The organism is Lactobacillus sp. wkB8, from assembly GCF_000761135.1.
GTDB classification, from domain to species: Bacteria; Bacillota; Bacilli; order Lactobacillales; family Lactobacillaceae; genus Lactobacillus; species Lactobacillus helsingborgensis.
Window position 1 is genome coordinate 1,315,001 of record NZ_CP009531.1, and the last position, 57,671, is coordinate 1,372,671.

Genomic DNA, 57,671 nt, shown 5'->3' on the forward strand with positions numbered 1-57,671 from the left:
TAATTTTTAAAAGTTTCTGAATTCTGCAAATAAAGCCGTTTTATAAAAAAGCAATCAAAAAACTAATAAACCAGATTAATGAACACTGATTTATTAGTTTTAAAAGTGCGGCTAATTTTTTATTTAGTCTTTTTTATTAAGATTGATCTTCACGACGTCTTTTTCTTTGCCTCTTTGCCTTGCGAATCTTATTGCGCTGCTCAATTTTATTTTTCTGGGCTTTATCTTGCTGAATAGCACGTTTAATCTTTTTCTTATAACCAGGTTTGCGCTTCTTTTTCGCTTTATTAACCATACCCCTCATTTTATTATCTAAACTGTGGGCAGCTGATTGCCTAGAGTTACGACTATGATAATGCTTTCGTGGTACCAGGGCACCATTTTTAACTTCAACAAAATCAAATTGAATACCCATTCTTTCCAATTTCAGAATGCGATCCATTTCTTCTTCGCGAATTAAAGTAATTGCGTGACCACTCATTCCATTCCGACCAGTCCTGCCGATACGATGGACGACAAATTCTAGTTCACGTGGAATTTCATAATTAACAACTAAACTAACGCCCTTAATATCTAAACCGCGAGCTGCGAGATCAGTTGCCACAACGTATTGATATTGCCCCGCTTCAACCTCACGCAAAGTCCTTTTCCGTTCACGTTCAGTTATCCCGCCGTGTATTTTAGCTACTTTAAGTCCTTGATTAGTAAGAAAAGCAGCCAATTCGTCTACTGTTTGTTTCGTATTGGCAAAAATCAATGCTAAATACGGCTGACCGAGAGTTAAAACTTGGTAAAGTACTTTTTCGCGTTTTTTAGCACCAATATCAATTAAATCGTTTTTGACTGTGGGAGAGATAACAGCAGGGTTATCAATGATAATTGTCTCCGGTTTAGCCATATATTTGCGCAAAAAATTAGCGAGTTTCACTGGAATAGTGGCAGAAAAAGCTGCTAGGACACAATCCCGCATTAGACGCTGAGCAATAAAATCAATGTCGCTTAAAAATCCCATGTCCAGCGTCATATCAGCTTCATCAATGACAAAATTTTTAACATAATCTAACGGTAAAACCTTTTTTTCGACAAAATCATGCAGACGTCCTGGAGTAGCAATAATGAGTTGAGGTTTGCGGCGGTTAATTTTTTCTATCTGCCTTTCACGGTCAGTTCCGCCAGCTAAATGCGCAACAGAAATATTCAATCCTGCTGCATCCCGCAACTGCCTGGTCACTTGATACAATTGCTGTGCAAGTTCACGGCTAGGTGTTGTTAAAATTGCCTGGGGATATTGCAAGTTTGTGTCAATTTCGTTCATTACCGGAAGCAAAAAAGCGTGAGTTTTACCAGATCCAGTGACAGCCTGTACCACCACATTTTTATGTGCCAATAAAACGGGAATTACTTTTTCCTGAACTTTTGTCGGTTTAACAAAATTGATCTTTTTTAAACCTTGCCTAATTGCTGGATTTAACTGTTCGTTTTCAAAAATATTATTCATGTTCCTCTTGGTATTCCTTGGTTACTTGAACTAATTCGGCAAAAATTTGCTTAACTTCAGCCATGTCTTTAGCATTAGCACCACTTGCCAAAGCGTGCCCGCCACCATCATGTTTAGCAGCCAGTTCATTAATTACGGGACCCTTTGACCTGTAGTGGACTCTAAAAGTACCATCAGGCTTTTCTACAAATACGTTCCAGGCGATAATATCTTTTATCCGCCCTGGAGTAGAAACTGTGCAGGAAGCCTGATCAGAGTCAACGCCTAATTCATGTAAAGTTTTTTGCGTTAGAACTGCGTAAGCAGCACCGCTAGGATCAACTTTCATATAATCCAAAACGATTGCCTGCAATTTTGCCTGTTCAAAAGTAACATCACTAATGTTACGTGCAATTTCATTGATATTGATACCAGTAGCTGCCAATTTAGCTGCAATTTTAAAAGTATGCTCTGACGTTTCTGGGTACATGAACCTACCAGTATCACCAACTATACCGGCATAAAGCGGATATGCTACTTCTTTTGTTAACGGCATTTTTTCAGTAATAATAAAATCGGCAATAATTTGTGAGGCGGCAGGCGCTTGATCGTCAACATAACTCATATCCGCATACGGTTCAACATCCGGGTGATGATCAATTTTAATCAAAAAAGCACCCTTACTATACATTTTATTTGAAATTCTAGCTGTATTCCCAGTATCAGTGGTAATCACCAGGGCACCTTGATAATCATCAGCAGTGACCTGGTCCATTTTATTAATCCAATCAAGATCGCCTTCATCATTTTCACCGGCACATAAAATTTGCTTAGTCGGAAACTGCAATTTTAAAGAACGAGCCAGCCCCGCCTGTGAGCCCAAAGCATCTGGATCAGGGCTAGTATGTCTGTGTAGAATGATGGTGTCATATTGTTTGATTTTTTGATAAATTTGGTCAAAAGTGCTCATATCTATACTCCTTTATTTAGCAAATATAATATTTAGTTTAACAATAAAATAGCTCATTTAGTAAATAGATTTAAATCCATATTTTCATAATCTGCTTCAGAAAAATCGGTAGCCGTTACTCCTAGAAGCCTAATACCGTCGTTTAAAAAGGAGCTTGATATTGGGTCAAACAAATCTTTAGCAGCATCATAAATTTCCAAAGGATTATTCGTAGCGTGTTCAAGTTTACGTCTTTTAGTAAGAGTTTTAAACTCACTATTTCTAATTTTTAAAACAATCGTATTAGCATAAAAATTGCGCTCGCTTAGTTTATCCGCTAAATCATTAACATAATTGCGCAAATTAGTAAGTGCAGTCTGCTCATTATAGACACTGGGTTCATAAGAACGTTCAATGCCAATTGATTTACGGTTGCGCTCATCGTCTGGTATTACCCGTGACAAGTCGATACCATTTGCATGTTCAGCCATCAAATAGCCCATACGATTGAAATGTTCAATTAAATCACGAACATGTATTTTTTGCAAGCCGCGTCCTGTATAGATACCCATCTCTGCTAATTTGGCTTGCGTCTTGGGACCAATACCATGAAAACGGGCAATTTTTTGCCTAGCCAAAAATTCTTGCGCTTCGTCAGGCAAAATAATGGTGCGACCAAAAGGTTTGGAGTATTCAGAACCCATCTTTGCGAGAAATTTATTATAAGTTACACCGAAAGAACAGTTCAAGCCTACCTCTTGTTTAATCTTGGTTTGTAAATTAATTGCGATTTGAAGCGCGGAAGAAAGACCCTGCTTATTTTCAGTGACATCTAAATATGCTTCATCAAGCGCGATAGATTGCACCTTATCTGTAATTTCGTGCATTAACTGGTGTATTTCCGTTGAAACCTCATGGTATTTGGTAAAGTCTGGACTCATGAAGACCAACTTGTTTTTGGGTATCAGTCTAAGTGCCTTAATTGACGGCATTGCTGAATGGACACCATATTGACGCGCAATATAGTTTGCTGTTGCCACAACGCCATGACCGTGATAGTCACGCGGATCTTGCCCAATTACTAGTGCCTTATTTTTGAGTTCAGGATGATCGCGAGTTTCAACAGAAGCATAAAAAGCATCCATATCAAGGTGAATGATCTTTCTGTGCGTGTCATTTTGTGGTAGCAGGCCATCGTCAAATTTAGTCATAAATCCAGCGCTCAGTTGGTGTTTCAAAAATTTTATTTGCTGCTTTAGGTCCCATTCTATATGGCAAATATTGCTCAGGCTCATGACCTTGTTCATTTTCCTTTTGCCAGGCTTCTTCAATCTGGTCAATAAAATGCCAGTAATTCTTTAGTTCACTCCAGTGGGTGAAATTGGTGGAATCATTGATAAAGACATCATGTAACAAGCGCTCATAGCCATCCGGCACCTGATTTTGTTCTTCTTGCGAAAAAAGATAGCTCAGGTTTTCCCGTCTAATGCCACTTTCGTTGATTTTTTTACCATTAATAGTGATAAAAATTTGCATTTGCGGGTCAATAATAATTGTAATGTTATTAGAATGAGCTCTGCCATATTGATTAGATTTATGCTTTAATACAATGTCAATTCTATTTTTCTTCTCCCTCATTTCTTTACCTGTTCTAAAGTAGATTGGCGTTCCTGCTAATGGACCCTTTTTGAACTTTACTTCTCCAGCGACAAATGTTTCTGTTTGTGAGTCTTCTGCTACATTTGGTTCTTGGCGATAGCCAAAAGTAACATCACTACCTAAGTATTGGCCCCTGACAAAATGAGCGGCAATTTCTTTTTCAGAGGGTATTACCAGGCTGCTTAATAGTTCCTGCTTTGCCTCATGAATACTTCTTGAAGTTAAATCTTTGGGTTCTGGCATAGCCAGTAATGTAATTATTTGAAAAATATGATTTTGAACCATGTCACGTAAAGCTCCTGAAGTCTCATAGTAACCTCCACGAGCTTCAACACCCAGCCTTTCAGCTAGAGTGACTTGGACGTTTTTAATATTTTCGTTATTCCAAATATTCTTAATCAATGGATTGGTCAAGCGTAACGGCAAGATATTTTGCACCATTTCTTTACCCAAATAATGATCAATTCTAAAAATATCATCTTCAGCAAATGATGCTGTTATTTGCTTATTTAATTCTTCTGCGCTTGTAAGATCACGACCAAAAGGTTTTTCAACAACAATTCGGTTAAAGCCAGAGCTGGTTAGGTGTTGGTCGTTAATATGTTCGGCAATTGTACCAAAAAATCTAGGAGCCATTGCCATATAAAAGATTCGATTACCTTGTGAACTATAGCGATCGTCCAGTTCCTGAGCTAAATTTTTCAAAGTTTCATAATGTTCTACATTTGTCACATCATGAGATTGATAGTAAAAATGACTGGCAAACTCAGCTAAATTATTTTCATTAACTTCACTGTGAGTTTCGTGAACCGCATCACACACTTGTCCACGCAAATATTCGTGCGACCAAGGCCTACGTGCAGTAGCAATTACCGCAAAATTATCGTGAATTAAACCTTGCTCATACAAATTAAATAACGCAGGATAAAGTTTTCTATGTGCTAAATCTCCACTACCACCAAAGATAATCATAATAACTGGAATATTTTTCATGAGAAAATCCTTTCTGATACCTATATGTGCTAGTATCATTTTATACTATTTTTTAAAAAAACTGACACTTTGCGCAATAATAAACCCTTATTCACAAAATAAGCCAATAAAAAAGTGTCCCTTTAAGGACACAATTCTTTATTATTTTTCTTGATCATCAGCAGCATCAGATGATTGACTAGCTGGTTTTTCTTCTGTAGGTTTGTCTGCAGGAGCTTCAGGTTTTTGCTCTGAATCTGGTTCTTTTTCAGGTTCACTTTCTGCTTGATCTTCAGCTTTAGTGTCGGCTGGAGTTGCGGAAGCAGGTTCGGCTGAAGCTGGGCTACTTGGCAAAATTTGCTGAATAGCCATTCTGCTGAAGGTCAAATAAATTCCGTCAGCATCAACCACTACTGTTTTGTCTTTTGTATTAACAGAATCAATTTTACCGTGCAAGCCATCAATTAAGACCACATTGTCACCCTTTTTTAATTGGTTCATCATTTCCATTTTCTTTTGTTGCTGCTTTTTTTGTGGCCTAAGCATCAGGAAATATGTTACGGCAAAGATAGCAACTATAAATACTATCATCATCAAATTTCCGCCACCAGCATTGGCATTAGCTAAAAATAATGTATTCACTTTTACACTCCTCAATTAATTTTTAATTTCCTAATTATTCATTATACAAAAAATAACGAATAATTGCATTATTTGTCTGGCAATGGTAATCCCAGATGAATGTATGCCTTCTCTGTCACCATTCTACCCCTAGGTGTCATTAACAAAAATCCGTTTTGCATTAAATAAGGTTCATAAAGGGACTGAATGGTTTCTACATCTTCCCCTGCATTAGCTGCTAAAGTTCTGATGCCCACGGGACCCCCATGATAATTTTCAATAATTACCCGTAAAATTTTACGATCCGTTTGGTTTAGGCCTTCATCGTCAACTTGTAATTGTTTCAAAGAATCAGCAGTAGTAGCAAACGAAATAACCTTTTCACCTTTAACTTGGGCAAAGTCTCTGACCCTTCTTAATAAACGGTTTGCTACTCTAGGAGTACCACGTGATCTTCTGGCTAATTCATGTGCTGCCTTTTGCTCAATTTCAATATTAAAAACTTTGCTGGAGCGGGAAATAATCTTTTCCAGTTCTGCAACAGTGTAATATTGTAAATGCTCAACAATTCCAAAGCGTCCTCTTAATGGTGCTGACAACTGGCCGGCTAAAGTAGTAGCGCCAACTAAAGTAAACGGTGGCAGCGGTACGTGGACGGCGTGGGTAGTCTGTCCTTCTCCGATCACAATATCAACATAGTAGTCTTCCATAGCAGAATAGAGCACTTCTTCGATGGGTTTGGCTAGCCGATGAATTTCATCAATAAATAAAATGTCACCGGGATCAAGATCAGTTAGTAAGGCTACTAAGTCACCAGCCTTTTCAATAGCTGGACCGCTAGTACTTTTTAAATTTACACCCAATTCATTAGCAATAACAAAAGCTAAAGTAGTCTTACCTAAACCGGGGGGCCCATATAACAAGACATGGTCAAGAGCTTCGTCTCTTTTCTTTGCCGCTTTAATATATACCGCCATCTCTTGTTTCACTCGTTTTTGACCCAAGTATTCAGTTAAAGTCTGCGGACGCAAAGAAAAATCAGCCTGCTCATCTTCTGATCCCTGAACTTTTCCAGAAACTATTGCGTTTTTATCTTCTGCCACCAATCTCACTTCCCTTTAAAACCTTAATTATATTATAACAAGATTTACTTCTTCAACAGTAGAGCCAAACCTTTTTTAATATATTGATCCGCAGTGGTTTTATCTTCTTTAACTAAAGCCGGTGTAATACGGTCAACTTCTTTTTTAGTATAACCTAACGCCAGTAAAGCCAATAAAGCATCATTTAATTCTGGTGATACTTCTGGTAAAACGGTTGAATTAGCCTTTTTAACAAAATCTCCCAACTTACCTTTTAAATCCAAGACGATTTGAGAGGCAGTTTTTTTGCCTACACCCGGAAAATGAGTCAAATACTTAACTTCCCCGTTTTCAATTGCTTCGGCGAGTGAATTACTGTTTTCGGCCGCCATAATTGCCAAGGCAGATTTGGGACCAATCCCGCTCACGCTTAACAATTTTAAAAATAATTCTTTATCATTTGCCGATTGAAAGCCATAAAGAGTAATTCCTGTATCCCGCACAATTTGTTCAATAAATACACGTGCTTTTTGACCTTCTTGATAAGCAAAAGGTGTAGGACTAAATACTTTATAACCTATACCTGTTACATCAACCACGATGTAATTTGGTCTAATAAAGGCAATCGTGCCATCTAAATACTCGTACATTAACTATTCATTCCTTTTAAACATTTTACGTAAATCATTCTGTTTCAAACGCACAATTACCAGGTTTCCTTGAGCATCATGATACGGATCACTAATTTCTCTTAAACTAGTTAAAATCTCGCCGCAGTCAGCAGTTGTTAATTTTTTGCGACCAGCTATTTTTTTCTGTGCCTCTTGCGCTGCAATTCTTTTAATCAAACTAGCATTACTGCCCTGATCAACATTAATAAAAGAATCTAAAATGCGGCGCACAGACTGTTCAACATCTCGACCAAGCCAAGTAGGATAAGACCGTATAATAAAGGTATCTTGCCCAAATTCTTCCAAGTAGATACCAATTTTTTGAATGTCAGTCATCTTGTTTTTTATTTGTAAATAATCCAGATTCCCAAATTCTAAAATTAGGGGAGTTAATAATCCCTGCTGATTAATTTGAGGACTGGCTAGATCACGCATAATTTTTTTAAAAGCGAGTAATCTTCTCGCTGTCACTTGATCAACTAAGTACAAATCACCAGCATTTGCCGCAATAATATATGTAGCTGTCTGACCAACAAAGGTTAATTCCGGCAGGCTACTTGCTAAAAGTTCATCGCCCGCTGAAATGACGGCAGCGGTTGAATTATTACTACTAAAAGGTGTTAGTTGACACTGCTTTTTGACATTGTCAGACCAAGTAGAAGTAATTAAGTAACGATCATCATCGCGTGGAATGTTTAGATCTACATAGCGCGCGTGTTTGATGTTCTTAATCTTATCCGGCTTATTTTCCCGGATTTCATCGACTTCAGGGGTTCTCTTAGTTTCTACTACATTTTTATTCAAATTAAATTTAAGTTGATCAACCAAAGTCTCTGTTTTAGAGGCAGTCAAATTATTGACAGCATCAACTTCATTTTCATTAATTAAAAGCGCTGTACTGATTGCATTAGTTATTAAACGACTTAATTCAGTTTCTTTGGAAAGACGGACTTCTCGTTTTGTCGGGTGAACATTCACATCTACTAAAAGCGGATCTGTCTTAATTCTCACAACGGCAAATGGACAATGTTTATCAGAAAGTTTATTGCCATAGCCATCCATCACTGCACTAGATAATCTGAAATTTTTAATATAACGTCCATTTAACAGAATAGATATAAAATTACGGGTTGCTCTAGTCAGTTCTGGCTTAGAAATTAATCCACTGACTTCAAAATCATTATCACTGCTTTTAAATTCCAGCATTTTTTCGGCAACTTGACGGCCATAAACGCTGGAAACCGTCTGGCGTAAATTATTGTTACCAGCGGTTCTAAGTAACAACTTTCCTTCATTCATCAAGGTAAAGGCAATATCTGGATAACCTAAAGCTATGCGGTTTACTATATCAACAATTTTCATAATTTCAGTGCGCGGACTACGTAAATATTTTAACCGTGCAGGCGTGTTATAGAATAAATCTTTGACTGTTATTTGTGTACCCTGTACAGCTGCGGCTTCCTCTTGCCCTTTTTTAATCCCCGCTGAAAATTGGGCACGCGTGCCAACTTTGCCGGTTGCGTTGGTTAAAATTTCAACATGGCTGACAGCAGCAATTGACGCCAAGGCTTCTCCCCGAAATCCCAAGGTATTGACGTTAAATAAATCGTGTTCATTTTTAATCTTACTGGTCGCGTGCCTAGTAAAAGCTAGGTCAATTTGATCACTGGGAATACCAGATCCGTTATCTTGAACTACAATCTGTTTTAAACCGGCATCAATAAAATCTATTCTGATTCTATCACTGCCCGCATCAATTGCATTTTCGACCAATTCTTTGACTACGCTTGCTGGCCTTTCGATTACTTCTCCAGCAGCAATCTGATTAGCCAGATTAACTGATAGCTCATGTATTTGTGCCATGACTAGTTTTCATCCTTTAAATCTTCTTGCCAATTTTCAACTAATTGCATCACTTGCAGTGGCGTTTGGTCTGCTAGATAAAGATTGGAAATTTCATCTAGAATATCCTTCTCTTTAGCAGTTAATTCATTTTCAGCTTCTAATTCAGATTCGCTTGCCGACGATTCTTCAGGCTCATTACTGAATAAATCTAACTGAGTAGAAGCAGGACCTAAACTACTGCCTTGTGCTTCAAGTCTCTTAAGCAATTTAGTTGCCTTGCGCAACACTTTTTTAGGTAAACCAGCTAGTTGGGCTACGTGAATACCATAACTTTGATCAGCTGGTCCAGGTAGAATTTTATGCAAGAAAATCAATTTGCCATTTTCTTCAGTTGCACCTACATGGATATTCTTTAGATGTGATAAGGTATGCTCCATCGCGGTTAATTCGTGGAAGTGAGTGGCAAATAGTACTTTAGCACCAACTTCATCATGCAGATACTGGACAATTGCACCAGCTAGAGCCATGCCATCATAAGTTGCAGTTCCACGACCAATTTCATCAAATAAAACCAGACTACGCATAGTAGCGTGTTGCAAGGCATCATTTGCTTCAGTCATTTCGACCATAAACGTGCTTTGACCTGAGATCAAATCATCAGCTGCACCTATACGGGTAAATATTTGATCAAAAATCGGTAAATCTGCACTATCGGCGGGCACAAAAGACCCAATTTGCGCCATAACGGCTATAAGTGCCATTTGCCGCATATATGTACTCTTACCCGACATGTTAGGTCCAGTAATTAGAAAAATATCAGTGTCTTCCGTCAGTTTGACATCATTTGGAATATATGAACCGGCCTTCATTACTTGTTCAACTACGGGGTGACGACCTGCGACCACCTTCACATCTTGATTATCGGTATGAAATTCTGGTCTGCAATAATTATTTTCTTCAGCCACTTGAGCAAAAGAACAGAAAACATCAAGTGCAGCAATCTGCCCACCCAATTTTTGTAAAGCAGGAATATATTTTTTTACTTCGTCACGCAATTTCACAAACAATTCATATTCCAAATCTGTTGACTTAGTTTGTGCTTCCAAAATAAGATTTTCATGTTCTTTAAGTTCTGGGGTAATATATCGTTCTGCATTAGTTAAAGTTTGCTTACGCTGGTACCGGTCAAGGGGCACTTTATTCTTATTTGAATTGGTTACTTGAATATAGTAGCCAAAAACCTTGTTATAACCTACTTTAAGGTTATCAATACCCGTTTTCGCTCTTTCTTCCTGCTCCATTTCTGTCAGCCATTTTTTGCCGTTATTCATTGCATCCCGATAACGGTCTAATTGACTATCAACGCCACTTTTTATCAGCCCGCCTTCTGTGGTTAAAACGGGTGGTTGATCAACAATAGTGGACGTAATTAATTTGGCAACTCCTCTTAGGGGATCAATTTCTTGAGCAAAATTTTGCAGGTTTTTATTATCTGCTTTTTGCATTGCTGCTAATATTGGAGGAACTGCAGCAAGAGAATGTGCTAGTTGCAATAATTCTCTGGCATTAACGCTACCGAAAGCAATTCTACCTGTTAAACGCTCTAGGTCATATACACCTTTTAGCGCATCAACAATATTTTCACGAGTAAAGTATTCATCAAGTAAAGCTTGCACCATCTCTTGCCGTTGACCTAACTTGGCAACCGATAATAACGGCCTTGCCAGCCACTGCTTGAGCAGGCGTCCACCCATAGCCGTATGCGTTTTATCAAGCACCCAAAACAGTGAACCCATTTTTTTGCCTGTTTTAGCAGAAGCTGTTAACTCCAAGTTATCCCGCACAGTATGAGACATTTGCAAGTACTGACTGACTTCATAGCTTTGGGCAGCTTGAAGGTGAGCTAGACTGCGCCGCTGTGTTTGCAATAAGTAACCCACTAATTGTTTAACAGCAGATTTTTCAGCAGAATTAGTTAAGTTTTGTTCAGCAAAAGAAATTTCTGCATGTTTACCAGTTAATTCGACTGGTTCTGACACTGTAATATTGGCTTTATGCAGGAAGTCGCTGTCGCGTTCATTCAAATGACCATTAAAAACCACTTCCCGCGTACGTAGTGAAAGCAGTTCGTTAGACACGGCAGCAAAACTCTTTAAATGCGTGGCGTAAATTTCACCAGTTGACAAATCGCTGTATGCAAGACCAAAACAGCTCTTGGTGGAGACAACTGAAGTTAAATAATTGGACTCCTTAGCTTCACTAGGTTTGTCATTCATCAAGGTTCCTGGCGTAACTAATTGAATGATGCCACGTTTAACCATGCCTTTTGCTTTTTTCGGGTCTTCAAGCTGCTCACATAGAGCAACTTTGTATCCCTTCTCAACCAACGTGTCGACATAAGATTGAACTGCCACGTGAGGCACCCCAGCCATGGGAACAGGATTTTCGGCTTTATTTGAACGGTGAGTTAAAGTCAACTCCAGAATTTGTGCGCCCTTTACCGCATCATCTTCGAATAATTCATAAAAATCTCCGACACGATAAAAAAGAAAAGCATCGGGATACTGCTTTTTGATTTCATGATATTGCTCCATCATTGGCGTTAAATTTGCTTTCACAATTATTCCTCTTCTTTTCTGGTTTACTGTTATTATTATACGCTAAACTAAACGTTAAAAGAAAAAAGACCGTAGTTAAAACGATCTCTTTTGTTAGATTTTTATTTTTGTAATCACTTAAAAGTGCCTTTAAGCAATATGACCTTCAATACTTTGCAAATCTTTTTTGCCATCCATTTTTACAATTGCACCGATAGCAGCTGTGATTCCCTTAACATCATCTGCCAAACTTAGAGAAGGAGTTTCCGGTTTAGCTACAACCTGTTCCGGCAAATAAGGAATATGCATAAAGCCAGCTTTAAGATCAGGAAATTCCTTATCAATCATATATTGAACTTGGTACATAATATGGTTGCAGACAAAAGTACCAGCGGTAGTAGAAACAGAACTTGGTAAGCCTGCGTTTCGAATTGCCCGGGCCATTGCTTTAACTGGAAGTTGGGTGAAATAAGCGTTTTGTCCGTCTTCGTGAATTGGTGTAGCAATTGGTTGGTAACCCTTATTATCAGCAATACGACCATCGTCAAAATTGATAGCTACACGCTCAGGGGTTAACGCAAAACGACCGCCAGCTTGACCGATATTTAAAACATAGTCAGGTTTTTCCTTAAGAATTGCTTCGTGGACCACATCAGCACATTCGCCAAAAACAGTAGGAATTTCCAACTTAACTATTTGTGCACCCGCAATTTCATCATCTAATCTTTTTACTGCCTCTATTGCAGGGTTAATTTCGTCTTCACCAAACGGATCAAATCCAGTGACTAAAATCTTCATTATTTTTTCTCCTTACTATTTAAAATGCCAGAACATACATTAGAATAATTTGAATAATCAGCATACTAATTGCAATTGGAAATTGTTGCTTAATCACACCCAACTGATCTTTCATTTCCATCAACGCAACTGGCAAAGTGTTAAAGTTAGCTGCCATAGGAGTCAACAAAGTACCACAATAACCTGATGTCATCCCCAAAGCGGCAACAATTACAGGCGAACCGCCTTGAGCCACCACAAAAGGAATACCGATACCAGCAGTAATAACAGCAAAGGCGGCAAATGCATTGCCCATAATTGCCGTAAATAATGCCATAGCAACGCAGTACAAGGTCACTCCTAATAAGTGATTTCCAATTGGGAAAAGACCGGAAATGGCCTTAGCAGTTACTTGTCCCACGCCGGAAGCTGTGAATACAACTCCCAAAGTAGCAAGCAATTGCGGCAAAATTCCTGCTGATCCAACCGAACGAACCATTCTTTGTGTATCTTCATAAACAACTTTGCCATTCGACTTGGTTAAAAATTGGGCAACAATTAAAGAAACAATCGCAGCAACGCCAATTCCCACTTGCCCACCTAAGTTAGTAAATTGAGCAATTACTAAAGCCAATACGGCTAATAAAATACTAGGTAAGAAAATCCAATTACCGATACGCTTAATTGTTTTGGTAGCCACTTTTTCATCTAAACTTTTTATATGACCAACACGCACTTGCTTAAACAAGGACAATAAAGCAATTACCAGAATGAGACCGCCGTTGACAGCATTTGGCAGCCATTGCCCAGCACAAAACAGTACGGCAAATAAGAACCAGAATGCTCCTGTACCCCAACGAACAGGATTAGTTTCATCACGCCAAGATTCAATAGCAGCAGCTAAAAAGAAAAGGCCGATTAAAATATAGAAAGCTAATAAAATATTATTAATTAAAGTATCCATCTTTTCTCCTATTTTTCTTTATGTTTCATTAACTTTTTGTCAAAAGCATGATTGTAAAACAAACATAGAATATAGCTGATAATTGCTACTGGAAATGTGTATAAAACTATTCCTGATGGACTAACTGGGTGTCCTAGTGACTTCATCGTACTTGAAATAAGTAAAACACTAGATGAGGCCACAAAGAGATTTTGGGCAAAGAAATTACCAAAATTCTCGGTGGCAGCAGCTCTTCCCTTAATTTTATCCATTTCAAGCGGCGTTAGTTCACCGTTAACTTTTCCGGCAGCTTGTGCCATAGGATTTATCAAGGGTGCTATGAACTGAACGTGACCCTGCAGCGAAATACCAAAAGCGCCAGCAATTTCACGTATTGCCATGTAAATATCAAAAATACGTCCAGGAGTTAATTTCTTCATTTTTTGAATGAGGTTAACTGCTGCCTGCTTTAAACCGTGTCTTTCTAAAATGCCAATTGTAGGTAATGTTAAAAAGAACAGTGAAACCATTCTGTTATCCATGAAACCTTTACCTAAGATAGCTAAAAAAGAAGTAAAATCTATTCCTGAAACTAATGCAGTAACTAAAGCGGAAATTACGACAACAGCGATTGTATCAAGGCCAAAAGCAAAGCCTACCACTATTACTACAACACCTAATAAACTTAAATATTCCACTAATTTTCCTTTCTAGTGAAAAATCCTGACTAATAATTAAATTTTTAAAACTAATTTTAAAAAATAAAAATCCTATTAGCAAGCCCCACAGGGTTGCTAGTAGGATTTATTAAATAACTAATAAAAACTAGATTACATTACACCTGGATTGCCAGCACCTGCGCCTGCACTTGGATCAGCAGCAGGTTTATCTTCTGGTATTTCGGCAACAACTGCTTCAGTAGTCAGAAGCAAAGCAGCAATTGAAGCAGCATTTTGTAAAGCAGTACGAGTTACCTTGGTTGGGTCAATAATTCCGGCTTCAACCATGTTTTCCCATTTGCCATTAGCTGCGTTATAACCAACTTCATTATCTTGACCTTCAAGCTTGTTCAAGATAACTGAACCGTCTTCACCAGCATTGTCAGCGATTTGACGAACTGGAGCAGTCAATGCCTCTAAAACAATGTTGATACCAGTTTGTTCATCGGCATTATCACCTTTAAGGTCTTTAACTGCATCTTTAACATCTACTAATGCAGTACCACCACCGGCAACGTAACCTTCGTCAACAGCAGCACGGGTTGAGTTCAAAGCATCTTCAATACGGTATCTGCGTTCTTTTAATTCTGTTTCAGTAGCAGCACCAACATGGATAACAGCTACACCACCAGTTAATTTAGCTAAACGTTCTTGCAGTTTCTTCTTGTCAAAGTCTGAAGTAGTTTCTTCAATTTGCTTTCTGATAGAATCTTCACGATCTTTAATAGCTTCATCAGAGCCAGAACCATCAACAATGGTTGTTGAATCCTTAGTAACAGTAATGCGACGAGCTTGACCTAATTGATCAATCTTAGTATCTTTTAATTCAAGTCCTAAATCATCAGTAATTACTGTACCACCAGTTAAAGCGGCAATATCTTGCAGTTGTTCTTTACGACGGTCACCAAAGCCAGGAGCCTTAACCGCAACAACGTTAAATGTACCACGAATCTTGTTCAAAACTAATGTTGGTAAAGCTTCGCCTGAAACATCGTCAGCTATAATCAATAATGATTTACCTTGTTGCACAATTTCTTGTAACAATGGCAAAATGTCTTGGATGTTGGAAATCTTCTTATCAGTAATTAAAATATATGGATTGTCAAGATCAGCTTCCATCTTGTCGTTATCGGTTACCATGTATTGTGACAGGTAACCACGGTCAAATTGCATACCTTCAACTACTGACAATTCAGTTTCAATACCACGTGAGTCTTCAATAGTAATGACACCATCATTACCGACTTTTTCCATTGCATCAGCGATTAAATCACCAACTTCTTTGGAAGCTGAAGATACAGAAGCAACTTGGGCAATTTGGTCTTTTGAAGAAACAGTGTGACTAATCTTGTGTAATTCGTTAACTACAGCCTTAGTAGCTTTTTCAATACCACGACGAACACCTACAGGGTTAGCACCAGCGGTAACATTCTTCATGCCTTCGCGAATAATTGCTTGAGTCAAAACAACAGCAGTAGTAGTACCGTCACCGGCAATATCATTAGTTTTTTGTGCTGCTTCAGCAACTAACTTAGCACCCATGTTCTCATAGTGGTCTTTTAACTCAATTGCTTTCGCAATAGTTACACCGTCGTTTGTAATGTCAGGGTTGCCGTATGATTGCTCTAAAACAACGTTTCTACCCTTAGGACCAATAGTTGCCTTAACAGTGTCAGCTAATTTATCAACGCCCTTTAGTAGGGAACGTCTTGCTTTTTCTGAAAATTTAATATCTTTTGCCATATTTTTATGCGCTCCTTAATTACTTAACAATTGCTAAAATATCTTTTTCATGAAGGACTAAATATTTTTCACCATCGTATTTAACATCTGTACCGGAATACTTATCGTATAAAACAACGTCGCCTTCCTTAACAGTCATAGGTATTTTACTGCCATTTTCAGCATAATTACCTTCACCGACAGCAACAACTTCACCTTCGGTTGGCTTTTGTTTAGCATTAGAAGCTAGGACGATTCCGCCTACAGTTTTTTCTTCTTCTTCTTTAACTTTTACGATCACGCGATCACCAATTGGTTGTAACACGTTTGTCCCTCCTACAATTAATTTTTGTTAATTTAATGTGCCGTTAGCACTCTTGCTCATCAAGTGCTAACTTACATCTATGATAATAACCCCTTTTCCCAAAAAATGCAAGAAAAAATTAGCACTTTTTTGTTTAAAGTGCTAATTCGTTTGTTTAATAACTTTTTGGTATGATTACTATTATTTATTGTTTTTATCAGAATCAAGAAAATAAATAAGAGTTTGCAATTCAGTGGCTAAGTCAACGTTTTGAATTCTAATGCCGGAGGGAGCAGATAAACGAATAGGAGTAAAATTCATAATCCCCCTAATACCAGCTTCAACCATGTCATCAGCCGTCTTTTGAGCAGTGGCAGAAGGTACAGTTAAGATAGCAATAGAGATTTGTTGATCACTAAGTTGTTTTTTTAACTCCCCCATTTCATAAACCGGAACGCCACTCAGTATTTTCCCCGTGATCCTTTGATCAATGTCAAATGCGCAAGAAATACGGATATTATTAGTACGTTTGAAATTGTAATTCAGTAAGGCATGCCCCAAATTACCAACTCCAACTAAAGCGACATTAGTCAAAGTATCTTGATTTAAAATCTTCTTGAAAAAAGAAAGCAAGCTCTTAACATCATAGCCATAACCTCGTTTGCCTAAAGCACCGAAGTAGGAAAAGTCACGTCTAATTGAAGCACTGTCAACTTGAACTGCTTCTGACAATTCAGTCGATGACACTTTTTCTTTACCAGCTTCATTCAAAATAATTAAATAGCGGTAGTATAAAGGCAGTCTTTTAGCCGTTGCTGTGGGTATCTTGATCTTTTCCATTTAAAAGCCTCCAATTGATTAAGTATAGTATATATTTCGTTTTTGTGAATTATTCAGCAATTACTATTATTCTACCTATAAATTTATGCCATTTGCAAATGTTTTTTTCACAATCTACCGCTTTTTAGCTAAAAATAACATATTTTGAGCAAAAATTTATACTATGTTATTTTCAGCAATGCTCTCAATAATAGCGAATTTGCTTAATGACAATTCTTTCTTAGCTTTGTGTCAACTAAACACAAACAGTAATTCTTTTTATATTAACCTTCAAAACTCTCACACAAGAAATCTAGTCAATATGCTAAAATGGTTTCTAGGTGAAAAATTATGATAATTGCACAAGGGCACGATTTAGAAAAACAATTTGGTGCCAATACGTTATTTAAAAATGTCAATTTTTCAATTGACGCGAATGCAAGAATAGGTCTTATTGGACCTAATGGTGTTGGTAAGACAACATTACTTAAGATTATGACTGGTGAAGAAGAAGCCACGCATGGTGAATTCACTATCAATAAAAATATCGCTGTGGGTTATATTGCTCAGGAAAATGCTTTAGGCGAAAGTAAAACTATTTGGGAAGAAATGCTCAGTGTATTTGCCCCTTTAATTAATATGAGCCAAAAAATAGCAGATTTACAAAAGAAAATGGCTGCAAGTCCCCAAAATGCAGAATTGTTAAAACAATACGACCAATTGCAATTCGACTTTGAACAACAAGGCGGATATACCTATCAAGCTGATATTAAAAGTATTTTAAACGGGTTCAACTTCCCAGAAGCAACTTGGTCAAAAAAGATTGGCAGCCTTTCTGGAGGAGAAAAAACCAGACTGGCATTTGTGAAGCTACTTTTGCGTAAACCACCGCTATTGTTATTGGACGAACCGACCAATTACCTTGATTTAGACACATTAGATTGGCTCGAAAACTACCTAAAAAGCTATGCTGGAGCTATCTTGGTAGTTTCCCACGACCAATATTTTTTGGATAATTTAGCAACTCAAATTTTTGAATTGCAGTTTGGCAAATTAACTGTCTTTAAAGGCAATTATTCCGCATATGTAGCAGAACGCCAACTGCGCAACCGGCAACAAGAAGAAGCTTACGAAAAGCAACAAGAAAAAATCAAAAAAGACGAGGAATTTATACAAAAAAATATCGTCAGAGCTAAAACCACCAAAAGAGCTCAAAGCCGCCGTAAACAATTAGAAAAAATGGACAGGATCACTCCCCCGAAGCACAAAAATAAAGTGCGTATTAATTTCACAAGTGAGCGACCTTCAGGCAAAGAAGTGTTAATTTTACGCAATCTAACCATTGGATATCCGGGAAAAACAATGGTACACGATATTTCCTTACAAATAAATAAAGGCGACCGCGTGGCAGTGATCGGTCAAAATGGTATCGGTAAATCAACTTTGCTCAAAACCATTATGAAAAAGTTAAAGCCTCAGAATGGTGCAATTAAATACGGAGCTGCACTAGACGTTGGCTACTATGACCAAGAATTGCAACTCCTTGATCCTATTAAAACTGTGATTGATACCGTTTGGGACAGACATAAAACGATGCCTGAACGTGATGTTCGTTCAATTTTAGCCAGCTTCTTATTTACCGCAAAAGATATTGATAAAACTGTCGGACAATTATCTGGTGGTCAAAAAGCGAGATTAACGTTAACTGTATTATCACTTGAACACAACAACTTTCTCCTAATGGATGAACCTACGAACCATTTGGATCTTGAAGCCAAGGAAGTTTTGGAAAAAGCATTGCAAGATTTTGACGGCACTTTGTTATTTGTTTCCCATGATCGTTATTTTATCAATCAATTAGCTAATAAAATTGTAGAGATTAAAAACGGCAATGCACAAGTTTATGAGGGTGATTATAATTATTATTTAAACGAGAAAACTAAGCAAAATGCTGTTTCTGCAAGTACGTCTGCTAATGAAGACACAACTGTCATTGATCCCGAAAAAAATAAAAACAAATTGTCCTATCAAGAACAAAAGCTCCGTGATTCACAAAAACGTAAATTACAAAGAGCGGTTGAGAATTCCGAAAACAAGATTGAGGAATTAGAAAAAGAGCAAAAAGATATTCAAAATCAAATGGCTGATCCTGAAATTGCTACCAACTTCGACAAATTAGGTCCTTTGCAGGAGCAGCTTACTGAAGCGCAAAAACAGCTCGCTGAGGCAAATGATGCTTGGGAAAAGGCACTGACTGAACTGGATAGCTTTGACTAAAATAATCCATATTTAGGAAACGCAACAAAAATAGGAATAAATCAGCCTTCTTGTTTACTATTTCTATATTTCAATCTACAGTAAATTACTTTGCTAACTATTAATTAATTTTTTGTTTGCAAAACTTGATAAATGTAGTATTGCTTTAAAACCACAGTAGTTTAAACTTAAAGATAATAATTTTACTGGCTTTATAAAAATAAATTGGGAGGTGCACATGGAAAAATTACGTATTGCTCTTTAATTTTCAATTAGTTAAGGAGGAATAAAAATGAAATATATAGCTGACAAAAATATCGCTATGGAACAACTTATAAATTTATACACAAGCGTTGGTTGGAGTTCCTATACGCAAAATCCTCGGCAACTGCAAAAGGCACTTGCAAATTCGCTTTTTGCTATTGGCGCTTATGATCAAAACCATTTAGTTGTATTAATCAGAGTAGTTGGTGATGGTTTGACCATCATTTATATCCAAGATTTACTGGTTAATCCTGCTTATCAAAGACAAGGAATTGGTACGAAATTAATAAACAGAGTGCTAAAGAAATATAATTCTGTCAGACAGAAAGTTTTGTTGACAGAAAATACCGTTAAAACGCGCAGGTTTTATGAGAGTTGTAATTTTAATCCGTGTGACAAATACAACTTGATCGCTTTCTACAGAGATTTTTAAGAGATAATAAAAAAGGCACATCCAAATGATGTGTCTTTGAAGTTAACCCTCTAGATTGGTGAAGTGCTCCATAATAGTTAGACATTAATCTGACTATTAGGAGCACTTTTTTCATGACTAAATATTCAACTGCTTTGAAAATGGAAATTTGTAGTAAATACTTATCCCACCAAACCTCTTTAGCTAAACTAGAACGCGAATACGGCATTGATCATACCGAGATTAGGGCCTGGGCAGAACGTGCCCGTAAACATGGCTTAGCCGCTTTAAAGGTTACTCACACCCGACAAACTTATTTGCCTGAATTCAAGCTAAATGTGGTACGCTTCTATCATGAACATCACATGGGAGTACTCAGGGTAGCCGCAGTTTTTAATCTTTCGCGGTCAGTAGTAAGACAATGGCTGGCGGCTTATCAGGCTGCAGGCTACTCTGGGCTGCTCCCAAAATCCATGGGGAGACCACCAACCATGACTAAAAAGAAGCGTCAGAAGAAGCTTAAACCCACTAAGAAGCTAACCGAAGTAGAACAATTGCGTCGTCAGGTCGCTGAGCTAGAGGCACAAAAAGCCGACTTAGAATTGGATAACTTAATCCTAAAAAAAGTGGCTGCCCGATATCCGCGCTCACCAACCGGCAAAAAACCAGAATAGCCGTGGAGATTCGGGCTGAGCGACCTGAGGTGCCGTTAAAGCTTTTGCTTGCCAAGCTGCACCTTAACCGCAAAACTTATTACGACAACCGCAGTCACCGATTGAACCGATCAGATAAATACGCTGCTGTTAAAGGCGTAATCAAGTCTATCTTCTACCAAGAAAGTGATGAGACTTACGGTTATCGACGTATGCATGGTGCACTCTTAGATCAAGGCTTTAGCTATGCGCCCAATACCGTGCGCAAGCTGATGCGGCAGCTGGGACTAAAGACCAGAGTCTACAGCAGGCGCACTGCACGCTACAGTTCTTATGCGGGCCCTGCAGGCGTAATCAAGGAAAACATTTTAAAGCAGCGGTTTAATGAAACCAGACCCTACCACGTCTTACACACGGATATTACCGAATACAAGCTGACTTCAGGCAAAAAGGTTTATATTTCACCGGTCATTGATGAGGCCTCACTGGAAATACTGGCTTGTCAAGTCAGCTATTCGCCTAACATGAGGCTGGTTTATGACATGCTGGCAGAGCTCAAGCAAAAACTGCCTGAAACAGCCCAGCCTATTTTGTATTCAGATCAGGGCTTTCAATACCGCAACAACGGCTATCAGGCCCGACTGTGCCAGATGAAGATCAAGCAAAGCATGTCGCGTAAGGGCAACTGCCACGATAATGCGCCGAGAGAAGCTCAACCAGGTCAAAATTGCTTCGTTGGCACAAATGAAAGCAATTCTCGCTGAATACGTTTACTGATTCAACCATATTAGAAGATCAAACAAACTAAAATACACGACTCCGATTAAATATCGGAACCGTGCATTGAGTATTGCGTAATGATAAAATGTCTAACTTTTTAGTTGTACTCCATTCGTTGCACAACTGACAGACCTTATTCTTGTATATCTATAATTTTTTGTAATAGTTTTGCGCGCTCTCTAAACGGTAATTGTTCTAGTCATTCATAAAATTTATTATGATAGAAAGTCAATAATACGTTATGTATTTGTATAAACGAATTAAAAAAAATCATTCATACCAAGCATCCAATCAAAACAACACCTTTGTTTCTTTATGATACTTGCATTTAGTGCTAGAAAACCACCCAAACCAGATAAAAAACCTATATCATTTTCTTTTGTTTTATTAATATCAGGTAATATACAATAATTTTTGAATTTAAATAAGGACATATCTAAATGTGAATTATTTAAATAATATTTAGCATATTCTATACTTCCAAAACCATGACATATACAATAAATGCCTTCATCAATAGAATTAATTGAAGATGGAGTAATTTTATTTAAGAACTCTGCTATTTTATATAATATTTTTTTATCTTCCATTATACTGGCTAAGGGTAACAGACCACAAAGTCCATTACACCAAGAGGTTTGAAGTCTATTTCCACTATTTGGTAGAAAATCATAGAAGTCGTAACTATCATTTGTATATCGATCAATACAATTAATTATTGATTTAGATACATCTTTGTACCACAAATATGTATTATTTGTAATATCGATATTGTTTAAAAAACTTAGTTCATACTCTAGAATTGAAAGAATAATGCCACTTGTACCATGTGCCATTCCTAAATTTTTTAAGCTAAAATTATCATAGACTTTAAACTTGAATAAGTCATTTTTACATATATTTTGCACTGCTTTTTTAAACCGCCAATATTTCATTTCATTTTGATGCGCAATCTTACAGTTACAAATATAAGTTAAAACTCCAGGAAAACCAAATATCCAATCCCCTTTAAACTTACTTTGAAGATCATTTATATTCGTTGTTGACCAAAAATCAAGTAGAAATTCAATAGATTTATAAAACCTCTTATTCAACTCATTCCAAAAGATTTTTTCCTCACCAATTTGTGCCCAAATATCTATTACAGCAGATATTCCTAATGGTCCTGTCAATAATCCAGACGTCGAGGAAGAAATATGTATCTCGTAATTGTTTAAGTCATTTAGATAATTGCATGCCAAAAGTTCAATTTTATTTTTTATTTCATTATTGTTTTCTAAGATATAAAATTGTGCTAAAGCTAGCATAACTCCAGGAAAGCCATCTAATATTGTGTAATGTTCTCTTAGATAATCATTTTTTTTGCCTACTTCAGATAAATAAATACCGAGAAGCTCATTTGTTTCCTTCATTATCATTCTCCTGAAGCCAATAATATTGGCGTAATAGCCTAAACTCTTGTGCTCTCATCTCATCTTCAAATCTAGCCGCACCATTTAATCTATTAAAATGCATATGAATTATACTATCCAGCCAATCTTCCACAGTAGTATTAGATACATTACTATCCAATATTCGTTTAGTTAAAATATTATTTATTTGCTGTATCATTTGTTTCGTTATTCCACTAATCTCACTAATTTCATGATAATCAATTTGCGCTATAAAATTTTCTAAAGCTTTAAACTTTTTCTTTAATTCCTTATCTTTTAGGCTTTTTGTTCTCAGAACTTTTAATTTGATATCTGGATTAATTAATACTGATTTTAAAACTTCTTTTAATTGCCATAAAACAATAGTATCTTTTTGAAGATTATTTAATTTTTTTAGCTTAACAGTCTTTAATATTTCAACAATACATATAGAATCTAACATAAACAGCTTTTCCATATTATCATAAATTTCAGCACCACCATATCTTTCTAATTCACGATAATATGGGACTATTTGGTAATCATCTATAATTGCTTTACTCCGTAAACTTTCTATCCATTCTAAGGCCTGGTTAATTATTCTTTTATCACTATATTTAAATCTGAAGCGTATATGAAATTTTGGATCTGTGTATCTAATAAAAAACCAGTATCTAATTTTATTACTGTTAATAAAATTGAATACTTCTGAAGTAATAAAATTGTTTCCTTCCCCTTTTGGTAAATACAATTTCACATAAAACCAATTAGAAGGATATCGCTTTGATTCATCTTCATGATTTGCATGACAACTCTTTTTATTAGTCAAATTATTATTCATATTGTCAGAATGAAAAGGTATAGTTACCTCGAAAAAAGAATTTGCATATTTATCAAGTCTTTCTTCTAAGTACAAATTTTCTTCAATATTATTTTTATCTTTATGATACTTGATTAACAAAAGCACATCTGTATCTGACCTTAAATCTAAAGGTAAAATTCTATCCAAATGTACTAAATTAATTAAATTTGGTACATTAAGCTCTTTTAACGTAGATCGAACTTTATTAACACTATCTTTTACTATAGCTTTGGGAATTTTCCAACAAGCTGGTGCTACAACAATACTGTTATAAACCATTCTTTTTCTGTACAATCCGGAAAAACTTCTTAATTGAGTAATAAATTCTTCTACTTCCAAATTAGGGCATGTTGCGGTAATAATAAAACGCACTATATCATTTTCAAAACTTGGATTTGCCATATTCTGTTGATCAAAAGCAAGAAACTGGCCCTTATCATCAACAAATTCTATCTTATTATTTTTATTCACTGAAATATATATTTTTGATACAGATATATCTTTATTATTATATCCATTAATAATAATATTATTTGTATAGCGTAATTTATTATAATAAATATTAGCAACTTTATTATTTTTAGGTATATACTGGATAGATGAAAAATAGCTTTTTTCTTTTATATTTTTTATATTAGGATACAAAAAGTAACTAAAACGACCATTAAAATCATTGGCTAAAAGAGATGAAGGATTTTGGCCTAAGATAAATAAATCCTGTTTTTGGTACTTGTAATAGTAAAAATTTAAATCAAAAGATGGGTCTGTATACTCTGGATAAGATTTACTTGTAGATAAATTAATATCAGTAAAATTTTCTAGATGTATTTCATTATTCTTTGTATTTAACGCTATATTAGTTGCTATCCAAGCTGACAACCTTTTTTGATAATTTAGATATTTTTGGCTATATTTTACGTCATAATATGGTGATCCCATTTCACTAAAAACTTGAAGAAGCGAAACAAAATGGTCATAATCGTATCTTTCAGCCAATCTTTCTTTAAATCCATTTAAAATCATAGAATCATAGCCCGGTATTGTTTGCGCATTATGATATAAGAAATTTGCCAAATTTTTTATATCTTTTATATTTGAATCGCTTATATTATTAGTTATATTTTCCCTGTTAATTCCTTCGGAATCTACTATGATTTTTTCCTTAGTATCATGTAGATCACTCATAATACAAAATAAATTTATATATCTTTCACTTCCACCCTTTTTTTCATATTCCTCACCTAAAGATAATACTTGCTTTAGATCATCTATTATAGAAAAGCGATTCCCCAATTTTTCTATATTTTGTATATATCTCTCAAATTCAGAAAGGGCAAAACCTCTTAATGGATACAGTTCACCAATTAATAATCGTTCTATCATTAATTGTTTTAAAATCTTTATAGCGCTATTTATATTAATGTTTTTAACTGAAGATAATAATGTAGAAATGATTTGTATAACTGAAGGATGGTCATCAGTATCAAAAATCCGTATAATAGCTTGTATAATAGCATTTTTTTGATATCTGATCTCTTCATGATCCTTAAAAACAGGATTTTCTCCAATAATATAATTTATTAAATAATTTCCTTTTATAATGGCCGACGCACTGAGTGATATCTTTTGTTTAGGAAACAAATAGATTTGATCAATTACATCGCTATAGACTGCAAGTAACCATTCCGGGCTTAATCTAACATGTCTAATAAAATTTTCTTTATTAGCTTTTTGAATATAATCAGCATTTTTATATACGGAAGAAAAAATTCCAAATGGTGTCGCTCTATTAACAGCTCTTTTTAAATACTCATATGTTGAGAAAAAAGTTGATTTTAGCTTTTTATCATTTAAACTATCAACATTAGAAATTGCTTTAAAAAGAGAAGTAGATGCTACCATTATCGCTTCTTTTATATCAGGTAGCATGCTTACTTTCTTTAATAAAGCCTTATACTCATATTCTTTCGCCTCTGAAAATTCATTAAGTAACACCAATGCTCGTTTACTTTTCGAAAAGTTTGCAGCTCTTACTATAAAACCATTGTTTTTCTTTATATACATAATAATCACCTTTAACAAAAAACTGACAACTTTTAATTTGATCTAACCCCCGAATTAGCTTTCTATTATTTCGAGATTCAAATTAATTGTTGTCAGTTCGTTTATAAAGTATCACCATTCTAACATTAGAATTGATATTTTCACTTCATAAATGTGAATAATATAAAATTATTATTGATTTTTACACCCTGCTATATACCTACCATGGCGGAGTACAGTGCTGTATCGAAGAACCACCACCTGACATTCCGCCAGTATGAGCATCATAAAAATCATCATCCTTTTTCGATAAAAGGTTACCATTTCCTTCAAAACGAATTACTAAGGAGACTTTATCTAACTTTACATCATCACGTTTAATACTATCCAACTGTTCTAATAATTGAGTTTCTGACATTTTTACATCCTCCTTTAAATTTAATTAAATTAATATTAGTACATTAGAAACAAATTGTATATAATAAATTTAATTAATATTAAAATTATTATATTTTTAAGGTGGTATTTATGGGACTATTCCATTATTTCAAGAAAGCAAAATTACCCTTTTGCCTGGTTATCTTTCTAACGATTGCCAAGGCCGGGCTTCTAACTTTAAGCGGCATTGCCAGCGCTAATGCCCTTAGTGCTGTTGCGCGCCTAAATGGCAGGCAGTTTTTCACCTGGATAATAGTCATGGGCGGCGCTAACATCTTTTTCGCGCTCGTAGGCTACTTCTGCCAACTGGCTTCGACTTACCTTAGGCAGGATATCGACACGCTCATTAGGAACGATGTCGCCCGCAGCCTGGCTAATTCAAGCTACAGTTCATTTCATCGTCAAACTACGGCGACCTACACATCATGGCTAACTAACGATATTCAGACCATCAACGAATACGGCATCGGTGATCTGCTCATGATTATCCAGCAAGTCAGTGAGATTATCATGGGATCCATAACGCTGGCCTACTTTCATTACAGCCTGCTTATTGTGACCCTGCTTTTGGCAGTCATTGTGCTGCTTCTGCCGCGTTTTTTTGCAAAATCAATGGCCAGCAGGTCGCTGGCGCTAACCCGCGCAAACGAACGGCTCGTTAACACCGTCACCGATATCCTTGACGGTTTTAATACCCTGTTTTTGGTCAATTTGCCGCACAGAATAATTACTAAAATCGACCACGCATCCAGTGACGTTAAGAAACACGCCGCGGCTTACACCAAGGCAGCAGGCAAATCGCAGTGGCTGACCGACTTGGGTTCGGCCCTGAGCCAGGTGCTCATTCTGGCACAAAGCGGGCTGCTGATCCTGCTGCACCTGACACCTATCGGGACAATTAGCGGCGCGCAATACTTTGCCGGGATAATTTTTGCCGAACTGGGCGGGATCAGCTTTAATTGGCAGGAGTTCAAGTCGCTCAAACCGATAATGAATAAGCTGCAAAGTATCAGGCAAAGCAGCCAAAAGGAAGATAATGCAATTACTGCCGCCGACTCCCCCAGCATCAAGCTGAAGAATCTGTCCTATGCTTATCCGGAAAAAGACAGAGCTGTTCTTACTAATATAACTTTTACCTTTAACGCGCATCAAAAATATGTCCTGCTTGGCGACTCGGCCAGTGGGAAAAGCACGCTGTTAAAGCTGATTAGCGGGCTGCTTACTGATTATCACGGTGAATTATTCTTGGACAGACAAAATTATTGCGCATTATCTGACCGGCAACTGCACCAAAAGATCGGCTACGTTGAGCAAGATCCTTATATTTTTAACGCGAGTGTAAAGTGGAACCTAACATTGGGGCAGGAAGTGAGCACCGAAAAGCTTAATAGCATAATCCGCGCCTGCGGATTGGCCAGCATGATCAAAAAGCTGCCGGCGGGACTGGATACTGTCCTAGACGCCAGGGGCACGTCTCTTTCTGGCGGCCAGAAGCAAAAGATTGCTTTCGCGCGCCAACTACTCCGCGACACGCCGATTTATTTACTGGACGAGGCGACTTCATCACTAGACAAGGAAACCAGCAATGCCTTAGAAATGCTGATTCTGAGCCAGCAAAACAAGACCGTGATCATGGTCACGCATCATTTACAGGATGAAACGGCCCGCCTCGCTGATCAAATCATTAGCATTAACGAACTTAACAATGCTGAGTAAGTTAATAGACAATTTTTGCAGGTAATATTAAAAATTAAAAGTTTTAAATAATTAGAGGTAGCAATTTGAAAAATAGAAATGTTGATTTTGGAATAAAAACATTCATTTTAAAAAACAATTTATCAGACAACAAAATTTATCGGGTAATCAACAATTTTAGCAAGAAAGTCATTTTAGCAAACCAGCATGGCGATTTGTTAACTGTTAATTTGGCTCATACAAATTTGACAAAATTAGGAATAGACAAAATAATAGTCGGAGATTACGTTAGTTATTCGCCAATTGAAGGTAAAATCACTAAAGTTTACCCTCGAGATAATATACTCTCTAAGGTAACCAGCAGTGCTGAAAAAAGCTGGCACGTTAAAAGCCAAAAGCAACTCCTTGCATCCAATGTTGACGAAATTTGGGTAATGATTGCTGTTGATCAGCGTTTTACAATAGAAAAACTAGAGCGCTATTTAGAAACATTTCGTATATCTGATCGCGATCCAATAATTTTATTATCAAAAGCTGATCATATAACTGAATATAAGGAGATAAAAAACAAAATTGGTCAAGCTTATCCTACTTTAAAAGTTAGAACGGTTTCTGCATATCTGCCGGAAACTATACAGCAAATTAAAAAAATGCTAATTAAAGGGCATACTATTGCAGTAGTGGGAGCTTCTGGTGTAGGTAAATCAACTTTATTAAATAATTTAGCAGGTAAAGATGTGAACAAGGTTAGTAACGTGCGCAGCGGCGATCAAAAAGGCAGGCATACTACAACAAGTATCACCCTTAATGCACTGCCTGATTTAGATATTTATTACATCGATACTCCCGGATTTAAGGCTATTAACAGTACAGCGCAAAAAAGCAATCCAGCAGTCTTCAATGATATTGAAGCCTTAGCAAAGAATTGTAAATTTAGAAATTGCAGCCACCTGTCAGAGCCAAAATGCGCTGTCAAAGCAGCCGTTCAAGAAGGCACCATAACTGAAGAACATTATCAAAGCTATATCAATTTCGAAAAAAGAAACAAAAAATAATATAATTTATTTTACTAAATTATTACACTAAGAAACAAATTAGACTTTTAGATGATTGGTTAGAAAGGCCGTAATCAAAATGAAACTTAATGATATTGAAGATAGTTTTTCATCAATTCCAGAAGATGAAAAGTAATTATTGATACTATGGCTGAGCTTTATGCCGAAAGGATTAAACATCACATTTCACAAAAAGAATTTTCTGAAAGGATAAATATAAAGCAACCTCAGCTAGCCAAACTAGAAATGTTGGATTCTGTCCCTACCTTAGTAACACTGAATAGATACGCACTTGGTTTGGGATTGAAATTAAAAATTGGTTTAGTCCCTGCTTAATACATTTACAATATTCCGAATAGTTAGTTGAATTACTTATAAGTCACTTTTACTAAATAAAATAAACCCATAAGATGTTCAAGGCGAAGTTAACCCTCTAGATTGGACCAAAATCCATCTGAAGGGTTTTACTATGGTTAAATTTACCGTCAAACAAAAATTACAGGCGCTTAACTTGCTCAAAGAAGGCTACAGCAGCTGTTCTGTGGCGCAAATGATTGGCACCGGATCACATCAACTAATTGATACCTGGGCTGCGCAATACCAGCACTTTGGTGTTAAGGGCCTAGAAATTCGGCACACCTCGCAAAATTATCGTGGTCAATTCAAGCTCCAAGTCTTAAACTGGAGAAAAGAACATGACGAGACCTATCAAAATACCGCCATTCACTTCAAAATTGCCACACCCAGCTTAATTTGTACTTGGCAAAAACGTTTTGATGAAGGCGGGCTTGATGCGCTATTTACCAAACGAGGCCGACCACCAATGAACAAATTGCCTAAAAAACCAGTTAAGTATACCAGCAGCGAGTTATCTGAATTAGAGCGGCTGCGCTTAGAAAACCGTCAGCTCCACATTGAGAACGACTACCTAAAAAAAGTCGAAGCCTTAGCTCGGCGCAAAGACGCTCAACGCAAGAAGAACGGACCATCATCCAAGAGCTAAGGCATGAGCACAACTATCAACTGCAAGAACTATTGCACTATAGCTTTTTAGCCAAGAGCACCTACGAGTATCACCCGCGCAGCAGGCGGAAAAAATACAGCGATCTGGCTTTACTGTCGCTGATTAAAGTGGTTAAAAGGCATAATCCCATCGGCTACCTGCCCATGACTGACACGCTAAAAATCAAGTACGGCTTGCAGGTGAACCATAAACGCATTTATCGCCTGATGAAGGAGCACAAGCTGCTGGCCCGCAAATACAACTTGCGTGCAGGCAAGTATGATTCATCAAAAGGTCCGCAAGGCAAGAAGGCGAAGAACCGCTTCCACCAGAAGTTTAAGATCGATCGGCCCTACCAAAAGGTAGTCACCAATATCAGCGAGTTTCGCTATGGCAATAAGAGCATGAGCGAACGGTTATATTTCTCGCCCTTTAAAGATCTTTACAGCGGTGAAATCATCAGTTACACCATCAGTCAGTGGCCGCAGACCAAATATGTTCTAGATGGACTCAAGCAGGTTTTGGCGATCCGGCCCAAACTGCCTTACCGCATGACGATTCACAGCGATCAGGGCATTCAATACCAGTCCAAAGCATATTGTCAGACCCTAAAGCAGCACCACGTTTTTCAAAGTATGTCGCGACGGGCGACCTGCCACGACAATGCGGCCTGCGAGAGTCTCTTTCACATCATGAAGGTTGAGCTAGACTACTACACCTATACCTATCCTACTAAGAAGGCGCTGCAGGAGGCCATGGAAAAATGGATCAAATACTACAATCAAGCTAGAATCAGGCACACGCTAAAAGGCCGCACCCCGATTGAATATCGGAATACGGCCTTAGCAAACATGAATTAATGTTAACGTCCAATTCTAGGGGTTAACTTCACTTTTTATTATTTACTTTATTTCAACATTTCGGATGCGTAAGGTAATTCTAAAGATGGATCAGCATCCAAAGTAAGGTCAGCAAATTTTCCTTCCTGATATAAATTGTATGCCGCTGCACCAATCATCGCGGCATTATCACCGCAAAGCTTTAAATCAGGCAAAATAACTTTAGGTTGCAGATTTTGCGGTAAACTTGCTATTTCACTGTTCATTCTGTCCCGTAAACCATGGTTAGCGGCTACACCACCACCCATAATAAAGGTTTGGGGCTGATACTGCTTAATAGCCCTAATCGTTTTAGTTGCTAAAACATCAATTACTGCGGCTTGAAAACTGGCTGCTAAGTCGTATTTATTTAGTTTTTGGTTAATTTGTTCAGCGTGATGACAAGTATTAATGAACGCACTCTTTAAACCAGAAAAAGAAAAATCATAATCTTCTTCTTTAATCATTGCACGGGGAAAATCAAAGGTATCCTGCCCCTGATGAGCCCATTCATCTATTGTTTTACCAGCTGGATAATTAACCCCTAAAACTCGTCCAATCTTATCATAAGCTTCTCCTGCCGCATCATCTCTAGTATCACCAACGATTTCAAAATGTGTCGGATCTTTAAGCAAAACGATCTCAGTATGACCACCAGAAACTTGCAGTGCAAGTGCCGGATAAACTATTTCTTCTTTTAACTGCGCCGCCATAATATGACCCATAATATGATCAACGCCAATTAAAGGGATGCCTGTAGCCATTGAAGCGGCTTTAGCGGCACTGACACCGATTAAAAGTGCCCCAATTAAACCCGGACCACAGGTGACAGCAATTGCATCTATATCTTGCCATGTGGCGTTTGCCTTGCTTAAAGCCTCATTGGTAATTTGAGTAATAACTTCAATGTGATGACGACTAGCAACTTCAGGAACAACACCGCCAAAACGTTGATGACTTTTAATTTGTGTTGCAACAATCATACTCTCTACTACTCTGCCGTTTTTTACAACAGACGTTGAAGTTTCATCACATGAACTCTCAAAAGCTAAAATACGGATGTCTTTTTTATTTGTCACTTCTATTTCCTTTCTTTAATCGTCTGTCAATTTGAGCACCATATTCAGCCCATTTTGATGGGAATCTTGATAGTAATTAGGCCAAATAAAAGTTACTACAAAGCCTAGTTTTTGGTATAAATTTTGAGCAGCCAAATTATCCGCTCTTACCTCTAAACTAAGCTCCTTACATTTTTTATTTTTAGCAATATCAATTGCCAAATTCATTAAATACGTCCCCAACCCAAGTTTCTGCCAAGCTGAATCCACCATCAAGATAGTAATATGAGCTTCACTTCTGTTAAATCTGATACCAATCACTGCTAGCAAAATGTTTGAGTGCGCTACTACTATATAAAGTGCATTAACCTTAGTTAATTCTGTTTGAAAAATGGACATTGTCCAAGGCGTTTGACCTTGATAAAGGCTTTTTTCTAAAACCACTAATGCAGCAATATCTTTTGGTTCAGCTTTTCTAATATCCAAAACGGAATCATTGATGGTAATTTTAGTTGGTGCAAATCTTATTTTTCTTTCTTGTTCTCTTGAAAGTAAAAAAGACCTGAAAAAGTTAAACTTCTTCCACATAATTGTTATCAGGCTCGTAAGCTTTCCCGGTCTTTTTGTGCCAATCAATTTCTGCTTGTGTACGCCGCAAATAGTTTGGCAAAAGTTTATCAGGATCGTCAGCCTCAGCTTTGCAAGCAAGTCGACCGATCAGGCCAGCATGAACGGCATTTTGCTTTTCTTCCGCAAAACTAAATTCTACATTCAGCTTTTTTATATTTTCTTTTTGCTTTTCAAAACCTGAACCTACAAAAATAATTTTAGGGCAACTATTTTTTGCATAGTATTCTTTGACCGCACTCAGCAAAGTATCAACGTGATAGTGTCCGTCGGGAATTACACAAAGTGGTGAACTACCAGTCATACTATTAACATAGGCACCGGCAAAATAGTTATCATTGCGGGCGTCAATGCCAGCGACAATTAAAGCCTCGCTCTCCTCACAACTTGCTGCCAAAGCTTGTAATGTAGAAACTCCAACCACATCTTTATGAAGTATACTGGCAAACATTTTAGCAGTGGTAACCCCAATACGTAAACCGGTGTATGAACCCGGGCCAATAGCCACAGCAAAACGATCAACTTCGGACAAAGTTAATTTATTTTCTTTTAGAATTTCAGCAATTAACGGGTCTAAGTGCGCACTGTGATTACGGGCATCATACTCATTTTTTTCCGCAACAATTTTATTGTTGTCATTCAAAGCCACACTAAGATTGTTTGTCGCAGTCGACATACTTAAAATTTTCATTCTAAAATTTTTACTCTTTTCAAAATTACCTTTTGATTTTAACACGCGAAATAGCGTTCAAAACAAAGTAACTAATAATCATCTCTAACCACGGAGTAATTGCCTCTTTTGGTATCCGTTGAATAAGGGCAACGCGAAAGTCCATCCCGTATAAAAGGTGAACCCATAAAGTATTTAACCCAATATTAACAACAACAGTTACTAACAGAGTTGCAAGAATTATCCGCCAAATTTTGACTGGTTTTTGATAAAACACCAAGCCATAGATAAATGGTCCGACCATTGCACTTAATGTAAAGCCGAGAAAGAACCCACCTTGGTTGCCAAATAGAGCAGATGAAACTAAATCACCTATTCCACCGCCTACACTACCCCAGACCGGACCAAAAAGGTAACCCAGCATCACACTGCCTATGAAACCCAGACTAACGTGCACAATAGTCGTACCAACTGTAAAACGACTAAGAATAATTTTCATTGCGACAATAATACCCAAAAGTACTAGATCGCGCAATTCAACCTTAAGCATTTCTTTAATAGTCATTTGCAGCACTTTCTTTCTTTAATTAAAATTGTGTATCAACACAAAAATTAATTATATTATAACTTGCGCCAGATTAGTTCACAAACAGCTTTATCTTTTTTATCGTCATCAGCAATTGTATGAAATGTTTTGACACTGTCTCCATCATCAACTATGCTCACACAAGCATACGGAGTTTGAGCATAACGCACTTCTAAATTAAACTTGACATCAATAGTTTGGATAATATGCTCTTTTAAAAAGTCCCGATCAAGCGTGTCAAGAAACCAATTAAAATAATGGCCGTTAGTCATATGATGATTAGTGTCCAAATCATCATATCTTACCCGATACTGCCGCTTTTTCTCGTAATTTTCCTGAACTCGCAGTCTTGGAAAACGAGGCAGCTTTTTTAATAGCGGAACACCAAGCTCAACCATCATTTCCTTGTCAGTTGAAACCAGCTTACGCGTTTTTAAGTCAAATAAAACCCACTCACTTTTAACACTAATCAATTCATTCCCGTTCTGATCCGTAAAAACATAATTACGGTATTCTAAGAAACGGTTATAGCCAACCGGTTCAGTGGTCAATTCAATCATTTCATTCGGCTTGGGCATACGTGTAACATCAATATGATATTGGGTTACTACCCAACCTAAACCCCTTTTGGTCAGAGCGTTAGTACTTCCATTACCTGAGTCCAACTGGTGTTCTGAAACACTCATCATGAGATCAATCATTGCCGGCAACTTTAAATTTTTGTTTTCATCACATTCATAAAAGTTAACCAAATGTTTTTCACTATATTTCATAATATGCACCTACTTTTGATGATAACGATCATATAATTCATTCTTAGATATATGATTATTTTGTGCAACCTCTTTGATGGCTGTCTTCTTGCTTTCACCGTTTGCTACTAATTCATTTACCAAATCTATCAATTCAGCCCAAGATAATTGTTCCGATTGCTGGGTGTTAGGCGAAACCAAAATTACAAATTCGCCTCGTGGTGCTTGCTCTTTAAAGTAAGCAGTAACTTCACTAATTGTGCCCCTGATAAATTCTTCGTGAATTTTAGTTAATTCTCGTGCTGCTACTATTTTACGATCTGAATCAAAGATAGTAGCCATATTAGCCAAAGTTTTAACTAACCTGTGGGGAGCTTCATAAAAAATTGAGGTAGCATGTGCTTTGTTCATTTGCTCAAAGAAAGGCTGTTGCTCACCTTTTTTACGAGGTAAAAAACCATAATAAGTAAATGGCTGGGCGTCAAAACCAGAAGCAATTAAAGCCGTAGCAAATGCAGAAGGGCCTGGAAGTGGAACCACCGGGATATTATTTTTAATACATTCCTGCACCAGAATATATCCCGGATCCGAAATAACCGGCATCCCAGCATCACTAATTTCAGCAATTACCGCACCTTTTTGCATCAAAGAGACTAGTTCTGGGGCCCGTTCTTTTGAATTATACTTATGAAAAGACAGCATCCGATTGTGTACGCCAATCTTTTCAAGGAGTATTCCGCTAGTTCTGGTGTCTTCGGCTGCAATATAGTCGGCTTCTTGTAAAATTCTTTTTGCTCTAATTGTAATATCATCAAGATTGCCTATTGGTGTTGGCACCAAATAAAGCTTACCAGCTTCTTGAGCATAACTGCTTTGCCTCTGCATTCAATCAATCCTTTAATGTTTTTTCTTCTTTTCGCCAAAGTTATCTAAGATATCAAGGCAAAACATGCAATCAGTATTCGGATCCCTGTGAGAGCCGTAATACATGTTACAAATATGGTAACCTGAACTATAAATTTGGCGTAGAGATTCAAGGCCACTTTGAGTTTTAACGGTATTATTGTGGGCATTATTCATTTTGTCCATTTTTTCGCGCAGCAACTGATTCTCTACTTTTAATTCTGTATTTTCTTTTAAAGTTTCTAAAAAACTATTCTCTAAACTTTCGATTGTTTTGGTCATATTGACCATTGAATCGTGAAGCTGCTCCAATTTTGAATAAGAATCCACTATTTACACCTACCGTTTCCATTGCAAAGCAAGATAATCAAGTAAATTGCGCAAGCTAACATTACTATATTGCATCTTATCGAGCTCAAGTAAATCTCTTAGCATTCTTGCTCCATCTTGTTGTTTGCCATTCATTAATTCTGTTTGCGCCCATTTTTTCAGTAAGAAAAAAATATATTTTTGCTCATTTTTACTTTTAGCCATTTCTGCCAATTGATGTGCGCTTACTAGTGCTAAAGAGCTACTTTCAAGCACTTCCTGATAAAAATACTTGGTTTTCTGTTCTAACTTGCTAGTATCCCCTAAATCATTAACATCGTTGGGACTAAAGCCATTTGCTAAAAGTTCTTCAGTTTTACTATTTATTGCTTCATTAGTCGTGAAATTTATGATTTGAGTACGTGAACGAATCGTGGGTAAAATTTGATCAGTATTATTTGTAATTAAAATTGTAACCACAGGCGCAACGGGTTCTTCTAATAAATTAAGCAAGGCATTAGCCGCAGACAAAGTTAATTTTTGTGCTTCATTTATAAAAAAGAACCGCACATTACTTTGCACAGGACTCTTAGCCAATTCTTCTTTTAATAGACGAACTTGATCAATCCCCAAGCTTTGTTTGCCTTCCGGCTCAACCAGTAAAACATCAGGATGGTTACCCGAAATAATCTGCCGGCAATTTTGACATGATCCATCCGGTTTATTTTTACCAGTACAATTAAAAAGGCAAGCCAGCCAGTATGCTGTGTTTAAAGCTTGAACTTCATTTGCATCAACAAATAAATAACTATGCGCCAATTTATTTTGTTCAAACGCTTGACGCAAAAATTCAGCCTGCTTCGCACCCTTTTCAGCAATGTTAACAATCATTAGAATTGTTTAAACTCTTCTACTGGCAAAACAAAACAAGTGGCTCCGCCAACAGTAATTTTGATTGGTTGACTGTTCATTTCAAAACCCGTCATTGTCATATTAGGATTCATATATTCTTCACGGGCCTTAGATTCTTCCTTGATAATGCGCAAAACCTGCTTAACATGCTTATCGTCTATACCGATTAGAAAAGTGGTATTACCTTCACTGAGAAAGCCGCCTGTTGTAGCAAGCTTGGTCGCACGAATGCTTTCTTTAACAAATGTATGTTGTAACCTGTTAGCGTCTTCTTTTTGCACAATTGCTACTATTAACTTCATTTTAATCAGTCCTTTAACAAATCTGCTGGTAAATGGTTTGCAATAATTTTAACACAATCTGCTACAACTAAATTTAGGGCTTTATTTGCATCAACTATTTTGATCCTATCAGGATAAGCAGCATTTACTTCGTGATAGCCTTCATAAACCTTTTGGTGAAAGAGTAATTGTTCTTGCTCTAACCGATCTTCCTGACCTGCCCGCTCCTGAGCAATTCTGGCTAGGCCTATTTGGGGCTTAATGTCTAAAAAAATAGTTAAATCTGGTTCGATTTTACTGGTAGCAAAATCGTTAATTTGCTTGACAGCCGCAATACCCAAATTTCTACCTGCGCCTTGATAAGCTAAAGAGCTGTCAACAAAGCGGTCAGAGAAAACCACTTTTCCTGCTTTAAGCGCCGGAATTACTGTTTCAAACATATGTTGACTGCGCGCAGCTGCATACAACAAGGCTTCAGTTTTGGCAGACATTTCTTCATTAACTGGATCTAAAATCAATTGGCGAATTTTTTCGGCAATTTTTGAACCTCCAGGTTCACGAGTCACTAGATATTGTGTTTTAAGTCTAGGACTTATTTGCTCTACCACTTGCTTTAAAACTGTACTTTTTCCTGAACCATCCGGCCCTTCAAAACTAATAAAATAACTTTTCATAAATCTCTCCATGTCTCTATTTTACAAGAGTTCTTTTTATATGAACACCCCAACGTACTTTTAATTTTTTAGTAAAATAAAAAGCCCTCAAGATAAGGACTTTTATTCAGAAATTGCATTGGTGAAACCACTAAATCTTGTATGCCGCAAACGTGCTTCATCATATAAAAAAGAGTATTTTGCACGTAAAATTTTGCCTGAAATTACATTATCTTCTGACATATCTAGTGTTGTTGGATCGAGATTTTTTTGTACAGCGATTTGTTCTTGTAAATTTTCGATGATAGTCATTAACCACTCATCGCCCATATTTTTAACTTTATTTTTTGCCATTAGATTGATGTTCTCCCCTGTACTGCGCGTTTCAAAGTAATTGAGTTAGCATATTCAATGTCGCTGCCAACAGCTAACCCAGCAGCCAACCTAGTTACTTTAATGCCAGCGGGTTTAATTAATTTACTAATATACATTGCAGTTGATTCACCTTCTGGAGTTGAATTTAAGGCTAGAATCACTTCTTTAACATCATCATGCTTTTGTAAACGAACTATTAATGACTTAATGTTTATTTCTTCTGGTCCAATACCATCCATTGGTGACAAAACACCATGTAAAACATGGTACAAGCCGCTATATTCACCCATATCCTCAAAAGCCATGACATCCTTAGGTTGTTCAACCACCATAATAGTCGATTGGTCGCGAGCAGGATTGCTGCAAATGGAGCAAGGATCTTTTTCAGTAATATTGCCACAAATAGAGCAGCGATGGAGTTTCTCCTTTACTTCGGATAAGGCGGTACTAAAATCTCGAACATCATTATCTGGCATGTCTAAAGTATAAAATGCAAGCCGAGTTGCTGTTTTTTCACCAATACCAGGTAATTTCATATATGAATCAATTAAATGCGCAATTGGTGCTGGATATTGCAATTAAATCATACCCTTCGTGTATTTGCCTAAACTTTTTTGTGTAGCCTGATCGATTTCTTCTAAACCTTTGTTGACTGCATCAATAACTAAATCTTGCAACATGTCAGGATCATCTGGGTCTATTGCATCTTTATTGATAGCAATATTTTTCAATTTTCGATCTCCGCTAAAAGTGGCTACAACTAAATCATCAGCAGACTTGCCCACAAATTCCTGAGCAGTAATATTTTGTTGTTCTTGAGCCATTTGTTCTTGCAACTTTTTAGCCTGTTTCATCATTTGTTGCATGTTCATGCCACCCATAGCGCCAAAATTAGGTCTTTTACTCATATTAATTTCTCCTTTTAATTCTAATCTTTAATATTTACAGTGTCACCGAATAACTCTTTAGCTTTTTTTACTACTTCGTCATTTGCTTCATCATGTTCCTGGTCAGCATCCTTATGCTTTTGTTTATTTAAAAGCTCTTGACCATGTTTTTGCAAAAATTCCTTACGCACGGTAGACCAATCTTCATCGGGTACCAACACTATCTCATAATTGTGCTTAGTAAATTTGGCAATTTCAGCTGTCAACACATCTATTAAATTATCATCTTCACTTGCCTTTTCAAACCAAAGAGCATATTTACATTTCATCACTACTTGATCCGAACTAGCTGCAACAGGCTTAAGAACGTCTAATAAAGCACGCTGCGACACACCTAAAACTGACTGCAAATCAGGCCAAACGTTTCTAATAGCCAGCAGATTTTCCTTCGTGGCATTTTCCAGAACATGATAAACCTGCTTGCGATTGAGTTCGTTAGCTCTTTTCTTATTACTAGCAGTTTTTCTCACCTTTTTCGGCGGCTTGGCATTAGCTTTCTTATTTTTGTCAGCATTTGACTGATCGGCAACAACGGTATCCAAATGAAAAATTTGGTCGCTGTTCTTAGTTTGATTTTTAGTTAAAAGATTAACTTTCTTGACCAAACTAGCAACTTGTTTCTTTAATGCCGCTATTTCTTCTCTTAGCTCCGGTTTTTGAGCACTGCTTTTTTCTTGTTCAGCCGTAATAATGGCAGAGTCAGATTCTTGCTCTTTTGCACTAGTACTTTCAACCAAAAACACTTCTAAGGGAATTTGCTGTTGATTAGTATAGCGCAAATCGTTCAGAGCGGTATTAGCAGCAGCTATTAACTGAAAATAACGTTCAGCAGGAATATTCTTAATTTTTTGAACAAAGTCTTTATTCAAGAAATTGTTTTGACTGCTATCTTTCGTTTTAACAATCATCAAAGCACCGGTAGCCATTGCTATCAGTTCATCTAAAATGTTTTTGGAACTGGCACCATTTTTGAATTCTGCTTGCGCCAGTGATATTGCCTGAGCTGCATCCCTGTTTAAAATCGCCAGCAAAATCTGCTCAATTTTTTCTTGATCAGCAAAACCGGTAATTTCCAAAGCTGCGTCATATTTAACTTTGTTTTTATCGAAACTTAAAAGCTGATCTAAAATGCTCAGAGCATCCCTCATACCACCATCGGCTACTTGTGCGATCACTCCCAGAGCTTTATCGTCATAGCCAATTTTTTCTTGATCTAAAATATATTTCATACGTTTTTCCATGTCGGCTTGAGAAATACGTTTGAAATTGTAGCGCTGTGTCCGTGAAATAATGGTTGCCGGTACTTTTTGCAGTTCAGTAGTGGCCAGGATAAAGACGACATGCTCTGGTGGTTCTTCTAAAGTTTTAAGCAAAGCATTAAATGCACCCATAGACAACATGTGGACCTCATCTATGATATAAACTTTGTATTTACCCTGAGTAGGCGCATACTTCACCTTATCCCGAATATCACGTATTTCGTCAACACCATTATTGGAAGCCGCATCAATTTCTATGATATCCGCCATAACGCCTTTATCTGCTGCTTTGCAATTTGCGCATTCGTTACAAGGCTCGCCATCTTTAAGATTTGTACAATTTAACGCCTTGGCCAAAATTTTAGCACAGGACGTTTTACCAGTTCCACGAGGCCCAGCAAATAAAAAGGCATGTGAGATTGTCCCACGCTTAATTGCATTTTTCAAAGTTTCCGTAATATCATCTTGACCAATTACACTGTCAAAAGTGCGCGGTCTCCATTTGCGGTATAACGCTTGATAAGCCATAGATCAGTCTTCCCTAGTAAAAAACTCTTAACTCTTGCGAAAGAGTTAAGAGTTTGTAATTGTCTAATAAAAGGCACATGCCCGAGCAACCTTAGTGCTGCTACCTTCCGGTCCTGACACGCTTTGGAGGTCAAACATTGCCCATAAGATATATTAACGTATTTTATGGTATATTTCCACTAATTTGCGAAATTTTTACTTGTGTCTTTTGCAGCTTTTTGTTTTCGCCTGATATCCTTGAAAAAGCTCTTTAACATTTGACTGGCTTCTTCTCGATAAAGTCCCCGAACAACATTTGGATGATGATTAAATTTTGCTACTTCAAAAAGGTTAACCACACTGCCCGCTGCACCAGCTTTAGGATCAAGTGCTCCAAAGTAAACATTTTTAATACGAGAGTTAATGATCGCACCAGCACACATAGGACAAGGTTCCAATGTAACGAATAAACTACAGTCAATTAAACGCCAAGTGCCAAGCTTTAAGCACGCTTGCCTAATTGCTATCATCTCAGCATGTTGAGTCGCGTCTTGGTCTAATTCGCGCCGATTAAAGCCTTCTCCGATAACTTGCCCATCGGGAGCCACCACAATCGCACCAATGGGAACTTCGCCTAAAGTTTGTGCTTTTTGGGCCTGTTCAAAAGCCAGCTGCATCAAATTCTTTTTCTCTGCGCTTGAAAATGACATTAATTATTCACCGCCTGCAATACGTAATAACCTTTATCCCTTTTTAAAATTGTACAGTTCCCAAAAGTTTTAGTTAGCAATTTGCGAGCGCTGGGTTCACCCTGTTTTTTCTGAATTACTACTAATAAAACTCCACCACCAACTAAATGACTTTTTGCACCAGATAAAATATTAGAAACTACTGTTTTACCAGCTCGAATTGGTGGATTAGTCACAATTAAACCGTATTTTTTCTCTGGAGCAATGTTGCTATACACGTCAGAAACAAAAATTGCCACATTATCTATATGGTTAAGCTCAGCATTCTTTTTGGCTAGATCTAATCCACGCTGGTTAACGTCTACCATCTCGACAGTTTGCGTCGGCCAAAATTTGGCTGCAAAAAGACCGAGAGGACCGTACCCGGTTCCTACATCCAGAATATTATTTGAGGGAAAATTGACATCAGGCATTTTTTTGATTAAAACGCCTGAGCCATAGTCCACCCGCATTTTTGAAAAAACTCCGGCATCAGTAGTAAATTTTAAATCAATATCATTAACCCGGTAATCAACAACATGCTCATCATGCTGTGAAGTCGGGTTTTCCGCATAGTACATTTGGTTATTTTGTTCAGTCATCGTTTGCTTCATTCCTTAGTACTTTATTTAGATAATTCTAGCGAACATGTCAATTTTTGCAAATAAAATAAAAAATCTAATTATGCCCTATATTTTTTTAAAACATAATTAGATTTACTATTTTCAATGTTAAGACATTTGATGAACTTTAACGGTCTTGGTTACTGGAAATACGCGTTTGGCGTAGTAATATGGCCGGAAATTAGCATTCCACACTGTAACACCGGCATTAGGCCAAGAATGTAAAACTTTATTATTACCTAAATAAATTCCAACGTGATAACAAATTGGCTTTGGACGGCCATAAAAAATTAAGTCGCCACGCTTTAATTTATTGAGGCTAACTGTTTGCAAAGTTGGACTTTGAACAAATGACCGACAACCCCACTCATGTGTAGCATGCCATTTTGGATTTGCTGGGGATGGATCAATCCCTGTTGCGTACATGCATTGCATTACTAAACCTGAGCAATCTACAGAAGTGCCCGGTTTTTTAGTAGTAAAATCAACCCATGCTGTACCCGCTTTTTGATATTGGTAACCACGTTTTATGAAAGCTTTAACGTAATCACTTCTAGTAGAAGCATAATTTAAGCTCTTATCAAGGGGACTGGTATAAAAACCTTTGAGATGTAAGCTTTTCATGTGTAACTGGCGATATTTTTTAGGTATTTGGTACCGACGAACCGTACTGATTGTTATCTTACTGCTCTTAGCTGCAGTCCAAGTATTAGTTTCAGGGGAAACTAAACGCCAGGTAGAGTGTTTATGATGGTACCAAGCCGCAGGATAAGTCAATTTAAGACTTCCGTCATCATCAGTCATATATTTTTTAACATTAATATATTTTTTCCCATTCCATTTTTGTAAAGTAACAGGTCTTTTCTCAGGGCTGTTTAGCTTAATTAGATCAGTAATTTTATCTCCTGCCGTCCACTTGAATTTTGTGTGGAGTTGCTTAAAAACAGTTTTACTTACTGTGGGAACTTTCGGTTCTTCAGGTATTTTAGAGGTATCATTTTGACCAGAATTAGTGCCATCTGTGGTACCAACGTCATTACTTGTATTATCGTTATTTTTATCAGAGTCTACTTTGTTATCAGACAACTGATTATTTTTATCCGTCTGCGAATTGTTAGTTACAGAAGGATCAATAGCATCAGCTGTCACAACGCTTGTTCCCACATTTGCTAGTAAAGTGATTGCCGCAATTCCCACAAATATTTGCTTTCTATATTTCATAAATTTCCTCTTTTATCTTCAAATAAAAACATAAAATAATATAAATCACATATTAATTTAATAACTTAATGCTCTATATCCATCACGGTTCCAATAGCTGGTAAAAGCAACACTACTGATTTGTGCTTTTGCTCCGGTCCACGGATCATTATAATAAAGCTGTTGATTATGATAGCCAGTCAAAGTAAGTGCGTGATTAGAGAAACCATCCATACCATTTACCCAAACGACTACCAAATGTGAATGAAGCAGTTTGTTTTTAATGGCGCTTAAGCCATAACCAGTCATAATTTTAGCTTTTCCCAGATACTTTTTGACGACGCCCTTTAGTCCGCCTGGAGCTACCCAATAGCCTTCAGGATATGCTTTATAAGGAGAACCAATAAATCCTTTATTAGGATCGCTGCTACGCGGGGTTTCATTTGCGATTTTTAATTTTGACACTTTCTTGCCAGCAAAATTAATCATCATTGTAGCTGCTGTCATTTCACAACCAGTTGGTAATTCTGGTCTTTGACAAATACACTGGGCATAGTTTCTGATGCCTTTAACTACGCCTTTTTTAATCCAATAATAAGCTTTTTTGGTAGATATTGATTTCTCACTTCTTTTACCATTAGGCTGATAATAACTATAAGTAGATTTATGGGGCGTCTTTCTTAATCCACTGAGCAAAACTCCGTGTTTATTAAATAAATAATGGTCCTTTTTTATTTTTACGAGCCCTTTGACTTTTTTATTATTTTTGTAAAAATATTGCTTTTTGCCCTTTTTTACCCAACCTTGTTTAATCTTTGGTTTTACCTGTGGAGGTTGCTTATTTTCGTCATTTTTTGGAGTTTCATTATCCTGCTTATTTTGGTTATTATTATCTCCAGTTTTATCGTCATTTACATTAGAATTATTGTTGTTGTTTTCAGCTTTATTTTTATCTTCGGTATTATTATTTTGACTACTAGCTGTCGCATTCCCAGAATAATCACTGGCGTCCGCTTTTACGGGATTTGCCGCTTGTATTTCAAATAAAGAAATAATAAATACTAACCAAAAAATATATCTTTTTTTCATTAGATTTAACCTTGATATTGTAAATTCAATTGCAAAAACAAATCGGTCTGTAAGACAGATTAGAACTATTAATTAAATCACTTATTAGTCACATCTTAATTTGTTACTACCGATTGGCTTTTTAATGTTCATCTTTAATATATAACGCCAACTGACGAACAAATTTGACCACTGTCTTTATCCGCTAACGCACCAAGACCAATTGTTTTATCGTTAGGATCAAGTAAAATATCCCGATGTCCCCAATTAGATTGCGCATCATTATAAATATATTCATAAAGCATGTTATCAGCAACTAATGCACTGCTGGCATTATTTTCAGCATTAATCAGCTCGTTATTTGAATGATCTACGGTTGCACCCCAAGGAAAAGCGGCTATACATTCAGCAGTAGTTTTACGCACGACACCTGCTTTATTGAAAAAATCATTCAAAATGAAATTACCGGCAGAATCATTATGCGAAAAATTGGCAGGTAATAATTTGGTTCTTTCTTGAACAATCTCATCAAGCCGGGGATCTTCCATAACTGCACTTAGCCCCCGCTGTGCTCTCTCCTTATTCAATTCTTTCAGAAACTCTTGTCTAAATTCAGTGATTGAAAAATTAGCAATTGTAGGAAATTCATGTTCAGTTTGTGTTTGGTTGTCAGAATTAGTCAGTTTATTTGAATTTGGCAGTTTTGTCTGTTTCTTGAGCTTTTTAGCTTTAGATTTTACTTTTGTTTTAGTAACCAATTTTGCCAAGACAAACTTATCTTTAGTGACAAGATAAAATTTTTGACCCTTAATCTTTTTAGTTTTAAAGGATACTGCTATTCTTTGACCCTTTTTCAATATTTTCTTTTTTAGTTTGCCTCCCCTTTTATCGTATAAATACGTTTTCTTTTTAACTATAACTGTTTTTTTAGTAGGAGAATTTAAAGCAGCGGTACCAGAAGTATTTTTAGCATTTATTGGTGTTGCTAATGTAGATAAACCTATTGTTAAGCATGATACAGCCGAAAAAATGGTAATAATTTTGCGTATATTAACTTTTTTCATTGTAATTCTCCTTTTACTTTTTATTAGACAGAAATCCGAAGTATTTAAAACTATTGCAGTAAAAAATATTTTACTCACAGTTATCATGGTAAAAACTCATTAAATTTAATGCAATACAAGTTTAATTATATTATAAAATAATAGTCTGAGTTAAAATTTTTTATAAATAGGTTAATGTCTTTATTAATTAATTGTCCTTTTTGCTACTTTTACTTTCTAAAACAAAAAAGAACGTATTTGCAATTCGCAAATACGTTCTCTGTTTATTAACTTGTCCACTGGGACTACAATTATTTCAATGTAATTGTAGCGCCAACTTCTTCAAGTTTAGATTTAATGTCATTAGCTTCGTCTTCAGAAACGCCTTCCTTAACGTTCTTAGGAGCGCCATCAACAAGATCTTTTGAGTCCTTAAGGCCAAGACCAGTAATGTCACGAACAGCCTTAATAACCTTAACCTTTTCTTGGCCAGCTTCTGTCAATTCAACATCATATGTTGATTTAGCAGCAGCTTCGCCGCCAGCAGCACCTGCAGCAGCAACTGGAGCAGCAGCAGAAACGCCAAATTCATCTTCAATAGCCTTTACCAGGTCATTTAATTCAAGAATTGAAGCACCTTTTAAGTCTTCAATAATCTTTTCAGTATCTAAAGCCATACTTATGTATCCTCCGAAAATTTTAGATATAAATTATATTAATATTCAGCTTTATTCAGCAGATTCATCTTTTGAATCAGCAACAGCTTTAACAGCATATGCGAAATTGCGTACTGGAGCTTGTAAAACAGAAACAAGCATTGACAATAAGCCTTCGCGACCAGGAATGGCAGCAAGTTCCTTGATTTCTTCTTTAGAAGTCAATTTACCTTCCAGCACACCACCCTTAATGTCGATAACGTCATAATCATCTTCGTATTTTGAAACAATACGAGCTGGTTCGGTAATGTCATCAGCATTATCAGTATAAATTACAGCTGTAGGACCAACAAAAGTCTCACTAAGACCTTCAATACCAGCCTTAGCAGCAGCACGTCTTAAGTAAGTGTTCTTAACAACCTTCATCTTAACATCGTTTTCACGAAGTTCCTTACGCATGTTAGTAACTTCTTCAACAGTTAAACCAAGGTAATTAATTACTAAAATTGCTTTAGCAGCCTTAAGTTCATCGGCAAAAGCGTCAACGAACTTTTCCTTTTCAGCAATAGCAGCTTTACTCACACGAATTCACCTCCATCAAATTATTATAAATTCCATAAGGCCTAAATAAAAACTCCATGCCAAGAAAGACATGGAGCATAAACTCTTCATTATCTTCTGGCCTCGGCGGGAAATTAAGGCGTCATGCCACCCGAGTCTTAGGTAGAATTTACTTTAATAATTATATTAGTATTATATCCTAAATGCAAGTTAATTATTTCTTCTTGGGTTTAATTAATTCGAATAATTCACCAGAACTCTTATAGATAACCCAACTTGCTATGTTAACAATATGATCGCTGATTCTTTCAAGAAGTCTGATAATGACAAAATAACTAGCTGAGGCTACAGCAGCATCTGGCTCTTTTTCAACCCCATCTATGATCATTTGTCTGGCATTCTTATAATCCTTAAAGACTTTGGCGTGTCCAAGTACCGTCAATCTGGCATTTTTTTCATTTTCTTGTACATAGGCAGTCAGAACTTGTACCAGCATCTCACGGACCTGATGCGTCATGTTAGAAATAACCTTTTCAACTTCTGGCAGACGTGGATTGCCCTTAACTCTAACAGTTTCAACGGCAATACTATTCGCGTTTTCGCCAATTCTTTCTAAATCAGTTGTAGCCTTTAAAATACTAATAACTACGCGGAAATCAGTTGCCACCGGTTGCTGAAGTGCCATTAATTCCAAAGCCTTCTTCTCAATTCTAACGGCTTCTTTTGCTACTTCCTTATCTTCCGCAATCATTTCCTGTGCTGTTTTTTTATCATGTTCGACGAACGAGCGTGTCCCTTTATCAATCAAATCATTGACCAGAACTCCCATTTCCATAAACTGGGCATTCAACTTTTTCAATTCGTCTAAAAATATTTCGTGCATAATCCACCTCCAAATTTAGCCAAAACGGCCATTAAGATAATTGTTAGTCATTTCCTTTTTAGGTGATAAAAACATCTCTTGTGTTGAGCCTGATTCGATTAGCTCGCCATTCATTAAAAAGGCAACTTGATCAGAAATCCGACTTGCTTGTTGCAAGTTATGTGTCACCATAATAAAAGTATACTTTTGCTTTAATGCCATCAGTGTTTCTTCAATTTCGGCACTTGATATTGGATCCAAAGCCGAAGTTGGCTCATCAAGCAAAACAACTTCTGGTCTGATCGCCAACGCCCGCGCTATACAAATACGTTGCTGTTGACCACCAGAAAAAGCCAGTGCGTTTCGCTCTAAACTGTCTTTAGTTTCATTCCAAATAGCGGCTTGTTTTAAACTTTCTTCGACTCTCTGCTTAATCAGCTCCTTATCTTTAACACCAGCTATGCGCAAGCCATAAGCAACATTATCAAAAACAGAAAAGGGAAATGGCGTAGGTTGTTGAAACACCATTCCTACTTTCTTACGCAAGGCAACTAAATCAATATGCGAATGATAGATATCTTTACCTTCCAGAAGAATTTCGCCAGTAATATTAATATCATCAATATCATCATTCATGCGATTTAAACAGCGTAAGAACGTTGATTTGCCACAACCAGACGGTCCAATTAAGGCAGTCAATTTTTGAGCAGGGAATGCCAAACTAATTCCGTGTAAAGCTTCAAAGTTGCCATACTTAAGTTTAATATTTTTTGCCTCCATTACATTTGTCATTAATAACGCCACCTTTATCCAAAACTACCCTGAATGTATTTTTCAGTAATTTCACCTTGAGGATTAGTAAAAATATTAGTAGTAGTATCATATTCTAACGCATGTCCCAAGTGAAAGAACGCGGTATATTCACTAATTCTTGAGGCTTGCTGCATATTGTGCGTTACCATAATCATAGTGTACTTCTTACGCAATTGCTTGAGCGTATCTTCAAGTTTGGCAGTAGACACAGGGTCTAATGCGCTAGCAGGCTCATCAAGGAGTAAAATTTCCGGCTTTAAAGCAATTGCCCGCGCTATACAAAGTCTTTGTTGCTGACCACCAGAAAGTGCCAAAGCACTCTGATCAAGTTTATCTTTGACTTCATCCCATAATGCAGCTGCTTTCAAGCTTTCTTCTACTATCTGGTCCAACTTTTTCTTATTTTGCTGCCCATTTGCTTTTAACGCATAAGTGATATTTTCCTTGATTGATTTAGGAAAAGGATTCGGTTTTTGGAAAACCATACCGATAGCTTTTCGTAATTCGTAAACATTGATTTTGCTCTGATTAATATCAAGGTCATGAAACATGATTTTACCATCAACTTTTGCTACCCGGTCGTTCATGCGATTAAGTGACCGTAAAAAAGTTGATTTTCCCGAACCAGAGGCACCGATCAAAGCAGTGATTGTGTTTTTCTTAAAGCCTAAACTAACGTCAAACAGCTTTTGCACAGTACCACCATAAAAAACGCTTAGATCATTCGTAGAAATCGCACAGTCTTCGTCAGCAAAGGTCTTAATATACCTTTTTTGCTTTTGCCAATTTTCCATAAAACTTTCCTTACTTAATTTTTGCGGCCGTAAGCCGTTTATAAATCCAGTTGCCAAGTGCACGTGCACCAAAATTGAAAATTATGACAACAATGATTAACAAAGCTGATGTAGCAGCAGAAACTACGTTAACATCTGGAATAATCCCTTCAGTATTTACTTTCCAAATATGCACGGCCAAAGTTTCAGCTGGTCGCATAATATTTAAAAAACTAGTAGGGCTGAACATATTCCAGTTAGAATAATCAACCGTAGAACCACTTTGTCCCGCTGTATAAATCAAGGCAGCAGCTTCACCGAAAACACGCCCGGCACTTAAAATCACACCGGTAATGATTCCGGGGAGCGCAGCTGGCAAAACGATACCATGAATTGTTTTCCAATTTGACAATCCCAAAGCCCAACCAGCTTCGCGCTGAGTTTGTGGCACTCCCTTAATAGCTTCTTCGATGTTGCTAGTTAGAGTCGGCAAATTAAAAAAAGTTAGAGCCAAAGCTCCGGCAAGAATAGAAAAGCCTAAACCAAATTGAACCACGAATAAAAGATAACCAAATAAACCCACAACTATAGATGGTAAAGAACTTAAGATTTCAATAGTAGTTCTAATTAACTGTGTAAACCAATTATCTGGCGCATATTCAGCTAAGTAAATAGCGGCACCCAGTGCAATTGGCAGAGAAATGATTAGGGTAAGCAGCAATAGATAAAGTGAGTTGAACAATTGATCTCTGATTCCACCGCCAGCTTCAAACGAAGATGAAGCCGAACTTAGAAAATGCCAAGATAAGTGCGGTACTCCTGAGACTAAAATGTTACCAATAATTCCAACCAGTAACAAGACTACTATTCCCACTAAAAAATAAATTACGCCAGTAGCAATGCGATTAACTCTTTTTGCGTTCATCTTATTACTTACTCTTCTTTCCAATTAAATGTACTAGGAAATTGAACACTAACGACATTATTAAAAGCAAAAGTGCCAAGGACCATAATGCATTATTAGGCAAAGTTCCCATGACGGTGTTACCCATTTGACTAGTTAACTGACTAGTCAAAGTTGCTGCTGGACTTACCAAATTGTATGGCATCAATACAGCGTTACCGATTGCCATTTGGACAGCTAAAGCTTCACCAAACGCACGAGCCATGCCAAATATTATGGCGGTCATAATCCGTGATCGAGCTGCTCTTAAAACAACGTGATAAATAGTTTGCCATTTGGTTGCGCCCAAAGCCGCTGATGATTTGCGTAATTCCTTGGGAATAGCTTTAAAGGCGTCAACAGTTAAAGAGGTGATTGTCGGCAAAACCATTACAAATAGGATTAAGGTTGCCGTTAAAATTCCAAAACCAGTGCCACCAAAAATAGTTCTAACAGCGGGAACTACAACCATTAAGCCCAGAAAGCCGTAAACTACAGACGGAATTCCGACTAAAAGTTCCATTACCGATTGCAATAGTTGTACTCTTTTACCAGATTCATATTCTGTCATAAATAGTGCCACGGCAATCGAAAATGGCGTTGCAATTAATGCTGCCAGCAGCGTTACGGCAAATGAAGTGACAATCATTGCTGCCGCACCAACGTGATTTTTGCCAGCCCCGGGATTCCAATCTGTTGAAAAAAGGAAATGGAAAATATTAACCTTATCGTCAATAAAAGTAGCCAAGCCATGCATCCCGACAAAGCCGATAATTGCCACAATTAATATCCCTATTAAAATAATTGCCAAGAATGTTAGTCCTTTACCCCACCATTCTTGTCTTGTTTCTTTAGAAGGTTTTGTTAAACGGGCAATATCAATATCTTTAGGATCTATGCCTTTAAATTTAACGTGTGGGACTTTTTGTTCGGCAAGCGCATCTTCAACAACTTGTTGTAAGTCTTGTTCTTTTTCTGCCATTTTATTTACCTATCTTTGTAACTTTATTTTGACTATCGCGTGAAACTTTCATTTCGTGAATACTAATATAGCCAATTTTAGGTACTAACTCTGTTTGCACCTTTTTACCTAATACATACTTGATAAAAGCGGCTGTTGCCTTATTAGGCTTGCCCTTGGTGTACATATGCTCGTATGACCATAAAAGCCATTTATTGGTAGGAATATTTTTATTATCGGGCTTGACATGATCAATACTAATTTTTTGAATATTCTGATCATTAGCATACGGAAAAGAAATATAAGAAATTGTTCCTGGGGTTGAGTTAACTATCTTCTTAACCGTCCCATTAGAATCTTGTTCTTGTGAATTAACAGCATCTTTGCCGTTTAAAATCAAATCCTCAAAAGTAGAGCGCGTACCGCTACCACGTGATCGGTTAATCACTATAATGGGCTGATTTTTACCACCGACTTCACGCCAATTTTTAATTTTACCGGTAAAAATCGCAGAAAGTTGTTTAACAGATAGATTTTTAACGCCAACGCCTTTGTTGGCAATAGGAACGATACCTACTACCGCAACAGGATAGTCCTCTAATTTTTTGGCATCAATACCTTTTTGTGTTTCAGCAAAAACATCTGATGTCCCTACTTCAACTGCTCCTGCCTGGACTTGACTCAGACCTGTACCTGATCCACCGCCTTGAACAACAATGTTGCTACTCATATGCGCCAAACGGTAATCGTTGCCGGCCTGCTCAACTAACGGTTGTAGGGCACTAGAGCCGACAATAGTAATTTTTTCTCGGCTTTGACTGCAGCCTACCAAAAAAAGTGGCACAAATAAAGATAGTACCAGCAGTTTGCCAAAATTACTTTTTTTCATAATAACTCCCTCAGTCAAATAAAATTCAGCTCTAGTTTATCAAATCTTTTACTATTGACCAATCATAATTACTTAAATTATAGATAAAAAAGCAACTTGCCCAAGCAGGCGAAGTTGCTTTTAACACTTATTCATTTTTAGTCCAAGTTTAATGGATCAAGCTTAATTCCAGGGCCAAAAGTTGCAGCTACAGCTACACTCTTAATGTATTGACCTTTAGCAGCAGATGGACGCGCACGCAAAATCACGTCACGCAATGCATCAAAGTTTTCAATTAATTGCTCATCAGTAAATGAAACTTTACCAATAGCAGCATGAATAGCAGCTTGACGGTCAACACGGTATTCAACTTGACCAGCTTTAACGTTCTTAACGGCTTTTTCAATATCCATTGTAACGGTACCAGTCTTAGGGTTTGGCATTAAGCCTTTAGGTCCCAAGATACGGCCCAAACGTCCTACTTTAGCCATCATAGTTGGCGTAGCAACAACTACGTCAAAGTCCAAGTAACCGTTTTGTACTTTTTCAACTAAGTCGTCAGAACCAACTTCATCAGCGCCGGCAGCTTTAGCTTGTTCAGCTTGTGGACCATCAGCAAAAACAATCACCTTTTGGGTTTTACCGGTACCATTTGGTAAAACAAGTGATCCACGAATTTGTTGGTCAGCTTGTTTAGGGTCAACACTCAAATTGTATGAAACTTCAACTGATGCATCAAAGCCTGCGTATGAAGTTTCTTTAACTAACTTAATTGCTTCAGCAACTGAATATAATTTCTTTGAATCTACTTTTTTAGCAGCTTCTAAATATTTTTTACCATGCTTTGGCATGTGATTTCCTCCTTAATATGTGGTCAAACGAGCTTAAGCTCTCCCACCTAAATTGTTATAAATAACAGGATTAGTCTTCGACTTCGATACCCATGCTTCTAGCAGTGCCTTCGATCATCCGCATAGCAGCTTCGACATCAGCAGCATTAAGGTCCTTCATCTTAGTTTCAGCGATTTCCTTAACTTGATCCTTGGTAACCTTACCAACTTTCTTAGTATTTGGTTCACCGGATGCCTTGTCAATCTTAGCAGCTTGTTTCAAAAGAACTGGAGCTGGTGGAGTCTTAGTAACGAATTCAAATGAACGATCTTCGTATACTGTAATGACTACAGGAATAATCATGCCTTTTTGGTCAGCTGTTCTAGCATTGAAGTCCTTAGTAAAACCAACAATGTTAATACCAGCTTGACCTAAAGCTGGACCAACTGGTGGAGCGGGTGTTGCAGCTCCAGCTGGTATTTGTAATTTAACAACATTTATAACTTTCTTTGCCACGGTCAAAACCTCCTTGATTCCGTGCGTGGTTAAAATGGAAGAGTTACCTACTCTTCCTCCCACAATAATAAAAGTACTTTAATATATTATCATCGTTTTAGTAATTTTGCAATAAATGACTTATTACTAGCTGATTTTCTTTACTTGATCGTAATCTAGTTCAGTTGTAGTAGCGCGACCGAACATATCAACGGAAACAAATAATTTGTACTTATCTGGTTGAATTTCAGTAATTTTTCCTTCAACGCCGTTAAACGCGCCATCGATGATAGTAACGGTTTCCCCAACTTCAAAATCAATTTGTGGTCTTTTAGCAGGCTCTCCTTGTTGACGTAAAAGCCTGTTTACTTCTTCTTCTAACAGTGGCGATGGTTTTGAGCCACCACCGTGTGAACCGACAAAGCCAGTTACATTTGGTGTATTACGCACGACAAACCAACTTTCATCAGTCATCACCATTTCAACCAAAACATAGCCAGGGAAAATTTTTTCTTCAACTTCTTTTTTCTTATTGTTTACTTTTTCAATTTTTTCCTGTTCCGGCACCATAACACGAAAAATATAATCTTGCATACCCATACTTTGTGCACGAGATAAAAGGTCAGATTTAACCTTATCTTCATAGCCAGAATATGTGTGAAGCACGTACCATTGCTTCTTAGTAGTTTCTACCATTATTACAATTTCTCCTTTTATTTTTGGCAAACAAAAAAGCCTCTTGCGTCAGAGGACTTTTATAATCAAATTAATTGTACCACAAACAATATAACTGTGCTATTACATAACAATTTGTGTAATATTGGTGAACAATAAATCAAGCAAACCTAAGTAAGCAGCAAACAGAATTGAGGAAACAATTACGATTGCTGTGTCGTGACGGTTTTGTTTTGCAGTTGGCCATGTGACTAACCGCATTTCTTCAACTACACTTTTAAAAAACTTAACCATAATCTACCTCGTTTCCTTATGCAAAGTCATCTTACCGCAATGTTTACAAAATTTGTTTAATTCTAGACGCTGAGTGCGATTTTTACTTGCGGTGATAGAGTAATTGCGCGAGCCGCAGATACTGCAGGCTAATGATGCTTTTTTCACTGCCATAATCTCACTTCCAAACTATTGTATTTTAGCAAAAATATCAGGTATAAGCAATTAATTTAACAATTACTGTATTAATTAATCAAGTGTATCTTCCCATAAAATTTTTTATTAACAAAAACAGCCACCCTTTTGATTCGAGCAGCTGCTTTAGTGGTCAAACAAATGCGTGACCACAGTGCGTAGAACATTGTATTAGTCGGATTTACTTCTTAAGATTTTCATTAACGAAGGATTCGATTTTATCGTCAGAGTCTTTCAGGAATGGAAGCATAGCTTCCTCCGTCTTAATGGTATCTCTACCATTCTTTTCCATAAAATAATCCCAAAGGGCATCTCTTACTGGAAGATCTGAATCACTCCAGTCGAAAACTTCTTTCATGTGACGATCTAACAATGCAGTCTTCATAACTTCATCAGCCATCTTAACTACCTCCTAAAATTTATTCTACAATAACAATTATACCCCATTTTTTATGTGAGAACTATAAAAAACTAACTGAGTAAGGTCTTACGCATTTTTTGAGCAAGTCTTGAATGAGCTCTTGACAGAGTTAACTTGCTGATATTTAATCTGCGCAATATTTCATCCTGATTTTTTAGCCCTAATTCGACTAAAAGAGCATTAATCTCTAAATTTGATAAGTGTGCAGTTAAAATTGCTATATTTTCACTTAGAGGTACCTCAGGTATGGATGTAAAATCTTTTTTCATTGGCGATAGATTGTTTTTTCTTGCAGTTTCTAGTGAAATAGATTGCTTCAAAGCTTGCCTGCGGTATGCATTATCATATCTAATTAGTGACTTGGCATGATTAGTTAACCTAGTTTTATAGTAACTGCTAAATTTACCCTTTTTGAGATCAAATTTTTTCGCTGAATCATGACAAATAATCAGGGCATCTTGATCCCAGTCTTGACTGTCATAATAACGTACATGATACATGCTTTTAACTTTATTAATTAATGGCTTATACAAGTAGCAAAGATCAATTAACGCTTCTTCTTCACCATTTTTAATTTGCATTATCAGTTCTGTTTCATTTTTACTTGCTTTCTTTATACTCTTCATCTTAACTACTCCTATTTTTATAGATGAATGAAGGATACAGAACTTGAAAACGCTCAAATATCGAACCTTAGTTCTTTCTTTGCAGCCAATTTTTAATGTAAATCGGCTAAAAAACAAAGATTTATTTTTGTTAAAAACACATTAAATTAAAAAGATGATATTTTACTATTTCAAACAAAAAAATCATCCTGAAAACTTCAGAATGATTTTCGCTATTTATTTTAGTGGGTTCCGATTATTAAGCATTTGGTAGAGTAAAATACCGGTAGCCACACTCGCATTCAAAGATTGCACGTGACCGACCATGGGTAAAGTTATTGTTTGATCCATTTGCTCTTTTAAAAGCCGAGAAATTCCTTTACCTTCATTACCAATAACTAGAACTGTCTTGCCATTACTGTTCCATTGACGGTAATCTGTTCCGTTCATATCGGTGCCAAATAGCCAGTATCCCTGTTTTTTTAATAATTTTGCCGTTTGCACCAAATTATTTACTCTGGCAACCGGCACGTAATCAATAGCTCCAGTAGAAGTTTTGGCTACGACTGACGTTAAACCGGTCGCCCGCCTTTTAGGAATAATAACCGCATCTACACCCGTAGCATCAGCTGTTCTTAAAATAGAACCTAAATTATGTGGGTCTTCGATCGAATCAAGCATTAACAAGAAAGGATCCTTTTTTGTGTGTTCAAATTCTGCTAACAATTGGTTCAGGTCAGCATATTCAAAGCTGGCAACTGTCAATACCAAACCTTGATGATTCTCACCCTGCACCAATCTATCCAACTTATTTTTGGGTACAGTTTGAACGACTAAACCCTTTTCCTTAGCTAAAGCAAATACTTCATTAGCAAAATTTTCTTTGATTCCCTGCTGCAGAAATATTTTATTAATATGGTCAGCATCCTGCGTTTGCAAATAATCTAAGCCAGCGTGTCGACCATAAACAAAATCTTTATCACTTGAAGTCATATTTTTCTATGCTCCCATTCTCAACATTTTTAATGCACCAAGCGGTTAATTCCCGAATACGCTCTTTTTTATTTAAAAGCTCCAAGTAACCCCAGACTGCTTCAAATCCAGTAGATAATTTATAAGTGGCTAAACTTGTGTTTTTAGCCTTAGTATAGGTTTTCGAATTACGACCGCGATGAAAAGTGGCTACTTCATCTTCTGTTAGCAAATCATCTTCTTGTAATTTGGTAATTAACGCAGCCTGAGCTTTAGCAGATACATAGTGAGTCGCCCTTCTTTGTAAAACTTGTGGTTTAACAACTCCGCATTTAATTAAATGCCGTCTAATAAAGATTTCGTATACCGCATCTCCCAGATAAGCTAAAGTTTGCCCGTTCAGTGTATCCGGATTAACCTCTTTTTCTATCATTTTGTCAGTTTTATTCACGTAGCCACCTTGCTTCTTGCTCAGATAATTCTTGATACTTTGCTAGTTTTCAAATTAGCCTCTAAATTTATTGCTTTTTATATTTGATTGAACTGTTAAGACCACCAAATAGTTTTGAATGACTGCCTACTCTTAGACCAATAACAATTAACTCATTTTCTACAATTCTATATATTACAACAACATCATTACTTTCAGCAGGTAATTTTCCTTTTTCAGGAGTTCGAACATGAAAATCACGATAACCCCCTCTAAACGACCTGTTAAAGCATGATCACTAAATTCAGCTGGCAGTTGATAATTTTCGCAAAGTAAATCAATATCAGTCATTACATCATCAATTATAGTTTTATCAATGTGTGCTAGTTCTTTTAAATCTTTTTGAAAATCTTTTCTTGGAATAAATCTTAATCTTTTCATTTCTTAAATTGTTGCCAAAATTCTGTCCAGTTATCTTTATCTATTACAGGATCGTTGTCATCCAATACGCCTAATTCGATTAACTTTTCCCTAGCTAAAGCGTGATCTGTAGTTCCTTCTTTTGTCTTGGCAAACAACTCTAAATATTCATATTTCTCTAACTTTTTAGTAGAGATAACAGCAACTGCACGATTTTTTGGTCGAGTAATGTAAATTGTATCGTCATTATCATTAACACGATCTAAGCAAGATTTAATATTATTTCTAAAATAAGTTTGATTTAATGTTTCCATGTATCTCACATCGCTTTCAATTATAAAAAAGTGTACATTATTATGTACACTTTTTCAAGATAAACGAATTTAATACCAAATTAATCTCACACTTAAATTCAACTTTATTCACGTAGCCACCTTGTTCCTTGCGGTGTATCTTCAACAATGACGCCCATTTGCTTTAGTTCATCTCTTAAGGCATCACTTTTTGC

At 36.8% G+C, this 57,671-nt stretch carries 64 protein-coding genes, 1 other RNA gene, 2 pseudogenes and 1 other annotated feature (1 of these 68 cut by a window edge); of the genes and pseudogenes, 8 read left to right on the forward strand and 59 right to left on the reverse strand.

Translation table 11 applies throughout. From position 1 onward, the window contains the following. Positions 1-136: 136 nt before the first annotated feature. From LACWKB8_RS06160 to LACWKB8_RS06230, 15 genes are all read right to left on the reverse strand, one after another. On the reverse strand, positions 137-1,498 hold the full coding sequence (locus tag LACWKB8_RS06160; RefSeq protein WP_038523443.1) for a DEAD/DEAH box helicase: 1,362 nt from the start codon (positions 1,496-1,498) through the stop codon (positions 137-139). Continuing rightward, on the reverse strand, positions 1,491-2,447 hold the full coding sequence (locus LACWKB8_RS06165; RefSeq protein WP_038523446.1) for a bifunctional oligoribonuclease/PAP phosphatase NrnA: 957 nt from the start codon (positions 2,445-2,447) through the stop codon (positions 1,491-1,493). The genes LACWKB8_RS06160 and LACWKB8_RS06165 overlap by 8 nt, the downstream gene beginning before the upstream one ends. 53 nt (positions 2,448-2,500) lie before the next feature. Further along, positions 2,501-3,637: a DNA polymerase IV gene (gene dinB, locus LACWKB8_RS06170; protein ID WP_207204683.1), complete on the reverse strand. Its 1,137-nt coding sequence runs from the start codon at positions 3,635-3,637 to the stop codon at positions 2,501-2,503. Further along, positions 3,630-5,078 (reverse strand): glucose-6-phosphate dehydrogenase, encoded by a 1,449-nt coding sequence (gene zwf, locus LACWKB8_RS06175; RefSeq protein ID WP_038523452.1) that lies wholly within the window; start codon positions 5,076-5,078, stop codon positions 3,630-3,632. The genes dinB and zwf overlap by 8 nt, the downstream gene beginning before the upstream one ends. A 141-nt stretch (positions 5,079-5,219) precedes the next feature. Then, positions 5,220-5,699, reverse strand: coding sequence for a preprotein translocase subunit YajC (gene yajC / locus LACWKB8_RS06180; RefSeq protein WP_038523455.1), 480 nt, complete (start codon positions 5,697-5,699; stop codon positions 5,220-5,222). Between the two features lie 68 nt (positions 5,700-5,767). Further along, positions 5,768-6,790: a Holliday junction branch migration DNA helicase RuvB gene (ruvB, locus tag LACWKB8_RS06185; RefSeq protein WP_370530317.1), complete on the reverse strand. Its 1,023-nt coding sequence runs from the start codon at positions 6,788-6,790 to the stop codon at positions 5,768-5,770. 35 nt (positions 6,791-6,825) lie between these two features. Further along, positions 6,826-7,410, reverse strand: coding sequence for a Holliday junction branch migration protein RuvA (ruvA, locus tag LACWKB8_RS06190; RefSeq protein WP_038523460.1), 585 nt, complete (start codon positions 7,408-7,410; stop codon positions 6,826-6,828). A 3-nt stretch (positions 7,411-7,413) separates the two neighbouring features. Further along, the gene (gene mutL / locus LACWKB8_RS06195; protein WP_038523463.1) at positions 7,414-9,294 is read right to left on the reverse strand and encodes a DNA mismatch repair endonuclease MutL; all 1,881 of its coding nucleotides are present in this window, start codon (positions 9,292-9,294) and stop codon (positions 7,414-7,416) included. Positions 9,295-9,296: 2 nt separating this feature from the next. Next, entirely contained in the window at positions 9,297-11,873 is a 2,577-nt protein-coding gene (mutS, locus tag LACWKB8_RS06200; RefSeq protein WP_207204693.1) for a DNA mismatch repair protein MutS, read from the reverse strand. A gap of 150 nt (positions 11,874-12,023) precedes the next feature. Continuing rightward, positions 12,024-12,671 (reverse strand): pyroglutamyl-peptidase I, encoded by a 648-nt coding sequence (gene pcp / locus LACWKB8_RS06205; protein WP_038523469.1) that lies wholly within the window; start codon positions 12,669-12,671, stop codon positions 12,024-12,026. Positions 12,672-12,690: 19 nt separating this feature from the next. Continuing rightward, positions 12,691-13,614 carry a DUF979 domain-containing protein gene (locus LACWKB8_RS06210; protein ID WP_038523472.1) on the reverse strand — a complete coding sequence of 308 codons (924 nt, stop codon included), beginning with the start codon at positions 13,612-13,614 and terminating at the stop codon, positions 12,691-12,693. Positions 13,615-13,622: 8 nt separating this feature from the next. Next, a complete protein-coding gene (locus tag LACWKB8_RS06215; protein WP_038523474.1) occupies positions 13,623-14,291 on the reverse strand; it encodes a DUF969 domain-containing protein in 669 nt (222 codons plus the stop codon). Positions 14,292-14,423: 132 nt separating this feature from the next. Next, positions 14,424-16,055, reverse strand: coding sequence for a chaperonin GroEL (groL, locus tag LACWKB8_RS06220; protein WP_038523477.1), 1,632 nt, complete (start codon positions 16,053-16,055; stop codon positions 14,424-14,426). 19 nt (positions 16,056-16,074) lie between these two features. Further along, positions 16,075-16,359 (reverse strand): co-chaperone GroES, encoded by a 285-nt coding sequence (gene groES, locus LACWKB8_RS06225; RefSeq protein ID WP_038523480.1) that lies wholly within the window; start codon positions 16,357-16,359, stop codon positions 16,075-16,077. Positions 16,360-16,539: 180 nt separating this feature from the next. Then, positions 16,540-17,178 (reverse strand): redox-sensing transcriptional repressor Rex, encoded by a 639-nt coding sequence (locus LACWKB8_RS06230; protein ID WP_038523483.1) that lies wholly within the window; start codon positions 17,176-17,178, stop codon positions 16,540-16,542. Between the two features lie 330 nt (positions 17,179-17,508). On the opposite strand from LACWKB8_RS06230, the gene LACWKB8_RS06235 reads away from it, so the two are divergent. From LACWKB8_RS06235 to LACWKB8_RS09275, 3 genes and pseudogenes are all read left to right on the forward strand, one after another. Beyond that, the gene (locus LACWKB8_RS06235; RefSeq protein WP_038523486.1) at positions 17,509-19,434 is read left to right on the forward strand and encodes an ABC-F family ATP-binding cassette domain-containing protein; all 1,926 of its coding nucleotides are present in this window, start codon (positions 17,509-17,511) and stop codon (positions 19,432-19,434) included. A gap of 271 nt (positions 19,435-19,705) precedes the next feature. Further along, positions 19,706-20,110: a GNAT family N-acetyltransferase gene (locus LACWKB8_RS06240; RefSeq protein ID WP_038523489.1), complete on the forward strand. Its 405-nt coding sequence runs from the start codon at positions 19,706-19,708 to the stop codon at positions 20,108-20,110. 113 nt (positions 20,111-20,223) lie between these two features. Beyond that, positions 20,224-21,600: pseudogene (locus LACWKB8_RS09275) on the forward strand (IS3 family transposase). A 182-nt stretch (positions 21,601-21,782) separates the two neighbouring features. Here the strand turns inward: LACWKB8_RS09275 and LACWKB8_RS06255 are convergent. The 3 genes from LACWKB8_RS06255 to LACWKB8_RS06265 form a co-directional block, all read right to left on the reverse strand. Next, complete coding sequence (locus LACWKB8_RS06255; protein ID WP_038523494.1) at positions 21,783-22,934, reverse strand: lanthionine synthetase LanC family protein; 1,152 nt, start codon at positions 22,932-22,934, stop codon at positions 21,783-21,785. Beyond that, the gene (locus tag LACWKB8_RS06260) at positions 22,918-25,860 is read right to left on the reverse strand and encodes a lantibiotic dehydratase (protein WP_038523497.1); all 2,943 of its coding nucleotides are present in this window, start codon (positions 25,858-25,860) and stop codon (positions 22,918-22,920) included. Before LACWKB8_RS06260 ends, LACWKB8_RS06255 begins: the two co-directional genes overlap by 17 nt. Before the next feature lie 199 nt (positions 25,861-26,059). Further along, positions 26,060-26,257, reverse strand: a complete 198-nt coding sequence (locus LACWKB8_RS06265; RefSeq protein ID WP_038523499.1) for a hypothetical protein — start codon at positions 26,255-26,257, stop codon at positions 26,060-26,062. Between the two features lie 110 nt (positions 26,258-26,367). On the opposite strand from LACWKB8_RS06265, the gene LACWKB8_RS06270 reads away from it, so the two are divergent. From LACWKB8_RS06270 to LACWKB8_RS06290, 5 genes and pseudogenes are all read left to right on the forward strand, one after another. Continuing rightward, entirely contained in the window at positions 26,368-27,993 is a 1,626-nt protein-coding gene (locus LACWKB8_RS06270) for an ABC transporter ATP-binding protein (protein WP_038523502.1), read from the forward strand. 65 nt (positions 27,994-28,058) lie between these two features. Then, positions 28,059-29,027, forward strand: a complete 969-nt coding sequence (gene rsgA / locus LACWKB8_RS06275) for a ribosome small subunit-dependent GTPase A (protein WP_052059664.1) — start codon at positions 28,059-28,061, stop codon at positions 29,025-29,027. Between the two features lie 79 nt (positions 29,028-29,106). Further along, a pseudogene (locus LACWKB8_RS06280) lies at positions 29,107-29,363 on the forward strand (helix-turn-helix domain-containing protein). 133 nt (positions 29,364-29,496) lie between these two features. Next, positions 29,497-30,030: a helix-turn-helix domain-containing protein gene (locus LACWKB8_RS06285; RefSeq protein ID WP_038523504.1), complete on the forward strand. Its 534-nt coding sequence runs from the start codon at positions 29,497-29,499 to the stop codon at positions 30,028-30,030. Beyond that, positions 30,018-30,890 carry an IS3 family transposase gene (locus LACWKB8_RS06290; protein ID WP_240596468.1) on the forward strand — a complete coding sequence of 291 codons (873 nt, stop codon included), beginning with the start codon at positions 30,018-30,020 and terminating at the stop codon, positions 30,888-30,890. The genes LACWKB8_RS06285 and LACWKB8_RS06290 overlap by 13 nt, the downstream gene beginning before the upstream one ends. 47 nt (positions 30,891-30,937) lie before the next feature. Here the strand turns inward: LACWKB8_RS06290 and tsaD are convergent, their stop codons facing one another. From tsaD to cysS, 41 genes are all read right to left on the reverse strand, one after another. Next, positions 30,938-31,987 carry a tRNA (adenosine(37)-N6)-threonylcarbamoyltransferase complex transferase subunit TsaD gene (gene tsaD, locus LACWKB8_RS06295; RefSeq protein ID WP_038523510.1) on the reverse strand — a complete coding sequence of 350 codons (1,050 nt, stop codon included), beginning with the start codon at positions 31,985-31,987 and terminating at the stop codon, positions 30,938-30,940. A 15-nt stretch (positions 31,988-32,002) separates the two neighbouring features. Then, positions 32,003-32,554: a ribosomal protein S18-alanine N-acetyltransferase gene (gene rimI / locus LACWKB8_RS06300; RefSeq protein ID WP_038523512.1), complete on the reverse strand. Its 552-nt coding sequence runs from the start codon at positions 32,552-32,554 to the stop codon at positions 32,003-32,005. Next, positions 32,538-33,284 carry a tRNA (adenosine(37)-N6)-threonylcarbamoyltransferase complex dimerization subunit type 1 TsaB gene (tsaB, locus tag LACWKB8_RS06305; RefSeq protein WP_038525024.1) on the reverse strand — a complete coding sequence of 249 codons (747 nt, stop codon included), beginning with the start codon at positions 33,282-33,284 and terminating at the stop codon, positions 32,538-32,540. The genes rimI and tsaB overlap by 17 nt, the downstream gene beginning before the upstream one ends. 25 nt (positions 33,285-33,309) lie before the next feature. Beyond that, positions 33,310-33,828, reverse strand: a complete 519-nt coding sequence (locus LACWKB8_RS06310; RefSeq protein ID WP_038523515.1) for a folate family ECF transporter S component — start codon at positions 33,826-33,828, stop codon at positions 33,310-33,312. A 56-nt stretch (positions 33,829-33,884) separates the two neighbouring features. Beyond that, positions 33,885-34,622 carry an acyl-[acyl-carrier-protein] thioesterase gene (locus LACWKB8_RS06315; protein ID WP_038523518.1) on the reverse strand — a complete coding sequence of 246 codons (738 nt, stop codon included), beginning with the start codon at positions 34,620-34,622 and terminating at the stop codon, positions 33,885-33,887. A 9-nt stretch (positions 34,623-34,631) separates the two neighbouring features. After that, positions 34,632-35,486, reverse strand: a complete 855-nt coding sequence (gene rsmI / locus LACWKB8_RS06320) for a 16S rRNA (cytidine(1402)-2'-O)-methyltransferase (protein WP_038523521.1) — start codon at positions 35,484-35,486, stop codon at positions 34,632-34,634. A gap of 12 nt (positions 35,487-35,498) precedes the next feature. Continuing rightward, complete coding sequence (yabA, locus tag LACWKB8_RS06325) at positions 35,499-35,834, reverse strand: DNA replication initiation control protein YabA (RefSeq protein WP_038523524.1); 336 nt, start codon at positions 35,832-35,834, stop codon at positions 35,499-35,501. A gap of 9 nt (positions 35,835-35,843) precedes the next feature. Further along, positions 35,844-36,701, reverse strand: coding sequence for a DNA polymerase III subunit (locus tag LACWKB8_RS06330; RefSeq protein WP_038525025.1), 858 nt, complete (start codon positions 36,699-36,701; stop codon positions 35,844-35,846). 2 nt (positions 36,702-36,703) lie between these two features. After that, positions 36,704-37,027 (reverse strand): cyclic-di-AMP receptor, encoded by a 324-nt coding sequence (locus LACWKB8_RS06335; protein ID WP_038523527.1) that lies wholly within the window; start codon positions 37,025-37,027, stop codon positions 36,704-36,706. A 5-nt stretch (positions 37,028-37,032) separates the two neighbouring features. Further along, a complete protein-coding gene (gene tmk, locus LACWKB8_RS06340; protein WP_038523530.1) occupies positions 37,033-37,680 on the reverse strand; it encodes a dTMP kinase in 648 nt (215 codons plus the stop codon). A gap of 102 nt (positions 37,681-37,782) precedes the next feature. Further along, positions 37,783-38,013 carry a YaaL family protein gene (locus LACWKB8_RS06345; protein ID WP_038523532.1) on the reverse strand — a complete coding sequence of 77 codons (231 nt, stop codon included), beginning with the start codon at positions 38,011-38,013 and terminating at the stop codon, positions 37,783-37,785. Then, positions 38,013-38,612, reverse strand: coding sequence for a recombination mediator RecR (gene recR / locus LACWKB8_RS06350; protein WP_038523535.1), 600 nt, complete (start codon positions 38,610-38,612; stop codon positions 38,013-38,015). The genes LACWKB8_RS06345 and recR overlap by 1 nt, the downstream gene beginning before the upstream one ends. After that, positions 38,613-38,942 carry a YbaB/EbfC family nucleoid-associated protein gene (locus tag LACWKB8_RS06355; RefSeq protein WP_038523538.1) on the reverse strand — a complete coding sequence of 110 codons (330 nt, stop codon included), beginning with the start codon at positions 38,940-38,942 and terminating at the stop codon, positions 38,613-38,615. Positions 38,943-38,962: 20 nt separating this feature from the next. Next, positions 38,963-40,768, reverse strand: coding sequence for a DNA polymerase III subunit gamma/tau (dnaX, locus tag LACWKB8_RS06360; protein ID WP_038523540.1), 1,806 nt, complete (start codon positions 40,766-40,768; stop codon positions 38,963-38,965). 57 nt (positions 40,769-40,825) lie between these two features. Beyond that, positions 40,826-40,919: signal recognition particle sRNA small type (gene ffs / locus LACWKB8_RS09160), an RNA gene on the reverse strand. 28 nt (positions 40,920-40,947) lie between these two features. Then, positions 40,948-41,457 carry a tRNA adenosine(34) deaminase TadA gene (gene tadA / locus LACWKB8_RS06365; protein WP_038523543.1) on the reverse strand — a complete coding sequence of 170 codons (510 nt, stop codon included), beginning with the start codon at positions 41,455-41,457 and terminating at the stop codon, positions 40,948-40,950. Then, complete coding sequence (locus tag LACWKB8_RS06370) at positions 41,457-42,077, reverse strand: class I SAM-dependent methyltransferase (RefSeq protein ID WP_038523545.1); 621 nt, start codon at positions 42,075-42,077, stop codon at positions 41,457-41,459. The genes tadA and LACWKB8_RS06370 overlap by 1 nt, the downstream gene beginning before the upstream one ends. 129 nt (positions 42,078-42,206) lie before the next feature. After that, positions 42,207-43,319, reverse strand: coding sequence for a C40 family peptidase (locus LACWKB8_RS09010; RefSeq protein ID WP_052059667.1), 1,113 nt, complete (start codon positions 43,317-43,319; stop codon positions 42,207-42,209). A gap of 57 nt (positions 43,320-43,376) precedes the next feature. Then, complete coding sequence (locus tag LACWKB8_RS09165; RefSeq protein WP_038523548.1) at positions 43,377-44,387, reverse strand: C39 family peptidase; 1,011 nt, start codon at positions 44,385-44,387, stop codon at positions 43,377-43,379. A 134-nt stretch (positions 44,388-44,521) separates the two neighbouring features. Further along, a complete protein-coding gene (locus tag LACWKB8_RS09020) occupies positions 44,522-45,430 on the reverse strand; it encodes a CAP domain-containing protein (RefSeq protein WP_052059668.1) in 909 nt (302 codons plus the stop codon). Positions 45,431-45,720: 290 nt separating this feature from the next. Beyond that, a complete protein-coding gene (gene rplL / locus LACWKB8_RS06390; protein WP_038523551.1) occupies positions 45,721-46,086 on the reverse strand; it encodes a 50S ribosomal protein L7/L12 in 366 nt (121 codons plus the stop codon). Between the two features lie 51 nt (positions 46,087-46,137). Then, entirely contained in the window at positions 46,138-46,647 is a 510-nt protein-coding gene (gene rplJ, locus LACWKB8_RS06395; protein ID WP_038523553.1) for a 50S ribosomal protein L10, read from the reverse strand. 36 nt (positions 46,648-46,683) lie between these two features. Continuing rightward, positions 46,684-46,807, reverse strand: a sequence feature (ribosomal protein L10 leader region). 33 nt (positions 46,808-46,840) lie between these two features. Continuing rightward, positions 46,841-47,509, reverse strand: a complete 669-nt coding sequence (gene phoU, locus LACWKB8_RS06400; RefSeq protein WP_038523556.1) for a phosphate signaling complex protein PhoU — start codon at positions 47,507-47,509, stop codon at positions 46,841-46,843. A 15-nt stretch (positions 47,510-47,524) separates the two neighbouring features. Next, on the reverse strand, positions 47,525-48,280 hold the full coding sequence (pstB, locus tag LACWKB8_RS06405; RefSeq protein WP_038523559.1) for a phosphate ABC transporter ATP-binding protein PstB: 756 nt from the start codon (positions 48,278-48,280) through the stop codon (positions 47,525-47,527). Between the two features lie 14 nt (positions 48,281-48,294). After that, positions 48,295-49,095, reverse strand: a complete 801-nt coding sequence (gene pstB, locus LACWKB8_RS06410; RefSeq protein ID WP_038523563.1) for a phosphate ABC transporter ATP-binding protein PstB — start codon at positions 49,093-49,095, stop codon at positions 48,295-48,297. Positions 49,096-49,105: 10 nt separating this feature from the next. Further along, complete coding sequence (gene pstA, locus LACWKB8_RS06415) at positions 49,106-49,999, reverse strand: phosphate ABC transporter permease PstA (protein WP_038523566.1); 894 nt, start codon at positions 49,997-49,999, stop codon at positions 49,106-49,108. Positions 50,000-50,003: 4 nt separating this feature from the next. Further along, positions 50,004-50,999 (reverse strand): phosphate ABC transporter permease subunit PstC, encoded by a 996-nt coding sequence (gene pstC / locus LACWKB8_RS06420; RefSeq protein ID WP_038523569.1) that lies wholly within the window; start codon positions 50,997-50,999, stop codon positions 50,004-50,006. Between the two features lies 1 nt (position 51,000). Then, positions 51,001-51,867, reverse strand: coding sequence for a phosphate ABC transporter substrate-binding protein PstS family protein (locus LACWKB8_RS06425; protein WP_038523571.1), 867 nt, complete (start codon positions 51,865-51,867; stop codon positions 51,001-51,003). A 137-nt stretch (positions 51,868-52,004) separates the two neighbouring features. After that, entirely contained in the window at positions 52,005-52,697 is a 693-nt protein-coding gene (gene rplA, locus LACWKB8_RS06430) for a 50S ribosomal protein L1 (protein WP_038523574.1), read from the reverse strand. Positions 52,698-52,767: 70 nt separating this feature from the next. Beyond that, positions 52,768-53,193 carry a 50S ribosomal protein L11 gene (gene rplK, locus LACWKB8_RS06435; RefSeq protein WP_034980336.1) on the reverse strand — a complete coding sequence of 142 codons (426 nt, stop codon included), beginning with the start codon at positions 53,191-53,193 and terminating at the stop codon, positions 52,768-52,770. A 126-nt stretch (positions 53,194-53,319) separates the two neighbouring features. Next, positions 53,320-53,868: a transcription termination/antitermination protein NusG gene (nusG, locus tag LACWKB8_RS06440; protein WP_038523578.1), complete on the reverse strand. Its 549-nt coding sequence runs from the start codon at positions 53,866-53,868 to the stop codon at positions 53,320-53,322. 102 nt (positions 53,869-53,970) lie between these two features. Further along, entirely contained in the window at positions 53,971-54,141 is a 171-nt protein-coding gene (gene secE, locus LACWKB8_RS06445) for a preprotein translocase subunit SecE (protein WP_038523581.1), read from the reverse strand. Positions 54,142-54,144: 3 nt separating this feature from the next. Beyond that, positions 54,145-54,294: a 50S ribosomal protein L33 gene (gene rpmG / locus LACWKB8_RS09170; protein WP_082229351.1), complete on the reverse strand. Its 150-nt coding sequence runs from the start codon at positions 54,292-54,294 to the stop codon at positions 54,145-54,147. Positions 54,295-54,496: 202 nt separating this feature from the next. After that, a complete protein-coding gene (locus LACWKB8_RS06450) occupies positions 54,497-54,715 on the reverse strand; it encodes a hypothetical protein (RefSeq protein ID WP_034980340.1) in 219 nt (72 codons plus the stop codon). A 71-nt stretch (positions 54,716-54,786) separates the two neighbouring features. Then, positions 54,787-55,362 (reverse strand): sigma-70 family RNA polymerase sigma factor, encoded by a 576-nt coding sequence (locus LACWKB8_RS06455; RefSeq protein WP_038523584.1) that lies wholly within the window; start codon positions 55,360-55,362, stop codon positions 54,787-54,789. 216 nt (positions 55,363-55,578) lie between these two features. Then, a complete protein-coding gene (gene rlmB / locus LACWKB8_RS06460; RefSeq protein ID WP_038523587.1) occupies positions 55,579-56,334 on the reverse strand; it encodes a 23S rRNA (guanosine(2251)-2'-O)-methyltransferase RlmB in 756 nt (251 codons plus the stop codon). Then, a complete protein-coding gene (locus LACWKB8_RS06465) occupies positions 56,321-56,764 on the reverse strand; it encodes a Mini-ribonuclease 3 (protein WP_038523590.1) in 444 nt (147 codons plus the stop codon). The genes rlmB and LACWKB8_RS06465 overlap by 14 nt, the downstream gene beginning before the upstream one ends. Before the next feature lie 67 nt (positions 56,765-56,831). Then, positions 56,832-56,939: a hypothetical protein gene (locus tag LACWKB8_RS09405; protein WP_371211459.1), complete on the reverse strand. Its 108-nt coding sequence runs from the start codon at positions 56,937-56,939 to the stop codon at positions 56,832-56,834. Beyond that, complete coding sequence (locus LACWKB8_RS06470) at positions 56,939-57,184, reverse strand: type II toxin-antitoxin system mRNA interferase toxin, RelE/StbE family (protein WP_371211444.1); 246 nt, start codon at positions 57,182-57,184, stop codon at positions 56,939-56,941. Before LACWKB8_RS06470 ends, LACWKB8_RS09405 begins: the two co-directional genes overlap by 1 nt. Continuing rightward, complete coding sequence (locus LACWKB8_RS06475) at positions 57,181-57,477, reverse strand: type II toxin-antitoxin system Phd/YefM family antitoxin (RefSeq protein ID WP_038523591.1); 297 nt, start codon at positions 57,475-57,477, stop codon at positions 57,181-57,183. Before LACWKB8_RS06475 ends, LACWKB8_RS06470 begins: the two co-directional genes overlap by 4 nt. 104 nt (positions 57,478-57,581) lie before the next feature. Further along, positions 57,582-57,671: the final stretch of a cysteine--tRNA ligase gene (gene cysS, locus LACWKB8_RS06480; RefSeq protein WP_038523594.1), read on the reverse strand. The gene runs 1,335 nt beyond the window's last position; the window shows 90 of its 1,425 coding nt (coding positions 1,336-1,425); the start codon falls outside the window, past its right edge; the stop codon is at positions 57,582-57,584.

Bases quoted from the DNA above. Each gene is read 5' to 3' on its own strand.
- LACWKB8_RS06315 (WP_038523518.1), bottom strand. From the start codon at position 34,622: ATGAAATATAGTGAAAAACATTTGGTTAACTTTTATGAATGTGATGAA.
- LACWKB8_RS06230 (WP_038523483.1), bottom strand. From the start codon at position 17,178: ATGGAAAAGATCAAGATACCCACAGCAACGGCTAAAAGACTGCCTTTA.
- pcp (WP_038523469.1), bottom strand. From the start codon at position 12,671: ATGAAGATTTTAGTCACTGGATTTGATCCGTTTGGTGAAGACGAAATT.
- groL (WP_038523477.1), bottom strand. From the start codon at position 16,055: ATGGCAAAAGATATTAAATTTTCAGAAAAAGCAAGACGTTCCCTACTA.
- LACWKB8_RS06470 (WP_371211444.1), bottom strand. From the start codon at position 57,184: ATGAAAAGATTAAGATTTATTCCAAGAAAAGATTTTCAAAAAGATTTA.
- rplA (WP_038523574.1), bottom strand. From the start codon at position 52,697: ATGCCAAAGCATGGTAAAAAATATTTAGAAGCTGCTAAAAAAGTAGAT.
- LACWKB8_RS06210 (WP_038523472.1), bottom strand. From the start codon at position 13,614: ATGGATACTTTAATTAATAATATTTTATTAGCTTTCTATATTTTAATC.
- dinB (WP_207204683.1), bottom strand. From the start codon at position 3,637: ATGACTAAATTTGACGATGGCCTGCTACCACAAAATGACACGCACAGA.
- LACWKB8_RS06235 (WP_038523486.1), top strand. From the start codon at position 17,509: ATGATAATTGCACAAGGGCACGATTTAGAAAAACAATTTGGTGCCAAT.
- LACWKB8_RS06355 (WP_038523538.1), bottom strand. From the start codon at position 38,942: ATGAGTAAAAGACCTAATTTTGGCGCTATGGGTGGCATGAACATGCAA.
- phoU (WP_038523556.1), bottom strand. From the start codon at position 47,509: ATGCACGAAATATTTTTAGACGAATTGAAAAAGTTGAATGCCCAGTTT.
- tmk (WP_038523530.1), bottom strand. From the start codon at position 37,680: ATGAAAAGTTATTTTATTAGTTTTGAAGGGCCGGATGGTTCAGGAAAA.
- LACWKB8_RS06335 (WP_038523527.1), bottom strand. From the start codon at position 37,027: ATGAAGTTAATAGTAGCAATTGTGCAAAAAGAAGACGCTAACAGGTTA.
- LACWKB8_RS06255 (WP_038523494.1), bottom strand. From the start codon at position 22,934: ATGAAGGAAACAAATGAGCTTCTCGGTATTTATTTATCTGAAGTAGGC.
- zwf (WP_038523452.1), bottom strand. From the start codon at position 5,078: ATGAAAAATATTCCAGTTATTATGATTATCTTTGGTGGTAGTGGAGAT.
- LACWKB8_RS06450 (WP_034980340.1), bottom strand. From the start codon at position 54,715: ATGGCTGATGAAGTTATGAAGACTGCATTGTTAGATCGTCACATGAAA.
- LACWKB8_RS06260 (WP_038523497.1), bottom strand. From the start codon at position 25,860: ATGTATATAAAGAAAAACAATGGTTTTATAGTAAGAGCTGCAAACTTT.
- tsaB (WP_038525024.1), bottom strand. From the start codon at position 33,284: ATGAAAATTTTAAGTATGTCGACTGCGACAAACAATCTTAGTGTGGCT.
- pstB (WP_038523559.1), bottom strand. From the start codon at position 48,280: ATGACAAATGTAATGGAGGCAAAAAATATTAAACTTAAGTATGGCAAC.
- rsmI (WP_038523521.1), bottom strand. From the start codon at position 35,486: ATGCAGAGGCAAAGCAGTTATGCTCAAGAAGCTGGTAAGCTTTATTTG.
- ruvA (WP_038523460.1), bottom strand. From the start codon at position 7,410: ATGTACGAGTATTTAGATGGCACGATTGCCTTTATTAGACCAAATTAC.
- LACWKB8_RS06425 (WP_038523571.1), bottom strand. From the start codon at position 51,867: ATGAAAAAAAGTAATTTTGGCAAACTGCTGGTACTATCTTTATTTGTG.
- LACWKB8_RS06310 (WP_038523515.1), bottom strand. From the start codon at position 33,828: ATGACTATTAAAGAAATGCTTAAGGTTGAATTGCGCGATCTAGTACTT.
- LACWKB8_RS09165 (WP_038523548.1), bottom strand. From the start codon at position 44,387: ATGAAAAAAAGATATATTTTTTGGTTAGTATTTATTATTTCTTTATTT.
- LACWKB8_RS06345 (WP_038523532.1), bottom strand. From the start codon at position 38,013: ATGGCAAAAAATAAAGTTAAAAATATGGGCGATGAGTGGTTAATGACT.
- mutL (WP_038523463.1), bottom strand. From the start codon at position 9,294: ATGGCACAAATACATGAGCTATCAGTTAATCTGGCTAATCAGATTGCT.
- rimI (WP_038523512.1), bottom strand. From the start codon at position 32,554: ATGTGGAAGAAGTTTAACTTTTTCAGGTCTTTTTTACTTTCAAGAGAA.
- LACWKB8_RS06475 (WP_038523591.1), bottom strand. From the start codon at position 57,477: ATGGAAACATTAAATCAAACTTATTTTAGAAATAATATTAAATCTTGC.
- LACWKB8_RS06160 (WP_038523443.1), bottom strand. From the start codon at position 1,498: ATGAATAATATTTTTGAAAACGAACAGTTAAATCCAGCAATTAGGCAA.
- mutS (WP_207204693.1), bottom strand. From the start codon at position 11,873: ATGATGGAGCAATATCATGAAATCAAAAAGCAGTATCCCGATGCTTTT.
- LACWKB8_RS09010 (WP_052059667.1), bottom strand. From the start codon at position 43,319: ATGAAATATAGAAAGCAAATATTTGTGGGAATTGCGGCAATCACTTTA.
- LACWKB8_RS09020 (WP_052059668.1), bottom strand. From the start codon at position 45,430: ATGAAAAAAGTTAATATACGCAAAATTATTACCATTTTTTCGGCTGTA.
- rlmB (WP_038523587.1), bottom strand. From the start codon at position 56,334: ATGACTTCAAGTGATAAAGATTTTGTTTATGGTCGACACGCTGGCTTA.
- rplL (WP_038523551.1), bottom strand. From the start codon at position 46,086: ATGGCTTTAGATACTGAAAAGATTATTGAAGACTTAAAAGGTGCTTCA.
- pstB (WP_038523563.1), bottom strand. From the start codon at position 49,095: ATGGAAAATTGGCAAAAGCAAAAAAGGTATATTAAGACCTTTGCTGAC.
- LACWKB8_RS06240 (WP_038523489.1), top strand. From the start codon at position 19,706: ATGAAATATATAGCTGACAAAAATATCGCTATGGAACAACTTATAAAT.
- LACWKB8_RS06455 (WP_038523584.1), bottom strand. From the start codon at position 55,362: ATGAAGAGTATAAAGAAAGCAAGTAAAAATGAAACAGAACTGATAATG.
- dnaX (WP_038523540.1), bottom strand. From the start codon at position 40,768: ATGGCTTATCAAGCGTTATACCGCAAATGGAGACCGCGCACTTTTGAC.
- LACWKB8_RS06370 (WP_038523545.1), bottom strand. From the start codon at position 42,077: ATGACTGAACAAAATAACCAAATGTACTATGCGGAAAACCCGACTTCA.
- pstA (WP_038523566.1), bottom strand. From the start codon at position 49,999: ATGAACGCAAAAAGAGTTAATCGCATTGCTACTGGCGTAATTTATTTT.
- nusG (WP_038523578.1), bottom strand. From the start codon at position 53,868: ATGGTAGAAACTACTAAGAAGCAATGGTACGTGCTTCACACATATTCT.
- LACWKB8_RS06165 (WP_038523446.1), bottom strand. From the start codon at position 2,447: ATGAGCACTTTTGACCAAATTTATCAAAAAATCAAACAATATGACACC.
- LACWKB8_RS06285 (WP_038523504.1), top strand. From the start codon at position 29,497: ATGGTTAAATTTACCGTCAAACAAAAATTACAGGCGCTTAACTTGCTC.
- LACWKB8_RS06270 (WP_038523502.1), top strand. From the start codon at position 26,368: ATGGGACTATTCCATTATTTCAAGAAAGCAAAATTACCCTTTTGCCTG.
- tadA (WP_038523543.1), bottom strand. From the start codon at position 41,457: ATGTCATTTTCAAGCGCAGAGAAAAAGAATTTGATGCAGCTGGCTTTT.
- secE (WP_038523581.1), bottom strand. From the start codon at position 54,141: ATGGTTAAGTTTTTTAAAAGTGTAGTTGAAGAAATGCGGTTAGTCACA.
- pstC (WP_038523569.1), bottom strand. From the start codon at position 50,999: ATGGCAGAAAAAGAACAAGACTTACAACAAGTTGTTGAAGATGCGCTT.
- rpmG (WP_082229351.1), bottom strand. From the start codon at position 54,294: ATGGCAGTGAAAAAAGCATCATTAGCCTGCAGTATCTGCGGCTCGCGC.
- LACWKB8_RS06265 (WP_038523499.1), bottom strand. From the start codon at position 26,257: ATGTCAGAAACTCAATTATTAGAACAGTTGGATAGTATTAAACGTGAT.